Raw genomic sequence first — 55,930 nt, 5'->3', positions numbered from 1 at the left:
TACGGATTGCGTGTGATCCCGCTCAGCGGGCTGTCCGTGACGCCCTTCCAGCCGAACTCGGGCGTAGTCGTCTTGCCGATGAACACCGCGCCGTGCTCACGGAGCCGCGCCACCGACGGCGCGTCCTCGTCCCAAGTCCCTTCCGTGCTGACGGCCTTCGAGCCCCGCAGCGTCGGGCCGCCCCGCTGCAGCAGGATGTCCTTGACCGAGACCGGAACCCCCTCAAGGAGACCGCGCGGCTCACCGCGCCGCCACAGCTCGGCGCTCGACTCGGCCTGCGCGAGGGCCTCGTCGGCGTCGACGCGCACGAAGGCGTTCACCGCGGGCTGCACCTCCTCGGCCCTGCGCAGCGCCGCCCGTGTCGCGTCGACCGGACTGAATTCGCCCTTGCGATAGGCCTCGACGAGTTGTACCGCGGTGAGATCCGTGAGCTCGGTCATGCACGCTCCTCAGGGGGTGGGACGTGACTTTCGGCAGTGATCAACTCCCGGGTACATACCCGCGTTTCTTGTCGACCACGTTGGAAAGAGGCCGCCCGGCGGCCCACTCCTCGTACAACTCCACGAACTGCGCGCCCAGTTCATCGCGCCAGCCCACCGTGTCGCCGCTCATGTGCGGGGAGACGAGGAGACCCGGCGCCGTCCACAGCGGGCTGTCCGCCGGCAGCGGCTCGTGCTCGAAGACGTCGAGCGCCGCGCCCGCGATCCACCGCTTCGACAGGGCGGCCGCGAGATCGTCCTCCACGACGAGCGCGCCGCGCCCGATGTTGATGAAGCGCGCCGACGGCTGCATCATCCCGAAGCGCCGCTCGTCGAACATGCCGCGCGTGTCGTCCGTGAGGGGCGCCGCGCACACCACCCAGTCGGCGCGCGCCATCAGCCGGTCGAGTTCGTCCGGGCCGTGGACGCCGTTCCGCGCGCTGCGCCCCACCAGGGCGGTGATGATCCCGAGCCCCTTCAGCATGCGGACGATGGCGTGTCCGATCGGCCCCGAACCCACGACACACGCGCGCGTACGGGCGACTCGCTGGGTCTCGCGGTGCTGCCAGGCGCGCTCGCCCTGGAGCTGGAGGGTGCGCGGCAGGTCCTTGGCCATGGCGAGGACGAGAGCGGCCACGTACTCGGCGATCGGCTGGTCGAAGACGCCGCGGGCGTTGGTGACCAGCGTGTCGGACTCGGCGAGCTCCGGGCACATGAGGCGGTCCACGCCCGCGCTCGCGGTGTGCACCCAGCGGGGCCGCGGCCCCTCGCCCGGCCAGGCGAGCCGCACCGCGTCCGAGAGGAAGTCCCATACGAGGAGCACATCGGCGTGGGGGAGTTGGGCCGCCAGGGTGTCCGCGTCCGCGTGCAGGATCCGGGCGCGCCCGGTGAGGCTGCCGAGGCGGGGTGCCGGAGCTGGGGACGGGGCATCAAGGACAAGAACGGTTGGTTCGGACATCGCGCCGGGCGTCGGATCAGACGTTGATTCGGACATCGAGGAGAAACCGTTTCGCAATGAGAGTCCGCTTCCCTGAGTTGTGTCGGCCAGAGCCGTCTGAGATGCGCGGATTGACCACGCTCGCACCTGAAACTACCTTCGTCAACAGAGGTGCTCTATCACAAGCACCCCACGGCTGAGTACTCTCCGTACGAGGTCATAGCACGCTCTGTAGCGCTTTCTTGGCGCCTTCTGCCCCGTCCCGACGTCCCGGCGCGTCGCCGGCACCGCATCTCCCGGCCCCCGGCCGGTCCCTCCACTGCACGCACGCACGAACTTGGGGCCTGCTCATGGACGTCTCCTTCCTCGGCGGACCACACCCTCAACGAGGTGTGGGTGTCGTCGCCCCTTTCGACTTCGCCCTCGACCGGGAGCTCTGGCGCTGGGTGCCCGACGAGGTCTCCCTCCACCTGACGCGCACCCCGTACGTGCCCGTCGAGGTAAGCCTTGACCTGGCACGACTCGTCAGCGAGCACGAAACGCTCGGCGAGGCGGTGCGAGCGCTGAGCGCCGCCGAACCCGAAGTCCTCGCGTACGCCTGCACTTCGGGAAGCTTCGTCGGCGGCATCGCGGGCGAGCGCGCGATGTGCGAGGCCATGACCCGCGAGGGCGCGGTCTCCGCCGTCACCACCTCGGGCGCGCTGCTCGAAGCGCTCGACGATCTGGGCGCGCGGCGCATCGCGCTCGTCACGCCCTACACCTGGTCGGTGACCCAGTCCCTGGAGCACTACCTGGGCGAATCGGGTGTGTCCGTCACCGGGCGCGCCTACCTGGGCCTGACCAGGCACATCTGGAAGGTTCCCTACAAGGACGTGGCGGAGATGGCGCGGCGGGCGGTGCTCGGCGGGGCCGACGCGCTCTTCATCAGCTGCACCAATCTCGCGACGTACGACGTCATTCCGCAGCTGGAGGCCGAGCTGCGGATGCCGGTGATCTCCGCGAACCAGGTGACGATGTGGTCCGCCCTGCGCCGTCTGGGTACGCATGCGGTAGGGCCCTACCAGGCGCTGATCAATCCGAGTGCGAGGCCGGGCGCGGGTCCGGTCGCCTCGCCGGGCGAGCTGCCCGGCGTCGTACCGCTCGATCCGCCCCAGGGTCTGCCCGAAGGACCACCAACGCTGCCTTGAAGGAGGCTGGAAGTGACCGCACTTGGTTTCCTCTATCCGGGTCACTCGGCTGAGGACGACTACCCCCGCATGGAGCAGATGCTGGGGAGTGACGTCCGGCTGCAGGTCGTCCACACCGACATCGGCGAGGACGCGCACCGGGTCGACGCCCTCCTGGAGATGGGGTCGCCGAAACGGCTCGCCGCCGGGGTCGAGGAGCTGCGCCTGTCCGGCGCGGAGGCCGTGGTGTGGGCGTGCACCAGCGCGAGCTTCGTCTTCGGCTGGGAGGGGGCGCACGACCAGGTCCGCGCCCTGGCCCGGTCGGCGGGCCTGCCGGCGTCCAGTACGTCCTTCGCGTTCGCCCACGCGGCACGTGAGGTGGGGGCGGGCAGGGTCGCGGTCGCCGCGACGTATCCGGAGGACGTGGCGGGGCTCTTCGCCTCGTTCCTGAAGGCGTCCGGCGTGGAGGTCGTGTCGACGCAGGGGAACGGCATCATCACGGCGGCGGAGGTGGGTACGTGGGGGTGGCAGGAGGTCAGGGCCATGGCCCACGCGGGCGACCACCCCGACGCGGAGGCGCTCCTGCTCCCCGACACGGCGCTGCACACGGCGGCGTACGTGAAGGACCTGGAGCAGGACCTGGGCAAGCCGGTCCTGACGGCGAACCAGGTCACGGTCTGGGAAGCCCTGCGCCTGGCCTCCCGCCGGGTAAACGCACCCTCGCTGGGCGCCCTGTTCACCAAGGAGCCGGTGGTACAGGCCCGGGACTAGGGTCCGGCTCGGGGGGTGCGGCTGTTCGCTGGTCGCTGCGGGGCAATCGGGTGGGTGGGCGGGAAAGGCCTGTTTCGGCAAGGACCAGCCGCGGGGCGAAAAATCACACCCAGGCAGCCCCGCGCCCCGCGCCCCGCACCCCTACGGGAATAAAGCGGAGCCCGCCTCCTGTTGCACGGCGGAGTAGGAGAAACGCACCGCGCAGCAGGAGGCAGGACCCCCGTGACAGTGGACCCGAGCGACGACATTCGCGGTGAGCGGTACGGCAGCGCGCCGGTTCCGCTCTCCGTCCTTGACCTGGTGACCGTGGGTGCGGGGCGGACCGCCAGCGATGCCCTGAAGAAGAGCGTGGAGATCGCCAAGCTGGCGGAGGGGCGGGGCTACCACCGCTACTGGGTGGCCGAGCACCACTCCATGCCGGGAGTGGCCTCCTCCTCCCCGGCGGTCATCCTCGCCCACCTCGCCGCCCACACGGAGCGGATCCGCCTCGGCTCGGGCGGCGTCATGCTCCCCAACCACGCCCCCCTCGTCATCGCGGAGCAGTTCGGCACCCTGGAGGCCATGGCCCCGGGCCGCGTCGACCTGGGCCTGGGGCGCGCCCCGGGCACGGACGGCGCGACCGCCGCCGCCCTGCGCAGGACGGACCGTCTGAACGAAGGCGCCGACGACTTCCCGCAGCAGCTCGCCGAGCTGACCCGCTTCCTGGACGACGACTTTCCCGACGGGCACCCGTACGGCCGCATCCACGCCGTCCCCGGCCCGATCCAGGCCACCTCACCCGGCGGCGTACAGTCCCCGCACCGCCCGCCCCTGTGGCTGCTCGGCTCCTCCGGGTTCAGCGCCCGCCTCGCGGGAGTCCTCGGCCTGCCCTTCGCCTTCGCGCACCACTTCTCCGCGCAGAACACGATCCCGGCCCTCGACCTCTACCGCGAGTCCTTCAAGCCTTCCGCCGTTCTCGATGCTCCCTATGCCCTCATCGGCGTCTCGGCGTTGGCCACCGATGACGAGAACGAAGCCCGGCGTCAAGTCCTCGCCGCCGCACTGAACATGGTCCGGCTGCGCACCGGAAAGCCGGGGCTCGTCCCGACCCCCGAGGAAGCCGAGGCGTACGAATTCAGTGAGCTGGAGCGGGAGTTCGTCAACAGCTGGAACTCCAACGTCATCCACGGCACCGCCGACCAGGTCCGCACCGGCCTCGACGACCTCGCCAAGCGCACCGGCGCCGACGAGATGATGCTCACGGCCAACGCGCACAGCGGCGAAGTGCGCCTTCGCTCCTACGAGTTGATCGCGGACGCCTACGGGCTCCCCGCCGCGTAGCGGTCAAGCGGCTCAACCGGCCGCGAGCAGAGCGGAGATACGATCCGGCGCCACCGGGCGGGAGTACAGCCACCCCTGCCCGGTGTCGCACCCGATCCGCCGCAGCCGCGCCGCCTGGGACGTGGTCTCCACGCACTCGGCGGTGACGGTCAGGCCGAGCCGGTGCGCGAGTTGCACCAGGGCTTCGACGATGACCTCGTCGGCGGGGTTGATGTGTGCCTCGCCCGCTTCCGCGTCGTACTGGAAGCCGCGTACGAAGGAGCCGTCCAGTTTGAGGACGGAGACCGGTAGCCGGCTCAGGTACGCGAGGTTCGAGTACCCCGTGCCGAAGTCGTCGATGGCGATCCGCACCCCCATGTCGCTGAGCGACTGGAGTGCCTGCAGCGGCCGGCCCGCCGAGCCCATCACCGCCGACTCGGTGAGCTCCAACTGGAGCAGTTCGGGGGAGAGTCCGGTCTCGGCGAGGATCTCCGCGACGTCGGCCACCAGGTCCGAGTCCCACACCTGGCGCACCGCGACGTTGACGCTCACGAAGACCGGCGGCCGCTCCGGGTGGTCCAGCTGCCACTGCCGGGCCTGGCGGCACGCCGTCCGCAGCACCCAGCGGCCCAGCTGCACGATCGAACCGTCCTCCTCCGCCAATCCGATGAACCGATTCGGCGTAAGCAGGCCGAAGCGCGGATGCTGCCACCGCACCAGTGCCTCGACCCCGCGCACTCCGCCGTCCTCAAGGCGCACCAACGGCTGGTAGTCCAGGAGGAATTCGCCTCGCTCGACGGCCGGGCGCAGCGAACTCGACAGCGTCTGGCGGGTCATGCGGTGGGCGTTGCGCTCAGGGTCGAAGAGCGTCCAGCGTGCCTTGCCGTCCGACTTCGCCCAGTACAGCGTCGTGTCGGCCGCCTGCATCAGGCAGGTCGTCGTCGTCCCTGCCGCGCGCCGCTCCACCACGCCGATCGACGCCGAGACGGAGAGCCGCTGGCCCGACAGGTCGAAGGGGTCCTGCAGCGCCTTGAGCGCCGCGTCGGCGAGGTCGGCCAGCTGGTCCGTGCCCGTCGAGTCCTCCACGAGCAGCGCGAACTCGTCGCCGCCGAGCCGCGCGACCAGCGGCGCCGCGGTCCTGCCGTGCCCGGCCTCGTCGGCGCACCGCGTGAGCCGCTCCGCGACGGCCGCGAGCAGCCGGTCGCCGACCCGGTGGCCGAGGGTGTCGTTGACCGCCTTGAACCCGTCGAGGTCCAGATAGCAGAGCCCGATCCGTCCGGTGCCCGTGTCGTCGTACGCACCCGCTTCGAGCGCGGCGGCGAGGCGTTCGAAGAACAGGCTGCGGTTGGGGAGCCGGGTCACGGGGTCGTGCATCTGCAGATGCCGCAGCCGGGCCTGGAGCTCGCGGCGTGCGCTGATGTCGGTGGCGGCGAGCAGCACCGTGCGTCCGCCGGGCATCGGCGAGACGGTGACCTGGACCCACAGCGAGTGCCCGTCGGGGTGTTTCAGGCGCCGGGTGCAGCGCAGCTTCGCCTGCCGGCCGCGGAGCACCTCGCGGTACGCGTGCCAGGTGCGTGCGTCCGACGCCAGGTCCACCAGATCGGCGGCGAGACGTCCCGCGAGCTCGTCCGGGGTCGCGCCGAGCAGCTCGGCGAGCGCGTCGTTGGCATCGACGACGAGGCCCTCGCCGTCCACGACGCCGAGGGCGAGAGGGGCGGCGGCGAATGCGGCTCGGTGGTCGGGCCGCTGCCCCGGATGGCGACGCTCCGTAGTGGGCGCCCTGGCGAGGTCGGGTGCTGTGACCGCTGTGGGCGCTTGGCCTTCAGACGTTCCGTTCACCACTTGCTCCCGCAGTGCAGTTGTTCGGCGAGGCCGGGCCCGCGCAGGAAAGTGTGCCGATCATAGGGGCTGGCCCGAGGGCGCATCCAGCCACGGAGCGGCGCCGCGTGGCGGGCACGCAGGGCATAGGACAGGCGCATGCCCGGTACGGATGTGGCACCCACCAGGCGGTAGATCGTTTCTGCTCGCCCGCTTACTGCTTCCTTTACGCCTCAATCTGCCCGGCGACAACTTGTGACGTTCCGTGAGCACTCCGGGAGTGGCGCGTCACCCGGCTGGCTCAGACAAACAGGGCGTATTTCCCGAAAGCGTCACAGGGTGGGTGGGATGCCCCGTAATCCGCATCCGGAGGTGGACGTGCCGCGTCAGCTACCCCCCTGGGGACTCACCCGTGGAGGGGAGAGACCCCGGTTGCGCAGCACGGCCGCCGCCCTTACGTCCCTGACCGCACTCGCCGCCACGGGGCTCGTCGCGGGCCCCGCGATCGCCCAGACCTCGGTCCCCTGCGCGCTCCAGCGCACCCCGGCACATCACTCGGAGGGCCTGGACACCTGGAACGGCGCCTATCCGCGCCCCGACAGGGCCCTCGACGCGGTGATGGTCTTCCTCTCCTTCCCCGACTCCCCGCCCCGGACCGCCCCCGAGGAACTGGCGGCCGACTACTTCCCCGCCACCAGCCAGTTCTTCGACCGTGCCTCCTACGGCAGGTTCGCCCTACGCCCGCACCCGCGGCGCGAGTGGGTCGAGATGCCGGACGACTCCACCTCGTACGCCATACAGCGCGACTGGAACGCTTCGCGGCGCAGCGCCTACCTTCGGGACGCTGTGGCCGCCACCGATCCGCACGTCGACTTCTCGCGGTACGACGTCGTCTACTTCGTCGCCGACCCGGACGCGCCCGGGGTCAACTCGGACGCGACGAAGGTCGTCAACTTCGACCGGCCGATGCGGGCCGACGGCGCGGAGATCAAGCGCATCGTCACCGTCTTCGAGCGGCATCCGCCGGACCGCAACGTCCTCGCCCACGAGACCGGCCACGTCTTCGACCTGCCCGACCTCTACCACCGGCCGACGGACGGCAAGGGCGACTGGGACACGCACGTCGGCGACTGGGACGTCATGGGCAGCCAGTTCGGGCTCTCCCCCGACCTCTTCGGCTGGCACAAGTGGAAGCTCGGCTGGCTGGACCAGCGGCAGGTGGCGTGTGTGGACGGCGAGGGGCGGCGGCTGACCCTGGAGCCGCTGTCGACGCGGCCGGCGCGCGGGGGCGTCGGCGGCACCAAGCTGGCGGTCGTGCGCACGGGCCACGGCAGCGCGATCGCCTTCGAGGCGCGCGGCGCGGAGGGCAACGACCGGGAGACGTGCAGCGAGGGGGTGCTCGTCTATCGCGTACGCAATGAGGCGCCGTCCGGAGGTGGCCCGGTCGAGGTCCTCGACGCCCACCCGGACTCGGAGGCGTGCTGGGGCGACTCGGTGTATCCGCCGCTCGCGGACGCGCCGGTGGGGGAGGGGGAGAGCTTCACGGTGCCGGACGAGGACGTGCGCGTCGAGGTCGAGGGGCGGACGGCTTCGGGGGCGTGGACGGTGAAGGTGGCGGTGGGCTGAGGTCCACGGCATGCGGCCGAGCGTGAAAGAAGTCCACGGCATGTGGCCGAGCATGAAAGAAGCCCCCCGCTTGCGCGAGGGGCTTCTTTCTGTCTGTGCGCCGCCAGGGACTCGAACCCCGGACCCGCTGATTAAGAGTCAGCTGCTCTAACCAACTGAGCTAGCGGCGCCTGCTGACGTCGTAGACCTTAGCACCCTGATCGCCGCCAGGAAAAATCGATATACGGACCGTGGAGCCGGCCGCCGCGCGGGCCGCGCGGACGCAGGCCCAGAGCGCTACCTCGGGCCCGGGAAGCCAGGGGTGCCGGGCATCGGGGGCCACCAGCCAGCGCGATTCGAGGTGCCCTTCGAGGCGGCCGGAGGGCGAGGCGTCCCGCTTCCCCGCGGTGATCGGCGGCACCGTCACGGCGTCCCCCATGCCGTGGCAGAGGACGCCCGGCACGGCCCGGCCCCATTCCTCCCACTCGAGGAGCGAGGGCAGTCGCTGAGCGGTCCCGGGGGCGGCGAAGAGCAGCATGCGGCCGCGGTGCGCGGCTACGGGGCCCGAGCCGGGGCCTTCCTCCCATAAGCGGTCGAGCATCCGCCGGCCGAAGACCGCGGGGACGCTCACCACGTCGAAGACGGAGCCGCAGGGGAGGACGGCGGGGGCGGTGGGGCGACTGCGCCAGTGGGCGAGGGTGCTGCGCGGATACGTTTCCGCAGAGGCGAGCCAGGCGGCTCCCTCGGTGGTGACGTCGGAGATGTCCTGGACGTCGGCGGGGGCGGGATCCGGGTGAAGGCGCGTGGGGCTCATGGCGACTACATCTACCGGTAGTGAGGGTTCCATTTCTGAGAGTTGCCAGAAATCGGGACAACGATGGGTGGGAGGGAGTACCTTGCCCTCGTGGCATATGCCCCGTGATCTTCTCTTATCGGTCGTTCAGGGCCGTGTTCAGGGCCCCGTTCAGGGCCGTTCAGGGCCACTTCCGGCGCTCTCACCGCTCTCAGGCCTCCGGGCCGCCGCCGCCACTCGCACCGGCCCCGCGCAGGAGATCCCGCCCGAACTCGACCATCTTCTTCGCGTAGTCCTCGGTCCACTGCGCGCGCTCGGCGATCGCGGCGGGCGTCAGCCGGTCGAAGCGCCGGGGGTCGGCTAGCTGGGCCGCCGCGATCGCCTGGAACTCGACCGAACGGTCCGTGGCGGCACGGAAGGCGTGGGTCAGCTCGGTGGCGCGGGCCAGGAGCTCCCGGGGGTCCTCCATCGACTCCAGGTCGAAGAAGTGCTCCGGGTCGGCGACGGCTTCCGCGGGCTCGAAGAGCAGGGGCGCGGGTCGTAGACGCCGCTCGGTCCGGCTCCGCTCGGGCTCCGCCATGGTTCTTCCTCCTCGTACGGTTTCCGGCCGTGGGGCCGTCTTCCATTCTCCCTTGCCGCGCAAGGGGGCCGGGTGCCTGGCGGTCTAGGGGCGCCATTCCACCCGGTGCTCGGCGAGGCGGGCGAGCACTGCGTGGTTCGCTTCCCAGCCATCTGGGCTGTTTCTCTTGGCCGCCTCCGGCGGCGTGCCGGACTCCGTCCGGCGTTTGGGGTGGTGTGCCCGCGGGTTCACGGGCGCCATTCCACCCGGTGCTCGGCGAGGCGGGCGAGCACTGCGTGGTTCGCTTCCCAGCCATCTGGGAACTTCACCGTGACTCCCAGCTGGACCGGTTCCGTCGACGGGTGGTCGTCGAGGAGTTCGCTGACGCCCGCTCGGCAGATCACGATGCACGCGTGGCGGTGGCGGGACGCCAGGACGCAGAGGCGGCCCGTCTCCAGGTGGAACGCGGTGGCGTCCGGGCGGCCGGAGAGCGGGTGCAGGACCACCGTCACGTCGAACTCGCGGCCCTGGAGCCGGTTGGCCGTATCCACCGTGACGTCCCTTACGCCCATGTCCGCGAGGATCGCCCGCACCGCCGCCGCCTGGTCGCGGTGGGCGGTGCCGACGGCGATCCGGTCGGCCGTCAGGGGAGTGGGGTCCGGGCCGCGCTCCGACGTGGCCGCGCCGCCGCGGTCGAGGAGGCGCCGGACGACCTGGGCCACCGCGCGTACGGCCTCGGGGTCGGTGCGCGGCGTGTTCCGCGCGGGCAGTTCGAGCAGGCCCCAGCCCGACTCCGCCGCCTCGTCGATCACCCGGTCCGGGCCCGAGCCGTCGGACGGCACACCGAAGTCGAGCCGCCTGTCGCCGTGGTCCGTGCCGCTGCGGAAGGGCGTGTACGGATAGAACGCGGCCGAGACCAGCGGGGCCGCCGACGCCGGGAGCCGCCAGGACACCGGCAGGCGGTGCTGGGGCAGCTCGGGGTTGTGCGCGAGCAGGGTCGTCACGGCGCTCGCCGAAGGGTCGTACGCGAGACCGGCCCACTGGTCGGCGCCCACGATCGAGAACGGGTCGAGCTGGCCGGGGTCGCCCACGAACAGGGCCCGCTCGAAGAGCCCGGCCACCGCGAGCAGCGCGTCCGAGCGCATTTGGTACGCCTCGTCCACGATCGCGTGCCGCCAGGGCGCGTCGAGCTTGGTGACGTCGACGTGCGCCCACTTCGCCGCGGTCGACACGACGACGTCGAGCCCCGCGAGGTCGGCGGCCTTCGTGGACGTACGGACGAAGGGCAGGTCGTCGAGCGCCTTGTCGTACGCGTCCGGGTCGCTGCTGTGCAGACGGCCGATCGGCAGCTCGGGGTCCTTCTCGGCGAGGCGCAGGACCAGGTCGTCGACCTGCGCGTTCGTCTGCGCGATCACCATCAACGGGCGCCCTGCGGCGGCCAGTTCGCGGGCCGCGCGGACCACGAGGGTCGACTTGCCCGCGCCGGGCGGCGAGTCGACGACGACACCGCGGTGCGCGCCGTGCAGCGTGTCGTGCAGGATCGCGTCCGTGGCGCGGCCTGCCGCCGCGCCGGGGTCGAACGACGCGCGGTCGAAGGGGGCGGTCGGACTCACAGGGTGTCCTCCGGCGTCACGGGGTCAGGGCGCTCGGCGGCGTCGCCCGGCGGGCCGCCGTGGGTCCAGGGAGTCGCCTCGGGGTCGGGGAGCTTGGGGCCGCCGCGCTGCTCGTGCTCGAAGAGCGTCCAGCAGATCCGGTCGCCCTTCTCCGGCACGGAGCCGGGTTCGGGCTCCTTGCCGCGGCCCATCTTGTCGGTGATGCGCAGGACGACAGAAGCGCCGCCACCCCCGGCCTCGTACGTCACGAACTCGGCTGTCTGCGGCTTGCCTTGGAGCGAGCGGTACACCTTCGCGCGCTCGGCCAGGTGCGGGTGGTCGTCCGTGCGGACGGTGACCAGGGGGCGGGGGCTCGGGCGCTTGCTCTCGCTGTACGCCATGACCACCTCGGTCACCTCGCCCGCGAAGGCCTCGCCCGCGAGCCGGCGGCCCGCCATCACCAGGGGGTCGTCGAGTGCTTCCTGGGCGTCGAGCCTGGCCTGCTCGCGCTCGCGCGTGGCCAGCTTGTTCGCCGACGTCACCGCGTCGTCGACGCGGGGCTGCGGGGGTTCGCCCGCCGTGACGCGGTCGCGGTGGCCGGTGAACGACCAGCGGTCGCGGGTCCAGCGGTCGGTGGCGTGCGGTGCCTCCGGGAGCGTGCAGAGCGCGTCGAGACCGCGCCACACCGCGTCCCAGGTGGGGCGGGTCCTGCTCTCGATCAGGGAACGGATCTCCCGCTCGGCCGCGGCCAGTTCGGCGAGACGGGTGTCCGCCTGGATGCCGTCCTCGGCACCGGCGAGGGTGCCGCGCGCGCGGTCGTAGCGCTCGATGGCCGGGGCGAGGAGGTGGTTGTCGAACGCCGGATCCGTGGCGGGGCCCGCGGGCGGACAGAGCAGCTGGCCGCCTTCGTCCCGCGCCAGCTCGGCGCGGAGCGCGGCGTCGGCCCCGGATGTGCCTTCCGGGGCCTCGATCCAGGCGAGCAGGGCGCCGAGATGCTGGTCTTCGAGGCTGCTCTGCCCGGTGGCCCAGTGCCGGGAGAGCAGCTCGGTCATGGCGACGAGGAGGGAGGAGCCCGGGACGCGGGCCCGCTCCCCGAAGTGGGTCAGCCAGCGGCCGAGGAGGGGGACGCGGGGCGGGGCGGGATACGGGGTCTCCGGGTCCTGCTCGGCGGTGCGGCGGAAACGGGTGGAGCGGCCGATGAGCCGTACGAAGTCGATGCCGGCGCGGCTCGGGACGATCAACTGCGGTGCGTCCGCGCAGAGTTCGACCTCCACCTTGACGCGCTTGCCGGTCTCCGGGTCCGTCTCGCTGCGCTCCGCCGCCTCGACGTCGTCCGTGAACGAGTCGACGTACTCCAGGACGGTGTCCGCGAGTTGGGCCAGGAAGGTGAAGCGGAGGTCGCGGTCGCGGGGCTGCGGTACGACGAGGATGCGGGGCGAGGTGCGCTCGGTCCCGACGAGGGCGCCGAGGGGAGCGCCTGCCTCGCCGGCGGTGATGAGGGGGACGAGGACGAGGGGGCGCTGGGAGAGGTGGCGGTGGCGCACGGTCGCCCTCGGCTGGGCGCGGCCGGTGGCCACCGCCTCCAGACGGGCGAGGTTGTCGATCAGTGACACCGGTCCGTCCCTCCCGGCGGGTTGTGGGTTCTTTTCCCGCCGCTTCGCGGCGGATTCTCCCCACCTGCCCACCCGATTACCCGGCGACATCCGCTTACTGAAGGGCTGGCCGGTGGGTGGTTGGGTGTGAAGGGAACGGCAGCCGCAGGGCGCCGGTGTGAGCGGCGGTGGTGCGTGCCGGGCGACCGCGTCGCAGTGGCGCTCAGCACGGCGTGCCCCCCGCCGTATGCCCGCCCGAGGCGCCCGCGCCAGACAATGCCTCGGCCCGCAGCGCCGCCGCCCGCCGAAGCGCCGCCACCGCCGGGTCCGCAGGGTCGCCCGAGGCTCCGGTCGCCGCGGAGAGAACCCCCGCGACCGTCGTCAGGCCGCCCAGCTCGCCCCGCACCGAACGCCCCAGGGACGTCACAGCGCCCTCCTCGCGGGAGCGCTCGCGGCAGTGGAAGGCCAGTTCGCAGGCGGCCAGGCACTCGGGGGCGTACGTCGCGGGGACCGACTCGACCGCCGCCGTCAGCTCGGCCGCGGGGCGGTTCACGTCGAAGGTGGTGCCCTCCGGGAGTGCTGCCGCGATGTCCTCGATGCGGGTCAGGCGCGCCAACTGGCGCCTCGTCACCGAGATTTGTTTGCGCACGTCGATCGCCGACGCGGTGGGGAGGTTCGAGAAGTCCTTGGGGCAGACCAGGAGCACGTGGTGCCGGATGTGGGGCGCGGGGTCCATGTGCGCCGCCACCCGCTCCAGGGCCAGGGCGTACACCGCGGCCTGGCGCGCCGCCGCGCCCACCTTCGCCGCGTCCGCCGAACCGTCGATCATCGGGAAGGACTTGATCTCGACGACCGTCCAGCTGCCGTCGGGATGGACCACCACCGCGTCCGGTTCGAGGAAGGCGGGCGTCCCGGCCACGTCAAGGGCCAGCATGGGGTGGTCCAGGAGGGTCCAGCCCTCCGTCGGCGTCGCCTCGCGCAGCGCCAGCGAGGTGCGGGCCGCGCGGCCTTCGGGCCCCACCGCGGCGAGGTCGGGGACGGACGACTCGCCCGGCACGGGCTCCGGGCCGCCTCCCGTCCTGCCGTGCACCAGACGCAGCAGCTCCGCGCCGCCGTCGGCCTTGACCTTCGCCTCGAAGGCATTGCCCCGCATGAACGCGAACTGCGACTGACCGAAGGGTGCGGGGGAGCCGAGCGACCGCGCCAGCGTCGTCTTGTCCACGCCCGCGCCGTCGAGCAGCGCCCGCCTCTGGCAGCCCGGATTCGCGGCGAGGGCCGCGAGCGCGCGGGCGTCGAGCGGTGACGCGGGGACGTCGGGGCCGCGCAGCTCAGCGAGCCGCTGTCTTAGTGCTGTCCCCCGCTTCGGCGGGGCGGGCACTCGGCTCGGCGCCTGGCTCGGCAGGCCGCTTGCGCGGCCGGGGAATTCGCTCACCCGTCGAAGTCTGGCACCCGCCACTGACAATTGAGGACTCTGGGGCGGATGAGGCCGACGGCGAGCCCGCTAGGGACACCGGCCTCGACCCGGCCACCGTCCCCGACGAAGGTCGCGCGGCACCGAACGGGAGTTTGACGCTCGCCTTCACCCGGTCCGCGATCCGCAGCACCGGCCGTACGAGGAGCAGTCCGACGCCCATCACCACGGCGCCCGCGACCGCGTCGAGGAAGTAGTGGTTCGCGGTGCCCATCACGACGATCGTGGTGATCAGGGGGTAGGCCACCGCCGCGGTCCTGACCAGCGGCGAACGGCCGTGACGCCACAGTATGACCCCGCACCACAGCGCCCACCCCACGTGCAGGCTCGGCATCGCCGCGTACTGGTTGGTCATGCCGCCGAGCCCGCGCGGCGCACTCGCCTCGCCGCCCCACCAGCCGAAGTCGCTGTACTGCGCCATGGTGTCGACGAAGCCGTACCCCTCGCTCAGCAGGCGGGGCGGGCAGGTCGGCAGGAGCGTGAAGCCGATCAGGCCGATCATGGTGGAGGTCATCAGCCACGCGCGTGCGGCGCGGTAGTGGACCGCGCGGCTGCGGAAGAGCCAGACGAGGACCACGGGCGTCACCAGGTAGTGCAGCGACGCGTACCAGAAGTCGGCGGGGACGCCTATCCAGGAGTGGTCGGTGAAGAGACGGTTCAGCGGGTGCTCTGCGTTGAGGCTCAGGAGCTTCTCGACGTGGAGTATGTCCAGGCCGTTGTCGACGGCGTCGGCCACGTCACCGCGGACCAGCAGGCGTCCCGCCGAGTACGCGGCGTACACCAGCACGATCAGCGGCAGCTCCGTCCACCAGCGAAGCCGGAGCCCGCCTATGCCCCTGGTGCCCGGAGCGTGGGTCTGCGGCATCCGGTCGGTCCCCCATCTGTCTTTGGTCATGCGGTGTTCGCCGCCGCATCACTTTACGGCGCACGCGAAAGCCCGCTGAGGCGGTCCCCGGTCGTCTTAGACGCAGAGATCGACGAGCGGGTTGCTCCTCGCGGGCACGAGTGATCGCGACATGGCGCGTGAGTGATGATGCAGGGTACGGACAGTCGCCTGTCCACAGAATTCGCTCTATGACAGCTGATGGTCCTGATGGTCTCTACCGATGGCTGTCGGCTCGGAAAGGCTCGACATGGCACCGCGCATCCTGCTGGCCCGACACGGACAGACGGAGTGGTCCCTGTCCGGGAAGCACACCGGCAGGACGGACGTCCCGCTCCTGGAAGAGGGCCGGGTCGGCGCGAAGCTCCTGGGCGAGCGCCTGCACCGCGCCCCCTTCGACGGCCTCCCGGACGCCGAGGTGCGCACCAGCCCCCTCGCGCGTGCGCGGGAGACCTGCGAGATCGCCGGCTTCGGAGACCGTGCCACCACCTGGGACACGCTCATGGAGTGGGACTACGGCTCCTACGAGGGGATGACCCCGGCCGACATCCAGGGCGTACGCCCCGGCTGGTTCATCTGGCGCGACGGCGTCCCCAGGGGCGAGACCCTGGAGCAGATCACCGCGCGCGCGGACGAGGTGGTGGCCTGGGCCCGCAGCGCGGACCGCGATGTCCTGGTCTTCGCGCACGGGCACATCCTGCGCTCCATCGGCGCACGCTGGCTGGGCCTCGGCGTCGACTTCGCCGCCCGCGTCCGCCTCAACCCGACCTCGATCTCGACCCTGGGCTGGGCCTACGGCGAACCGGCCATCGAGTCGTGGAACGACACCGGGCACCTGGCGTAGCCGCCAGGGGCGCAGGGCCGCCCCGGACGCGTACGGCTGTCTACACGGCCCGCGGCAAGGAAGCATGCCGCTCCAGGAAGCCGCACACCCCCGAGGCCCGTCGGTGCGGAAGCAGCACCCGGGCCGTCGTGGCGAGCATCGACTGGATGCGCGACGACTGCACCTCGTCCAGGAGCCCGAGCACGCGCATGCCCGCCGTCGCCGCCTCGTCGGGGCGGCCCGCGCGGGCCAGGTCGTCGGCGAGCTCCGCGGTGTAGAGGGCGATGTTGCGGGTGAACTGCGGGGTCTGCGCCGACGCGATGCCCGCCGCGCGCCGTGCGTGCCGGGCGGCCCGCCCCCAGTCACCGAGCGCCGACCAGCACTGTGCCTCGAGGACCTCAAGCTCGGCGGGGCCGTAGAAGGTCATCCACTCCGGGTCGGCGTCCGTGGGACCCCGGTCGAAGAGGGCGTGCGCGCGGGTCAGTGACCGTTCGCAGCCGGCCCGGTCGCCGAGCCCCGCCCAGCCCCCGGCCTCCCGCAGCGCGAGGAGCGAGAGCAGCCGCGGCGACGAGAGATGCCGGGCCGCCCGCGTCGCCGCCTGGGACGCGCGCACCGCCTCCCTGGGCCGCCCGGCGTCGCGTGCCAGGAAGGCCGTGTTGCAGAAGGCGTGCGCCTCCAGGGCCGGATCGCCGGCCATCCGGGCCGTCGCGAGAGCCTCGGCGTAGTGCGAGCGCGCGTCGTCGAAGCGGCCCGAGTCGTGCGCCAACCAGCCCACGGAGATGGACAGTTCCCCGGCGCCCGTGTAGAGCCGGTCCGCCACAGGCTGCCGGGTGGTGCCCGCGTCGAGCAGGGCGTAGGCGGTCCGCAGCGGGGCGGCAGCGCGTCGGTACAGGCCGTCGGCGCCGTGCCGGTCGTCGAGCAACCGGATCCTGCGCACGGCCTCCTCGACCGCGCTCGCCTCGGCCTCGCCCGCCCGGCCGCCGTGCTGTGCGGTGGCCTCGGCCGGGCTCGCTTCCGCGAGTCCGAAGGGCCCCAGAGAGGCGGCGGCCACGGTGGCCGTTCCGCTCATGAATGCGCGACGCCGCACGTCGATCTCCTCGTGACTCTGGATCTCGTACGGGTCGCACTCGTTCAGTTCGGGGCCCAGCGGCCCGGACGGGGGAGACTCATACAGCTGGATCGTGGTGTGTGATGCGGGCGCTTCGGACTCGGCGCGCGCCCCCCGTCCGCGCACTGCGGAGCGGGACGCGAACCCCAGATCCGTCAGCGTCAGGCCGGGGAACATGTGCAGGAACACCCGCTCGTAGGCGTAGTTGGGGCAGCGGATCTCGCCCGCCTCGACGCGCCCGATGTAACGGGCGTCGCAGCTGACGCGCTCACCGATGTCGCGAGCGGCCCGGCGGATCAACGCGGCGAACTCGCCCGGCGAGCGCTGTCCGCGCAGCTGCCGGAAATGAAGGTTCGGTCGTGGGGACGGAGTTGACGATGCCATCGGTGACGACGCCATGGCCTGACCCTCTCGTACGGATCGTGCCGGATTGCGCCGAATCCTGTGGATCCGGCGGTGCTGCCCCTGTTCCGGCGGAGCACGAACGTACCCGCTGTGACGGGGACGGCACGCGGAGTTTGGCTACAAACCGGATATCTCACCCATGATCTGCCATGAAGTGCCATCCTTTGCGGCGGCATTGCGCCGTAGCTGTTGACGCCGTGCCGCGTTGAACCATGAGGAGAGGGAGCGACGCGGCTTCCGCCCTTGCGAGGAGGTCCCCTTGTTGGAGATCGGCGTGGAGAACGGCGAATCGCGGGCGTCGCTGACCACAGCACGGCACCTGCCGACCCAGGACCGCAGCGCACCACCACAGCAGGGAGCCCCGCCCCCGGAACCCCCCGACTTCTGCGATCTCGTCACCGTCCCGGCCCGCCAGGGCCTCGAAGCGGTCGACATCCTGCGCCGCGGGGCGGGCGACGCCGTCGGCCCCGTCCTGCACGACGGGAGCTGCGACACCCTCGGCTTCCTGGTCCCGCCCGGCACCGCCGACGCCTGGGACCTGCCGGGCAGCGCGTGTACGCAGACCTTCGGCCGCGGCATGCGCCTGCCCGCCGAGCCGGAGCCCGTCCCCCCGCCGCCCCCGGTCGCGGGCACCGGCTGGCTGCTGCCCCCCGGCGAGACCGACCCGGTCACCGACCCCGCCGTCCTGCGCGCGGCGCTCGGCCAGGCGGCCCGCACCATCGAGGCCGCCGACAACTGCCGCTGAGCCCTGGGCGAAGCGGTTCTGCAAGGTCATCGGGCCGCGCACTCCGCGTACGCCGATAATGGTCTGATGGCAAGGAACAGGCGGTCCCGGGAAGAGGCGGAAGCCGTCGTCGAGAAGGTGGACGGTGGGCTCGCCGAGCTGATGCCCGACCGGGACAGGCCGCGCGCGTGGACGCTGCTCGTGGACGGCGCCCCGCAGTCCCATGTCGACCTCGACGACCCCGCGTATCTCGACTTCGAGTACCAGCGCAGGCTCGGCCACGTCGCCGACCTGGTCGCGCCGCCCGGCAAACCGGTCCATGCCCTGCACCTCGGCGGCGGCGCCTTCACCCTCGCCCGCTACATAGCCGCGACACGGCCCCGCTCCACCCAGCAGGTCATCGAGCGCGACACGGCGCTCATCCAACTCGTCCGCCGCGAACTGCCGTTGGACCCGCAGGCCCGGGTCAGGGTGCGCGGCACCGACGCCCGCGAAGGCCTCGCGAAGATCGCGGACGGCTGGGCGGACCTCGTCATCGCCGACGTCTTCAGCGGCGCCCGCACCCCCGCCCACCTCACAAGCGCCGAGTTCCTCGGTGACGTACGCAGGGTCCTGAAGCCCGGCGGTCTCTACGCGGCCAATCTCGCCGACGGACCGCCGCTCGCGCATCTGCGCGGCCAGCTCGCCACCGCCGCCACGCTCTTCCCGGAGCTCGCGCTCATCGCCGACCCGGCCGTGCTGCGCGGCAAGCGCTTCGGCAACGCGGTGCTCGTCGGCTCGGACGTGCCGCTGCCGGTCGCCGAGCTGACCCGGCGCAGCGCCGGGGACTCGCATCCGGCACGGGTCGAGCACGGCAGGGCGCTCATCGACTTCAGCGGGGGAGCGGCGGCGGTCACGGACGCGAGCGCGGTGGCGTCACCCGCGCCGCCTCCCTCTGTGTTCCGCTGAACCGACCGGTCAGTAGTCGTTGATCTCCACCGACGGCGCGTGGTCGTGCCAGGTGCAGAACACCGAGACCTTGTCGGCCCCCGCCGTGAATTCCACCCGGATCCAGGTGTCCTGCTTCCACACCTGCACCGACCAGCCCGCCGCCGGGGTCGCCGACACCAGCGTCGCGGAGTCCTTGCCGAGGTCGAAGACGACCCGGCCGCCCTCGGAGGAGTAGCTCTTCACGTTGCCGGGTGCGGAGGCGGGAGCGGAGGGGCTGCTCGGCTTGCCGGTCTTCGTCTTCGACGGCTTGCTCTCGGGGGGTTCGGCCGTCTTCGAGGGCTTCTTCGACTTCGACGGTGAGGGGGACGGCGTCGGGTCAGGGCGGTGCGTGGAGGAGGAGAGCGGCTCGGCGCGGTCGCCGTCGGCCGCGAGCGGAACGGCACGCGGCGGGTCGTAGGCGGTGCCCGCCATGACCGTGTGGACACCCCACCAGGAGAGCGTGACCGCCGCGCCCGTGGCGAGCGACCAAGCCATTGCGTGTATGAGTCCTCTGCGCATCGCGAGCCATACTGCACCACCGGACCCGTCGGCGTCCCAGGAGGACCGTGCTCACTCCTATGGCGTACGGTGCCGCCCATGGCAAGTGTGCTCGTCGTCGAGGATGACCAGTTCGTACGCTCCGCTCTCATCCGGCATCTGACCGAGGCATCGCACACCGTGCGCAGTGTCGGCACTGCCCTTGAGGCGCTGCGCGAGGTGGCCCATTTCCGGTTCGACGTGGTGATCCTGGACCTCGGTCTGCCCGATCTGGACGGTTCCGAAGCGCTGAAGATGCTGCGCGGGATCACCGACGTCCCCGTGATCATCGCCACCGCGCGTGACGACGAGACCGAGATCGTCAGGCTCCTGAACGACGGCGCCGACGACTACCTGACCAAGCCGTTCTCCGTCGAGCACCTCTCGGCCCGGATGGCCGCCGTGCTGCGCCGCTCACGCGTCACGGCGGGCGAGGACCCGCCGAGCCGGGAGCTACGGGTCGGGGGGCTCGCCATCGACCCGCTGCGCCGCCAGGCAGAGCTGGACGGGGCGCGGCTCGATCTGACCCGGCGCGAGTTCGACCTGCTGGCCTTTCTCGCCGGGCGCCCCGGCGTCGTCGTACCCCGTAAGGAGCTGCTCGCCGAGGTGTGGCAGCAGAGTTACGGGGACGACCAGACCATCGACGTACATCTGTCGTGGCTGCGGCGGAAGTTGGGCGAAACGGCCGCGAGGCCGCGTTATCTGCACACGCTGCGGGGTGTCGGCGTCAAGCTGGAGCCACCGCTGTGAGGTGGGCACTCGTCAAGGTGTGCCTGGCCGTCACGACGATGGTCGTGGTCGCCTTCGCGGTGCCGCTCGGCCTTGTCATCCAGGAGATGGCGCGGGACCGTGCCTTCTCGAACGCGGAGCGGCACGCGGCCGGCATGGGCCCCACGCTCTCCATCACCACCGACCGCGATCAGCTGACGCGGGCCGTCGCCACGTCCGAGGCGGGCGGCGAGGGCCGCATGGCCGTGTACGTGCCGCCCATCGACAAGGCGCCCGCCCTGGAGATCGGCGACCGGCGTGCGGACACGCACGCGGTGGAGACCACGCGCAAGGAGGGCCGGGCGCGGACGGCGACGGTCGAGGGCGGCTTCGCGCTGCTCCAGCCGACGGCGCTGAGCTCCGGGCAGATCGCCGTGGTCGAGATCTTCGTGCCCGAGGGCGCGGTCAGCAACGGCGTGACCACGGCGTGGCTGGTGCTCGCGGGCGTCGGCGTCGCGCTGATCATCGGGTCCGTGGCGGTGGCGGACCGTCTGGGCGTACGCATGGTGCAGCCCGCCAAGCGGCTCGTGGGCGCGGCGCAGTCCCTCGGGGAGGGAAAGCTGGGGGCGAGGGTCCAGGAGGAGGGCCCCACGGAACTGCGCCTGGCGGCCGTGGCGTTCAATTCGATGGCGGACCAGGTGGTGCAACTCCTGGCGAACGAGCGGGAGTTGGCGGCGGACCTGTCGCACCGCCTGCGCACTCCGCTGACGGTGCTTCGGCTCAACGCCGCCTCGCTGGGTGACGGCCCTGCGGCCGAGCAGACCCGTATCGCGGTGGAGAAGCTGGAGCGCGAGGTCGACACGATCATCCGCACCGCCCGCGACGCCAAGCCGCAGACCGCCACGGTCGGGCCCGGCGCGGGCTGCGACGCCTCCGAGGTGATCCAGGACCGTATGGCCTTCTGGTCGGCGCTCGCTGAGGACGAGGGGCGCGAGGTGCGGGTCGCGGGGGTGGAGCGGCCGGTGTGGATACCGGTGGCGCGCCCCGAACTGGTCGCATCCCTGGACGCGTTGCTGGGCAACGTCTTCCGGCACACGCGGGAGGGGGCGGCGTTCGCGGTGGACGTGCACAGTGGCGAGGACGCGGTGATCGTCCTGGTGTCGGACGCGGGGGCGGGGATCGCCGATCCCGAGGCCGCGTTGGCGCGGGGCGCGGGGTCGGGGGCCGATGGTTCGACGGGGCTCGGCCTGGACATCGTGCGGCAGCTGGCGGAGTCCACCGGCGGTGATGTCCGTATCGGGCGGTCCGTGCTGGGCGGCACGGAGGTCCGGATCTGGATTCAGCTGGACGGGCGTCGGCCCGTGGCCGGGGGCCGTGGGCATCGGGGTGCTGCTGTACGTCGCCGAAAGCGCAGCCCGAGCCTCCGCTGACGCCCTGATCCGCCGCTTCGCGGCGGATCTTTCCCGCCCACCCACCCGATCACCCCGCATCCAACCGTGCCCCGACCGGAGGCTTCCCGCGCCCGAGATTTCCACCGCGGGGTCATGGGTGGTCGGGCGGGAAAGATCCGCGCGGAGCGCGGGAAGTTAACCACCCCCGATCGCTCCCTTAAGCCCACCCTAAGATCCAAGCCGCCGCCCGCTTTGCCCGCAATGCCGTGCCCTCGCGGGGCTAAGTTGCTGACGCACCCCACCCCCCGCACAGCTAAGGCAGGCACGTGATGAGCAGCACGCATCGGCGCACGGTGAGCACCAAGTCCAAGGTCATAGGCGGCATCGTGGCCGCGGGCCTCGTCGGCGGCGGCGCTTTCCTCTTCTCCGGGACGGCGCTTGCGACCAAGGCGCCCGCGGAGAAGACCCCCGCCAAGGCCGCCGCCCAGGCCAAGTTCGCCCCGTTCGTGGACACTTCGCTCGCCCCCGCGTACGACCTCGTCGACACCGCCACCAAGACCGGCGTGAAGGAGTTCACCCTCGCTTTCATCACCTCCGGCGGCAGCTGCGAGCCCCTCTGGGGCGGCACCACCGGGCTCGACGACGACAAGGTCGCCTCGCAGATCGGTGACCTGCGGGCCAAGGGCGGCGACGTACGCGTGTCCTTCGGCGGCGCGGCGGGCTCGGAGCTCGGCCTCAAGTGCGGCAGCGCCGACGAGCTGGCGAAGGCGTACGGCAAGGTCATCGACAAGTACAAGCTGACGAAGGTCGACTTCGACATCGAGGGCGCCGCGCTTCCCGACACCGCGGCCAACACCCGCCGCGCGCAGGCCATCGCGCAGCTCCAGAAGGAACACGAGGGCCTGGACGTCTCGTTCACGCTGCCCGTCATGCCCGAGGGTCTTACCCAGCCGGGCGTCGACCTCGTCGCCGACGCCAAGAAGAACGGCGTGAAGGTCTCCGCCGTCAACATCATGGCGATGGACTACGGGCCGTCCTACAGCGGTGACATGGGCAAGTACGCCATCGACGCGGCGACCGCCACGCAGAAGCAGATCAAGGGCGCCCTCGACCTGTCCGACGAGGCCGCCTGGAAGGCCGTCGCGGTCACCCCGATGATCGGCGTGAACGACGTCACCACCGAGATATTCAAGGTCGACGACGCCACCGAGCTGGTGAAGTTCGCCGAGGAGAAGGGGCTCGGCTGGCTGGCGATGTGGTCGTCGACCCGCGACAAGGCCTGTGAGGGCGGCGCCAACAACGGCGCGCAGCCGACCTGTTCGTCGATCGAGCAGGAGCCGCTCGCCTTCACGAAGGCGTTCGCCGCCTACAAGTAGCTCCGAGCTCCCCTGAACCACCACCCCCCACGGCGCCCCGACCGGCATCCCCCCACCCGGTCGGGGCGCCCACCTCGTGCCTGAGCTGTCAGTCCACGACGTACTCGCGCGGCAGCTCACCGGTCGACGCGACGCCCGCGTACCAGTGGGCGCTGGACTTCGGGGTGCGGGCCTGCGTCTCGTAGTCGACGTACACCGCGCCGAAGCGCTTGCCGTAGCCGTACGACCATTCGAAGTTGTCCATCAGGGACCAGAGGTAGTAGCCGCGGACGTCGGCGCCGTCCGTGATGGCCCGGCGGACGGCCGCCAAGTGGCCGTGCAGGTAGGCGATGCGCTCCGGGTCGTGGACGCGGCCTTCCGGGTCCGGCTTGTCGTCGTAGGCCGCGCCGTTCTCGGTGACGTACAGCGGGAGGCCTGGCGCCTCCCGGGAGTAGCGCATGATCAGCTCGTGCAGCCCGGTCGGGTCGATGGTCCAGCCCATCTCGGTGCGGTCGCCCGGCGTCTGGTGGAAGGCCACGTCGTCGGCCGCGGGCCACGGGGAGTGCTCACTGGCGCCGTGCCCGTCGGCGCGGGGGTTGCCCGGGTCGTCGTGCGCCGCTGAGACCAGCGCGGGCGTGTAGTAGTTCAGGCCGAGCGCGTCCAGCGGCTGGTGGGCGGCGGCCAGGTCGCCGTCCTGCACGAAGGACCAGTCGGTGACCCGGGCCGTGTCGGTGAGCAGGTCCGCGGGGTAGGCGCCGTGCAGCATCGGGCCGTGGAAGACGCCGTTCGCGAGGTTGTCGATGCGCCGGCGGGCGTCCAAGTCCGCGGGGCTCTGCGAAACCGCCCTGACCACCGAGGAGTTGAGGCTCACCGCCACCCGGGCGCGGGCAGGCAGGGCGGCGCGCAGCGCCTGGGTGCCCAGGCCGTGCGCGAGGTTGAGGTGGTGCGCTGCCTGCAGCGCGGCCGCCGGGTCGGTGCGGCCGGGGGCGTGCACGCCCGAGCCGTAGCCGAGGAAGGCGCTGCACCACGGCTCGTTGAGCGTGATCCACGACTCGACACGGTCGCCGAGGGCTTCGGCGACGAAACCCGCGTACTCGGCGAAGCGGTAGGCGGTCTCCCGTGCCGGCCAGCCGCCCGCGTCCTCCAACTCCTGTGGCAGGTCCCAGTGGTAGAGGGTCAGGGCGGGCTTGATGCCCTTGCCGAGCAGTTCGTCGACGAGCCGCCGGTAGAAGTCGAGCCCGCGCTGGACGGCGGGGCCGCGCCCGGTGGGCTGCACCCGCGACCAGGAGACGGAGAAGCGGTAGGCGTTCAGACCGAGGTCCGCCATGAGGGCCACGTCGTCGCGGTAGCGGTGGTAGTGCTCGACGGCCACGTCACCGGTGTCGCCGTCGGCCGTCCTGCCGGGCGTGTGACTGAAGGTGTCCCAGATGGAGGGGGTGCGGCCGTCTTCACGTACGGCGCCCTCGATCTGGTACGCGGACGTGGCGGCACCCCAGAGGAAATCGGCCGGAAAGGCGAGGGATTCAGGCATGGAAGCGCTCCCATGGGTGGGGTAAGAGGACAGGGGAAGAGAGAGGCGGGTGCCGGGGCCGAGGCGGCGGCCCGGCCCCGGCACCCGGCAGTGCGGCGGGCGGGAAGGGCCTCAGCCCTTGACGGCGCCCTGCATGATGCCGCTCACGATCTGCTTGCCGAAGAGGATGAACGCCAGGAGCAGCGGCAGTGTGCCGAGCAGGGCGCCCGCCATGATGACCGCCCGGTCCGGGATGTAGCCCGTACCGAGGGAGTTGAGCGCCACCTGCACGGTGGGGTTCGACTGGTTCAGCGCGATGATCGGCCAGAGGAAGTCGTTCCAGGCCATGACGAACGTAAGCAGCCCGAGCACCGCCATCGCGGGCCGCGCGGCGGGGAACACCACGTGCCAGATGATCCGCAGACTGCTCGCCCCGTCCATCCGCGCCGCCTCGATGAGCTCGCTCGGCAGCGCCTGAAGGAGGTACTGCCGCATGAAGAACACACCGAAGGCGCTCACGAACGTCGGCAGGATCACCGCCTGGAGCTGATTGGTCCACTGCAGGTCGGCGATCCACAGATAGAGCGGTACGACACTCAGCTGCGGCGGCACCATCATCGTGCCGATCGTAAGGAGGAGCAGCAGACCGCTGAACTTGAACTTCAGCTTGGCGAAGGCGAATCCGGCGATCGTGGAGAACAGGACGGTGCCGATGGTGATGCTGCCCGCCACGATCGTGGTGTTGAGCATCGCGTCACCGAGGCTCGCCTCGGTCCAGGCCCGCTCCATGTTCTTGAAGAGGTTCCCGCCGAACCACAGGGGCGGCGGGGTCTGGGCGAGCCGCCCGCTCGTACGGGACGCGGCGATCGCCGTCCAGATCAGCGGGGCCAGCGAGACGGCCGTGAACAGCGCGAGGACGACGTAGGTCACGGGCCCCGCGTGCATGGTGCGCCCGGCCTTCAGGCCCAGGGGACGCCCGGCCTTGGGCGCGGGAGGTCCGCCCTCGGGCGCGGGGCGCCCGGCCTCGGGGGCCATGGTGCCGGACTTCATTGGGCCTTCCTCAGACGTCGGGCGATCAGCAGATTGACCGCGGCGATGAGCAGCAGGATCACGAGCATCAGCCAGGCGACGGCCGAGGCCCGGCCCAGATGGCCGTTGATCCAGCCCTGGTCGTACAGATAGAGACCCAGCGTCTGGAACTGGTGGTCGGCGCCGCCCTTGGACCCGGCCGTGCCGCCGAACAGCAGTGGCTCACCGAAGAGTTGGGTCGCCCCGATGGTGGAGACGACGACCGTGAACAGGATCGTCGGACGCAGCATCGGGATGGTCACGTGCCGGAACTGCTGCCAGCGCGACGCGCCGTCCAGCGAGGCCGACTCGTACAGGTCGTGCGGCACGGCCTGCATCGCCGCCAGATAGATCAGCGCGTTGTAGCCGGTCCACCGCCAGATGACGATCGACGACACCGCGAACTGCGAACCCCACGACGACTCACGCCAGTTGATCGGGTCGATGCCGATGGACCCGGCCAGCCAGTTGACCATGCCGCCGTCCCACGCGAAGAGCAGCGTGAAGACCAGCGAGGCACTCGCCACCGACGTGGCGTACGGAGCGAGCATCGCGACCCGCCACAGAGTGGAGCCGCGCAGCTTGTAGTTGAGCAGATGGGCGATGCCGAGCGCGACGGCGAGCTGGGGGACGGTGGAGATGACGCCGATGGTGAAGGTGTTGCCGAGCGCGTTCCAGAAGTAGTCGCTCTGCAGCAGGTTGGTGTAGTTCTCCAGGCCGATCCAGGTGCTGCCGTCGAGGTCGGTCAGCGACAGGCGGTGCAGCGATGCCCAGCCCGTGTAGAGCAGCGGGAAGAGCCCGAAGGCGCCGAAGAAGAGGAAGAACGGGGCGACGAAGACGTACGGCGACGCCTTTATGTCCCAGCGGTACAGGCGGCTGCGCCACGAGGACGTGGGGGAGGCCGTGCGCCTCCCGGACGCGGCCGGGGCCGCGTCCCCCTCACCGGGGGACGCGGTCTCGGCGTACTCAGCGGTCTCGGACATGCGCGTCACTGTCCCAGAACATCCTTGATCTCCTCCTGAGCGGCCTTCCAGCCCTCCGCCGGAGACTTGCCCTGTTGCTCCACCTGGAGCACACCGATGTCCGTGATGGACTGGCCGATCTGGGCGTCCTTCAGGCCGTAGACGGCCGCGGGGGTGTTCTTCGCGATGTCGGCGAAGATCTCCGTGATGGGCGCGTCATTGAAGTACGCCTTGGTCGCCGGCGACGGCTTCAGCGTGTCGTACGCCGACGGGGTGGACGGGAAGCTGGCCTGCTTGGCGAAGACCTTCGCGAGCTGCTCGGGCTGGGTCAGCCAGACGGCGAGCTCGGTCGCCTCCTTCTTGTGCTTGCCCGCGCTCGGCACGCCGAGGAACGTGCCGCCCCAGTTGCCGTCCGTGGGCGCCTTGGCCATGTCCCACTGGCCCTTGCCCTCCGGCCCTGTCTTCTCCTGGATGTAGCCGGCCATCCACGCGGGGCAGGCCACGGTGGCGAACTTGGCGTTGGCGAAGCCCTGGTCCCACGTCGGGTCGAACTGCTTGAGCTTGGAGGACATGTCGCCCCGCGCGACCTTCATCGCCGCGTCCCAGGCGTCCTTGCGGCCCTGGCTGTCCTGGTAGATCTCCTTGCCGCCCTTGTCGTAGTACCGCTCTTTCGCACCGGCGAAGACGGCGTTGTAGACACTGGAGGCGGAGTCGACGAACTTGGTGCCATCGGGGGCCTTGTCCATGTACTTCTCGCCGAGCGCGACGTACTTGTCCCAGTCGCCGGCCCACTCCTTGGCGAGCTCCTCGCGGTCGGTGGGCAGACCGGCCTTCTTGAAGAGGTCCTTGCGGTAACACAGCGCCGTCGGGCCGATGTCGACGCCGAGGCCGACGGTCTTGCCGTCCTCGGTCGTGGCCTGCTTCCACTTCCAGTCGAGGTACGTGGACTTGTCCACGCCCTCGGCCTTGCTCAGGTCCTCGAACTTGGCGCCCTGGGTCTGCACGACCTCGGTGATGTTGCTGACTTCGATGGCGGCGACGTCATTGACACCCGCGCCGGACTGGAGCTGGGTGAGCAGCTTCGGGTAGTAGGCGTCGTTGCGCTCGATGACGTTCTCTTTGATCTTGATGTTCGGGTGCGACTTCTCGTACTCGTCGTAGAGACCTGCCTGCTTCAGGCCCAGCACACCGAACGTGCCCACATTGAGCGTGACCTTGCCGTCTCCGCCCTCGGAGCCGCTGTCGTCATCGCTGGAACAACCGGCCAGCAGGCCCGTGGCCAGTGCGGTCACGGCCGCGAAGGCCACCAGCCGTCGTGGTCGGCGGGAACTCGTGCGCATTGCGTCCTCCTGTTGCCTGACGTGCCGACCCCCCGGCCAACTGCACTTCTTGCCCCGTTGCTTGACTCTTCGGCTCGGGCGGGGAACGTGCGGGATGTGTACGTGTCAGGTAGTGTGGGAGCGCTCCCACAAGTGATGAGTTGAAGAGTCGTGGCTGGGGGCGGGGGTGTCAAGGGACCGGACATAGAGATATGTCTTCAGTTATCGGGCTGTTACGAGGGCGGTCACGCCGTCCCCCGGGGTGCTCGCACGTTCGGCCCATCCGCCCGGTGATGATCAGGCTGTTACATTCCCTACATTCCTCGCCGGGGGAAGTGCGACGGGAGGCGGACGATGGCAGCTCACAGTGCGCGTGGCCGCAGTGGCGGGCGACCGACCCTGGAAGAGGTCGCCGCGAGGGCCGGAGTGGGCCGCGGGACGGTCTCCCGGGTGATCAACGGCTCGCCGCGGGTGAGCGAGGCGACCAGGACGGCCGTCGAGGCCGCCGTCGCGGAGCTCGGTTACGTCCCGAACACCGCGGCCCGAGCCCTCGCCGCCAACCGCACCGACGCCATCGCCCTGGTCGTGCCCGAGCCCGAGACCCGCTTCTTCGCCGAGCCGTACTTCTCCGACGTCCTGCGCGGAGTCGGGGCGGAGCTCAGCGAGACGGAGATGCAGCTCCTTCTGATCTTCGCCGGGAACGACCGCAGGCGGCAGCGCCTCGCCCAGTACCTCGCGGCCCACCGGGTCGACGGTGTCCTCCTGGTCTCGGTCCACGCCGACGACCCGCTGCCGGACCTCCTTGCCCAGCTGGAGATCCCCGCGGTCATCAGCGGCCGCCGGTCGGCCGACGAGGCGCTGCCCTCGGTCGACTCCGACAACTTCGCCGGGGCGCACTCGGCGGTCGAGCACCTCCTGACACGCGGCCGTACGCGGATAGCCACCATCACCGGCCGCCTGGACGTCTACGGCGCCCAGCGCCGCCTTGACGGCTACCGCGCCGCGCTCTCGGACGCGGGCCGCCCGGTGGACGAGCGACTCATCGCGCCGGGCGACTTCACGGAGGAGGGTGGCCGCCGGGCGATGACGGAGCTGCTTGCGGCCTGCCCCGAGGTGGACGCGGTGTTCGCGGGTTCCGACGTGATGGCGGCGGGCGCCCGCCAGGTCCTGCGCGAGGCCGGGCGCCGGATACCCGACGACGTGGCGCTCGTCGGCTTCGACGACTCGGCGATCGCCCGCCACATGGACCCGCCGCTGACGAGCGTGCGCCAGCCGATCGAGGAGATGGGCCGGGCGATGATCGACCTGCTGCTCGCCGAGATCGCGGACGACCGCCCGGCGTCCGCCCGCCGCCTGGAGCACCGCCAACTGGTGCTGCCTACCGAGCTGGTGGAGCGGGCGTCGTCCTGAGGCCGGACGGACCCCTTCGTCTTACCCCGACCCCCGACCCCCGACCCGCCACCCCCGACCCGCCACCCCCGGAACACAGCTGCCCCTCCCAGGCGTTGTACCGGACGTACCGGACAAGGGACAAAGGCGAGGGGCGCCCATGTCGTACGACCCATTCGGCACCGCCTACCCCACGCCGCGGCCGGCGCCCGAACAGCGCTGGAGCGGCGCCAAGACGGCCGGCGTCGTCATGCTCGCCTGGCTGACCCTGCTCTGGCTCCTTGAGGTGCTCGACGCGGTGAGCGGCCATGCCCTCGACACCTTCGGTGTCTCCCCGCGTGACCTGGGCGAGCTCCGCGATGTCATCCCCTCGGCCTTCCTGCACTTCGGCTTCGACCACCTGCTGGCGAACAGCGTGCCGCTGCTCATCCTCGGCTTCCTCGCCGCGCTGTCCGGGATACGCCGCTTCGCCGCGGTCGTAGCGGTGATCATCCTCGTCAGTGGCCTGGGGGTCTGGCTCACGGCCCCGGCGCACTCCGTGACGGCCGGGGCGTCCGGCGTGGTCTTCGGCCTCTTCGGCTATCTGCTGGTTCGCGGGTTCGTGAACCACCGTCCCGTGGACGTGCTGACAGGCGTGCTCGTCCTCGCGCTGTACGGTTCGATCCTCCTGGGCGCGCTGCCGACGACAGCGGGGGTGAGTTGGCAGGGGCACCTGTTCGGCCTGCTCGGCGGAGTGGCGGCGGCGTTCCTGTTCCGGCACGGGCCCCGACAGGACTTTCCCGCGACCCCTTGACATGGGGTATATGCGGAGGAAACTGGTCAATACACCAGAAATCCGGGAGAACCGCACCGTCGGTGGAGACGTTCACCGGCAAGAGATTCCCGCAGGCTCTGGCCAGGCCCCCGAAGCCCCTCGCTACCGGAGCCTCAGTGACGACTGAGGTAGATGGCAACGGTGAGGACTCCGGGGACTGTTTTGTGAGGACGGACGGGCCGCCGACGCGGGAGGCAACCGACGGCCCTTGCGCCCGCGCCCCGTGCCGACACGGGCCACACGAAGCGCCACACGCACTCTGCACCCGGCCCGCGTGAGTGGGAAGGGTGTGCGCTGAACGGAGAAGGCCCGGCCCGCTTTCGCGAGGCCGGGCCTTGGTCCTGTCTGGCTCAGCTGTTGACGCAGGTGTTGCCGGACGCGGCATTGAGGAGCCCGATGACGTCGATCGAGTTGCCGCAGACGTTGACGGGCACGTGGACTGGCACCTGGATGGCGTTGCCGCTGAGGATGCCGGGCGAGTTCTTTGCCACGCCCACCGCGCTGGCGCCGGAGCCCCCGCCGGGGGAGGGGTTGGCGGCGGCTGCTCCGGCTCCGCCGATGACGGTGGCCGTGGCGAGGGCGACGGTGGCGAAGATCGTGCGCAGACGCATGGGGAACCTCCTGGTGAGGAAACGGGGATCTCGGGTGTGAGGTCTCACCGATCCGGCGCGCAGATAAAACGATCATGGCCCGTCTGCCGGTACGGAGTCGTCCGTACGTGGGACAACGGCCGCCGACAGCGCTGGGAACCCGCTGGCCAGCGGGTGCACAGTCGCATCCGCGGTGGTACGGGCGCAGGATGGAGATAGTGGAGCGGGGCCGGCGAGTGGACTTGGCGGCTCCGAACGCCGAACGCCGAATGCCGAACGCGCAAGCCGGAAGGGGGTGCGACGCCATGTCCCAGTTCATGGACGTCCACCACGGGATGAAGGACATCACGGCCGATCAGCTGAAGCAGGCTCACCAGGCGGACCTCGCCATCGAGAAGGAAGAAGGCGTCCACTTCAAGAAGGCATGGGCGGACCCGGACTCCGGGACGGTCTACTGCCTCTCCGAGGCGCCATCGGCCGACGCGGTCCAACGCATCCACGAGCGTGCCGGCCACCGGGCCGACGAGGTCCACCCCGTCCCCCTGACCGTCTGACGGCCTGACGGCCTGAACCACGCACGGACATGAAGAAGGCCCGGTCCGCTTTCGCGGACCGGGCCTTGATCAATCAGGGTGAGTGACGGGACTTGAACCCGCGGCCACCTGGACCACAACCAGGTGCTCTACCAACTGAGCTACACCCACCATGTCCGGTCGTTTTGCGTTCTTCCGACCGGCCGAGAAAAAGTGTACAGGGTCCGAAGGGGTGCTCGCGCACGCCTTTTCCGGACCCCGTACAGAGGGGTTCCGCGGAGGCTACTCCGCGGGCAGCACGTACTTCGCCGCGATGGTTTTCGCGGTGTCCGAGTCCGGGCCCGGCTGCGGAACGAAGATCGCCTCGCGGTAGTAGCGGAGCTCGGCGATCGACTCGCGGATGTCCGCGAGTGCCCGGTGGTTGCCGTTCTTGTCCGGGCTGTTGAAGTAGGCCCGGGGGTACCACCGCCGGGCCAGTTCCTTGATCGAGGAGACGTCGACGATGCGGTAGTGGAGAAACTCCTCCAGTGTCTGCATATCGCGCAGCAGGAAGCCCCGGTCGGTGCCGACCGAGTTCCCGCAGAGCGGAGCCTTGCGGGGCTCCTTGACGTGCTCACGTACGTACGCCAGGACCTGCTCCTCGGCGTCGGCCAGCGTCGTGCCCGACGCCAGCTCGTCGAGGAGCCCCGAGGCGGTGTGCATTTTGCGCACCACCTCGGGCATGGTCTCCAGCGCCGCGTCCGGCGGGCGGATCACGATGTCCACACCTTCGCCGAGCACGTTCAGTTCCGAGTCGGTGACCAGTGCGGCCACCTCGATAAGTGCGTCATCCGTCAGCGAGAGCCCGGTCATCTCGCAGTCGATCCACACCATGCGATCGTTCATGCGTCTTACCCTACGGCGCGCTCCTCTGGCCGGGCAGTGGCGGACGTCCTGGCGCGTACACATCCGAGCTTGGCTTCCCCGGCTCCGCGGACAGCGAAGCCGAAGGGCCGATGGCACTCGCCGCCGCCGTGCGCCGTGTCTGCGACGGGACAGGTCCGCTCTCCGTGTTCACCGTCGCCGCGGTGGGCACGGGCGGCGCGGATTCCAGCATCGCCCGCTCACCCCCCTGCGGCCTGCGGGCGCGGTAAGCGGCCCGGTAGGCGGCGGGCGACGAGCCCAGCTGACGGCGGAAGTGGCCGCGCAGGGCCACGGGCGAGCGGAAGCCGCAGCGGCCCGCGACCTCGTCGACGGAGTAGTCGGAGGTCTCGAGCAGCCGCTGTGCCTGCAGCACGCGCTGAGTGATCAGCCACTGCAGGGGAGCGCTCCCGGTGAGCGAGCGGAACCTGCGGTCGAAGGTGCGCCTGCTCATGTACGCGCGCGCGGCCAGGGTCTCCACGTCGAACTGCTCGTGGAGATGTTCCAGGGCCCAGGCGACGACCTCGGCGAGCGGGTCGGCGCCGATCTCCTCAGGTAAAGACCTGTCGAGATAGCGCTCCTGGCCGCCGGCCCTGCGCGGAGGCACGACGAGCCTGCGGGCGAGCGCGCCCGCCGCTTCGTTGCCGTGGTCGGTGCGCACGATGTGCAGGCACAGATCAATTCCGGCCGCGGTCCCCGCGCTGGTGAGCACGTCCCCGTCGTCGACGAAGAGCTCACGCGGGTCCACATGGACGGACGGATACCGCTTGGCCAGCGTCGGCGCGTACATCCAGTGCGTGGTCGCCGGACGGCCGTCGAGCAGACCGGCCGCCGCGAGCACGAACGCACCGGTGCACAGGCCCACGATGCGTGCGCCCTCCTCGTGCGCGCGGCGCAGCGCGTCGAGTGCCTCCGGCGGCGGCGGTGATGTGATCGACCGCCAGGCCGGCACCACCACGGTGCCCGCACGCCCTATGGCCTCCAGGCCATGTGGCGCGGTGAGTTCGAGCCCCCCGGTCGTGCGCAGCGGCCCCTCTTCACCGGCGCAGACCAGCAGCCGGTAACGGGGGACCCCGGCGTCCTGCCGATCGATCCCGAACACGGAGAGCGGTATGGAACTCTCGAAGATGGGGCCACCGCTGAACAGCAGCACCGCGACAATCTCCCTGCGGCGGCGTCCGGAAAGCTTCCGCGACGCGGCTTCTTGCACGGCAGTGGAGTCGTGGCTCATGGTGCTAAGCCCCCCTCGGTCGTCGCGGCTCCCTGTTCTTGGCGTGCTCTGTTTTCTCTGCGTGTGCTGCGAGTTCTGCGTTCTCGGCGCTCTTGGCGTTCCTGTCGGACCTGTCGCTCCTGCACGTTTCCCCTCGGTCCTCCACCAGTCCCCCGCCGTAATACAGTCATGATCGAATCTACTGCGTCCCGTGCTGCCGGGGTGACCAGTTAAGGACCCGGCACTATGTCGACATGGCAACTTGGCGTGAAGCAGTCGATCACGAAGCGTTGCACTCACGGGCGTTGCTGGGAAGTGCGCCTCGGCTCCGTGGCCGGTCCCCGTAGGGTTCAGGCGCCTTCCGCATGCCTTTCAGCCCTGGTGGGACCGGGGTTGAGTACCCCTTCGGCCAAGGAATGCATGGCCATAGGAAGTTGGCTGAAAAGATACGGGTGGGTGCGCGCGAATCGGTCAGTCCTCCGGCGCAGACCCACCAGCATGCCGACCGCCCCTGTGCGCCCCCGCGCCCGTCCGCCCGTGCCGCCCGCGGCGCTCGTGGCTCTGCTCGTCGACCAGCCGTGCCGCGCCCCGCTCGGACTGCCGCAGAAGCAGCCGGCAGACCCCTGTCACGGCCAGGAGCCCGAGGGCCGATCCCGCGGCTCCCGCCAGGGAGGTCCCGTACCCCACGAGGATGACGGGAACCAGGACGCAGCTGAACGCGGCCCAGCGGACGACGTCGCTCGCGGAGTCCTGCGCGGATGAGGGTGGCGTCTCCTCGGCGCGCGGCGCGGGGACGCCGCCGCGCGGGCGCTCGCGCGCCCCTTCCGGCGGGCGCCGGTGGCCCTGCGGCGTGGCGTGTGAGGTCGTCGTGACGTGTGAGGACACGGGCTGCGGTCCAGGCACGGCGGGCTCCCTGTGGCGGTGGCGTATCCACGTTCAACGCGTGGTCGCGCGGCCGGTCACTGGCGTGAACCTTGTGGCCGAAGGCAGTCCACGCGGGTGGGTGCGCAAACCGCCTGTACGGGGCAGCAACCATTGCCATACGGGCGCCGCTCATGCATGCTCCGGTGAACGCCGTGAGGCTCCCGCAGGGCCGCTAGCAAGCTCTGGGCAGGAGAGGAGTGTCGCCGTACCCTTGGGGGTATGGGGTTGGGAAGATGATTCCCGGACACAGCTCCGGTGGTCGCCGCTCCTCCTCGTCCCTGCCCGATCCTGTCCGTTCTGCTCCATACTGCGCCGTACGACCCGAACAGAGCCGACCCTCCCACAGAGGACTCCTTCGCCGAGACACCCATGGCCGGTCACGAATTCTCCGAACCAGCGGACCGCAAGCGGCAGGTCGCCGATCCCACGGCGACCCCCCAGGCGGCGGAAGAACCACGTCATTCCTGCGATCCGGCCTTCCGGCACGGGGTCGTCGTCGGTTTCGACGGCTCGACCTCGAGTGAGCGCGCTCTCTCGTACGCGATCGGGATGGCCCATCGCTCCGGCTCCGGCCTGATCATCGTGCACGTCGCCAACCGGCTCCCCACCACGGTGTGGGCGGGCTGCGAGCCACCGGTCTTCGTCGACGTGCCGGACCACCGCACGGAAGTACTCGGCCTCGAACTGGCCTGTGCGGACTATCTGTCCGAAGTGCCGTGGATCCTGGTCGAGCGCGGCGGCGACATCTGCCACGAACTCGAAGAGGTCGGCCGGGAGTACTCGGCGGACGCGATCGTCGTCGGATCGACGCACGGGATCGTGGGGCGCATCTTCGGCTCGGTCGCGGGCCGGCTCGCGCGCCGCGCGCAACGGCCCGTCGTGGTCATTCCGTAACGCCTTTTCGTCCCAGGTGGGGTGAGGGTGGCGAGCCGTCAACTTCCTTTGTGTGTAGATAAATCTACTCGTGCGTACAGGTGGGTTGTGCCCTTGTGAAGGGTACGTACAGGGGGCGCGACAACCTGCCGACCGGGGAGTGACGGCCACCGGCCGAGGCAGGGCGCGGGTCGGGGGAATGGGCGCCCCTGACCCCTGAAGAACGACCCCTCGCACGCTTGGTGGCACGCGCGAGGGGTCGTTCACGCCGCGAGGACTACGCGGCTCGCCGGCTCGTGAGAACTACTCGACCGTGACCGACTTCGCCAGGTTGCGCGGCTTGTCGATGTCGCGGCCCAGGGCCAACGCCGTGTGGTAGGCGAGGAGTTGGAGCGGGATGCCCATCAGGATCGGGTCCAGCTCGTTCTCGTTCTTCGGCACGAGGATCGTCTGGTCGGCCTTCTCCTGCTCCTGGTGCGCGACCGCGAGGATCTTGCCGCTGCGGGCCTTGATCTCCTCCAGGGCGGCGCGGTTCTTCTCCAGGAGGTCGTCGTCCGGGACGATCGCGACCGTGGGGAGCGCGGGCTCGATGAGCGCGAGCGGGCCGTGCTTGAGCTCGGAGGCGGGGTAGGCCTCGGCGTGGATGTACGAGACCTCCTTGAGCTTCAGGGAGGCCTCGCGGGCGACGGGGTAGCCCCGGACGCGGCCGATGAAGAGCATGGAGCGGGCTTCCGCGTAGCTCTTGGCGATCTTCTTGATCTCGTCCTCCTGCTTGAGGATCTCCGAGATCTGGCCGGGCAGCTTGCGCAGGCCATCGATGATCCGCTTGCCGTCGGATACCGACAGGTCGCGGATGCGGCCCAGGTGCAGGGCGAGCAGGCCGAAGGCGACCGTGGTGTTGGTGAAGCACTTGGTGGAGACGACGCAGACCTCCGGGCCCGCGTGGACGTACACGCCCGCGTCGGCCTCACGGGCGATCGCGGAGCCGACGACGTTCACGACGCCCAGGACGCGGGCGCCCTTGCGCTTGAGCTCCTGGACGGCTGCGAGCACGTCGTACGTCTCACCGGACTGGGAGACGGCGATGTAGAGGGTGTCGGGGTCCACGACTGCGTTGCGGTAGCGGAACTCGGACGCGGGCTCCGCGTCGGCGGGGATGCGGGCCAGCTCCTCGATCATCTGGGCGCCGATCATGCCCGCGTGGTACGAGGTGCCGCAGCCGAGGATCTTGACACGGCGCACCTTGCGGGCGTCGTGCGCGTCGAGGTTCAGGCCGCCGAGGTGCACGGTGGAGAAGCGGTCGTCGATGCGGCCGCGGAGCACGCGGTCCACGGCGTCGGGCTGCTCGAAGATCTCCTTGTGCATGTACGTGTCGTGGCCGCCCATGTCGTACGACTCGGCCTCCCACTCCACGGTGGTCGGCGAGGCGGTCGTGCGCGAGCCCTCGGTCGTGTACGTGCGGTAGTCGTCGGCCTTGATGGTGGCCATCTCGCCGTCGTCGAGGGTGACGACCTGGCGGGTGTGCGAGACGAGCGCGGCGACGTCCGAGGCGACGAACATCTCCTTCTCGCCGATGCCGAGGACCACGGGGGAGCCGTTGCGGGCGACGACGATGCGGTCGTTGAAGTCCGCATGCAGGACGGCGATGCCGTACGTGCCCTCGACGTGGCGCAGGGCCTCGCGGACCCGGTCCTCCAGCTTGTCGGCCTGGGCGCGGGCGATGAGGTGGGTCAGGACCTCGGTGTCCGTCTCGGAGAGGAACTCGACGCCGTCGGCGGTGAGCTTGGCGCGCAGCTCGGAGGCGTTGTCGATGATGCCGTTGTGGACGACGGCGACCTTGTTGTCACCCGACATGTGCGGGTGGGCGTTCTCGTCGGACGGGGCGCCATGGGTGGCCCAGCGGGTGTGGGCGATGCCGGTGGTGCCCTTGAAGCGGGCCGGGACCTTGGCCTCCAGGTCGCGGACGCGGCCCTTCGCCTTGACCATCTTCAGGCCGGTGGCCTTGGGTCCGGTGATGACGACGCCGGCGGAGTCGTAGCCGCGGTACTCCAGGCGCTGCAGGCCTTCGAGGAGGAGGGGGGCCACGTCACGCTTGCCGATATAACCGACGATTCCGCACATAGAGGGTGTCCTAGCCGTAGATGAGGCGGCGCAGCTGCCGGAGGGTGAGCTCGGGCGGCGCGACCGCGCGGTACTGGAGATCCGCCGAGATCTGTTCGAAGATCGCCGCGTTCAGCAGGCCCTGACCTTGCAGTTCGCGGTGGCGGCGACGGACGAATTCTTCGGTCGTCTCGTCGAAGTAGGCGAGCACGTCCTGGATGACCCGCAGAGCTTCGCCCCGCTGGAGCGGGGTGCTGCGGGTCAGGTGGTCCACCAGGTCGTCGTGCATTCGTTGATCCTGGAGGAAGAGCCCTCTGCGTGCAACAATCCTGCCCGATTCCGGGCAGGATCGCGTCGAAAATCAGCCCCGGCGGCTCACAGCCGCTTCAGGACCGCCTGTTTGGCCGCGGTGAACTCCTCCTCCGTGAGTATCCCGGCCTTGTGAAGCTCCCCCAGCTCACGAAGCCGCCGCAGCAACGCATCGTGATCATCCTCCGCGGGCGCGGCACCCGCCGGCAGAGCGGCCGGAGCCTCCGGGGACTCCGCGAGGCCCTGCGCCGCCGCCGGATGAGGCAACCGCACCTGCACAGCGGCAGCGATCAGCGCCATCAGGGGGTCCTTCTTGAAGCCCCACAGTTCGACCGAGTTCGGGTCGTACTTCGGCGGGGCCTTGGTGGGCGAGTGCCGGACGGTGAAGCGGAGGTAGCCGTTCTCAAGCCCCACGGCAGGCTGCCACTCCACCCCGGCCACATCCGCAAGGGCCAGCGACCGTGTACCGGCCGCCGACTTCGCCTCCTCCGTCTTCCAGTTCCACTCCAGGCGGATGTGCTCGCCGTCGAAGCTCGCCGTGCCGTCACCCGCCGACACCGACAGCGGCACCGAAGGGCCCGGCAGCAGATAGCTGTCACAGGAAGCGGCGGGCACCTGCTCGATCAGGAGCGCGTTGCGGACCTCGTCCACGACGTACTCCGCGACCCCGTAGCGGTCCGGATCCACCGTCAGCTGATACGGGTCCGCGGCATCCCCGAGCTTGCCCCCGGTCGCCTGCAGCAAGGGATCCGCCCCGTCCCGCAGCCGCAGCCTCAGCCGCCCCGACTTCTTGCCCTGTTCGAAGGCTATGCCGGCCAAGGCGGCCAGCGGCACGGCCAGTTCTCCCAGAGACTTGCGCAGCAGAGACACGTTCTTGTCCCGTCCCGGCACAAGACGCAGCGTCTCTCCGTCGAAGGTCCAGGTTCCGTCGCGCTGGATGATTTCCGCCATGCGACGATTCTTCCATCGGCGGGCGGCGGAAGTGGTCTACACCCTTGACCCGCCACGGGGCGCAAGGTACCCATGGTGACCGTTCGATTGCGATGCACCACAGTGATGGCCCGTCGAAGGGACCCGCTCGTGAGACAGCACCATAGATCGACCCGCCTGTTCGGCTCGTTGCTGCTCGTCGCCGCGGCCGGATTCTCGTCCGTGGCCGCTGTGCCCGGCGGCGACAGCGGCGTGAAGGGCGCGGCCTCCGCCACCACACCGACGCCACTCGGTCAGGTCATCCCGGCCCCGGCGTCCGCCGACCCGGGCGGATCCCCGTACGAGATCAACTCCAAGACCCGCATCCGGGTCGACGACTCGCGTGACGCGAAGAGGATCGGCGGCTATCTCGCCGGGGTCCTGCGTCCCTCCACCGGCTACCCCCTGAAGGTCACCGACGACGAGGGCCGCGACGGCATCCGGCTGCGGCTGAGCTCCAAGGACAAGTCCCTGGGCAGCGAGGGCTACCGCCTCGAATCGAAGCGCGGTTCCGTCACCATCACGGCCCGGGGGCCCGCAGGCCTCTTCTACGGCGTCCAGACGCTGCGGCAGCAACTGCCCGCCGCAGCCGAGAAGAAGACCCAGCAGAAGGGCCCCTGGCTGGTCGCGGGCGGCACCATCAAGGACGCGCCCCGCTACGAGTACCGCGGCGCGATGCTCGACGTCTCGCGGCACTTCTTCTCGGTCGACAAGGTCAAGCGCTACATCGACCAGATGTCGCTGTACAAGGTGAACAAGCTGCACCTGCACCTCAGCGACGACCAGGGCTGGCGCATCGCCATCGACTCCTGGCCCAAACTCGCGACGTACGGCGGCTCCACGCAGGTCGGCGGCGGCAAGGGCGGCTACTACACCAAGGCCCAGTACAAGGACATCGTCCAGTACGCGGCATCGCGGCAGCTCGAAGTGATCCCCGAGATCGACATGCCGGGCCACACGAACGCCGCGCTCGCCTCGTACGCCGAGCTGAACTGCAACGGCGTCGCGCCCCCGCTCTACACCGGCACCGAGGTCGGCTTCAGCTCGCTGTGCGTCAAGAAGGACGTCACGTACGACTTCGTGGACGACGTCATCCGCGAGATCGCCGCCCTGACGCCCGGCAAGTACATCCACATCGGCGGCGACGAGGCGCACTCCACCAGCCACGAGGACTATGTGGCGTTCATGAACAAGGTGCAGCCCGTGGTCGCCAAGTACGGCAAGACCGTGATCGGCTGGCACCAGCTGACCGGCGCCACGCCCGCCAAGGGCGCCCTCGCGCAGTACTGGGGCTACGACGCCACCAGTGCCGCCGAGCGCGAGCAGGTCGCGAACGCGGCGAAGAAGGGCACCAAGCTGGTCCTCTCGCCCGCCGACCGCGCCTACCTCGACATGAAGTACGACAAGAACACCCCGCTCGGCCTGTCCTGGGCGGGCTACGTCTCGGCGCAGCGCAGCTACGACTGGGACCCGGGGACGTACCTGACGGGCGCGCCCGCGGACTCGATCAGGGGTGTCGAGGCGCCGCTGTGGTCGGAGACGATCTCGACCTCCGCGCACATCGAGTACATGGCGTTCCCGCGCCTGCCCGGCATCGCCGAGCTCGGCTGGTCGCCCGCCTCGACGCACGACTGGGACACGTACAAGGTGCGGCTCGCCGAACAGGGGCCGCGCTGGGACGCGTTGGGCATCGGCTACTACAAGGCGCCGGACGTGCCCTGGCCGTCGAAGTAGCGCACGGCTGAGTACGAGAGCGGGGCTCCCGGGGACCGTCCCGGGAGCCCCGCTCGGCTCATGTGCGACCGCTCACGCGATCGGGTTCTTCAGCGTCCCGACCAGCTGCAGCGCCCCCGCCGGATCGGCGAGGTCCACCATCTGTTCGTTGTCCCGCAGCTGAAGCCGGTTCAGGCAGGAGCGCGCGAACTCCGGGGCGAAGATGTCGTACTGCTTGAACTTGTCGGCCAGTTGGGGCGTGGCCTCCTGGTACGTGGTGACGCACTCGGCGACGGCGCCCCAGAACGTCTCCTCGTCCACCAGGCCCTCGGTGACGAGGTTCGCGGACAGGAAGCGGAAGAAGCAGTCGAAGACGTCCGTGAAGATGGACAGGAGCTTCTGGTCGTCGGGCACCTCGACCCGCAGCCGCTCCACCGTCGGCGGAAGCACCGCGTCCGGGTCCATGACCGCGATCTCCTCGGCGATGTCCTTGAAGATCGCCCGCTGTACGACGCCGTCCTTCAGGACCAGGATGACGTTCTCGCCGTGCGGCATGAAGACGAGGTCGTACATGTAGAAGCTGTGCAGGAGCGGCGTCAGGTAGGCGTGCAGATAGCCGCGCAGCCACTCGGCGGGGGTGAGTCCGGAGCGCTCGATGAGGGCGCCCGCGAAGGACGCGCCGTCGAGGTCGGTGTGCAGCAGCGAGGCCATCGTGGCCAGTTGCTCGCCCTCCGCCAGGGAAGGGACCGGGCTCTCGCGCCACAGGGCCGCGAGCATTTTGCGGTAGGGGGAGTAGCGGTCGGTCGCGGCCTCGTACTCCAGGTGGCGATAGCCGACGGCCGCGCGCTCGCGGATGATCGTGAGGCCGGTCGACTTCAGGGTCTCGTCGGTGTCGATGAGGTTCGCGAGCCAGTCGTTGATCGCCGGGGTCGCCTCCATGTACGCGGCCGAGAGCCCGCGCATGAAGCCCATGTTGATGACCGAGAGGGCCGTTTTGACGTAGTGCTTGGCCGGGTCGCTCTGGTTGAAGAAGGTACGGATCGACTGCTGGGCGAGGTACTCGTCGTCGCCCTCACCGAGGCAGACCAGGTGCCGCTGGGCGACCTCCGCCGCGAAGGTCACGGAGAGCTTGTTCCACCACTGCCAGGGGTGCGCCGGGATCAGGAGGTAGTCGTCCGGGTCCAGGCCCTGGTCGCGGAGCTTGCGGTCGAAGCGGTCCAGGGTCTCCTGGCCCAACTCGGCCCGGAAGAAGGCCTCGTAGTCGATGCCCGCGCCCGCAGTGAACGCGGCCCGCTCCTTGCTCGCCGCCAGCCACACGAGCCGTACGGGGCTCCCGGTCTCGGGAGCGTACGAGAGGTACTCGTGCACGCCGAAGCCGAGCCGGCCGTTGTTGGCGACGAAGCAGGGGTGGCCCTCGGTCATGCCCGTCTCGATCTCCTGGAAGCCGGAGCGGGAGAGCTCGGCGGCCGGGATCGCGGGCTTGGTGAGTTTGTAGCAGGTGCCGGAGAGCGTGGAGGAGATCTCCTCCAGGTAGACCGGCAGGATCTCGTCGCTCAGGCCGAGTGCCGTACGCAGCTCGATGAAGAAGTCGAGGGCGTTCAGGGGGAGTTCGGAGCCGTCGCGGTGCCGGGAGATGGATTCGGCGTCGACCTGCCAGTGGTCGAGCCGCAGCCGCTTGGCGGTGAAGCGGTAGCGGGTCAGGGCGTCGTCGCTGCGGATGACGTATCTGTCGTCGCCCAGGGGCTCCGGGGTGAACAGCCGCTCGTGGGCGAACTCGGCGATGGCTTTGCGGATGAGGAGGCGGTTGGCCTGCTCCCAGCGCTCGGGGGAGAGGTGCGCCGTGGCGTCGGACAGGGTCATATCGCCAATTCCCTTTCGCGTACTGCTTGTTCGAACTGCTCGCGGGTGCAGAAGCTCAGCAGAGCCTTCTTCTCCGGCTTCTGGATGACTTCGGCCGGCCGGAACCCGACGGCTTCGTTGAGGGCGTGCACGGCCTTGTTGTCGACATCGGGCTCGACCACGACGCGCCGGGTCGCCGGGTCGGCGAAGAGCGTCGCCATGACCTTGGTGATCACGTCCCGGGTGAAGCCGGGGACGCGGACGTCGGACGGCGCGGTGAGGAAGTGCATGCCCACGTCGCCGGGTTCGGGTTCGTAGAGGCCGACCAGCTCGACGTGTCGCGGGTCGTAGCGCTCCATCAGGAAGGCGGGGACGCCTTTGTGCAGGCCGATGAACGCGTCGTGGTGCTCGGCGGCGGCGATCGCCATGTACTCGCGCTCGACGTCCGGCAGCGTCGCGTCCTGCATCATCCAGAACGCGGCCTTGGGGTGGGTGACCCAGCCGTGCAGGAGCTCGGCATCCTTCAGGGGGTCGAGGGGGCGCAGGGTCAGCTCTGCTGTGGTGCTCATACGGCGAACTCCTGGTACGCGATGGACTTCTCGACGGGGTAGTACTCGGAGCCGAGCAGCTCACCGATGATGTACGCGTTGCGGTAGGGGCCCATGCCCAGGTCGGGGCTGGTCAGCGAGTGGGCGTGCACGGCGCCGTTCTGCAGGAAGATGCCGCGCCCCGTGGTGTCGATGGAGTAGTTGCGGGCGACCTGGAAGCGGCCGCGGCCGTCCCAGCGGATCCTGTCGCGGACGGGCTCCAGGAAGTCGGGCGTGACGTACTGGTAGCCGGTGGCCAGGATCAGGCCCTCGGATTCCAGCTCGAAGTCCTTGTCCTGCTCGTCCTGGTGAAGGCCGAGGGTGTAGGTGCCGTTCTCGTGACGGGCGCTCAGCAGCGAGGAGTTGGTGAGCAGCCGCGTCGGCACCGGGCCGCCGAGGTTCTTCTGGTAGAGCAGATCGAATATCTCGTTGATCAGGTCGCCGTCGATGCCCTTGAAGAGCGTCTTCTGCTGATCCTGGAGGCGGTAGCGGGTCGCCTCCGGCAGTGCGTGGAAGTAGTCGACGTACTCCGGAGAGGTCATCTCCAGCGTCAGCTTGGTGTATTCGAGGGGGAAGAAGCGCGGGGAGCGCGTGACCCAGTTGAGCTTGTAGCCGTGGACGTCGATCTCGCTCAGGAGGTCGTAGTAGATCTCGGCGGCGGACTGGCCGCTGCCGACGAGCGTGATCGACTGCTTCTTCTGGAGCTCCTGCTTGGACTGCAGATAGCGGGAGTTGTGGATGAAGTCCCCGCCGAGGTCCGCGCACGACTCGGGGATGTGCGGCGGGGTGCCGGTGCCGAGGACGAGGTGGCGGGCGCGGAAGGTGTCGCCGGTGGTGGTGTGGACGACGTACAGGTCATCGGCGTACGTCACCTCGGTCACCGTCGTGCTGAAGCGGACCGAGGAGAGCTTCGCGGCGGCCCAGCGGCAGTAGTCGTTGTACTCGGTGCGCAGCGGGTAGAAGTTCTCGCGGATGTAGAAGGAGTAAAGCCGCCCCGCTTCCTTCAGGTAGTTGAGGAAGGAGTAGGGGGACGTCGGGTCCGCGAGGGTGACGAGGTCCGACATGAACGGGGTCTGGAGGTGAGCGCCCTCCAGGAACATGCCCGAGTGCCACTCGAAGTCCGGCTTGGACTCCAGGAAGAGGCCGTTCAGCTCGTCGATGGGTTCGGTCAGACAGGCGAGTCCGAGGTTGAAGGGGCCAAGGCCGATACCGATGAAGTCCAGAGGTTCCAGTGATTCTCGGTGATCAGGAAGCGCGGTCAAGGGTCTCTCCCAGGTACTGCTCGGCGTGGCCGGCGATCAGATCGAGTACGGCCGTGATGTCGGCGACCGTGGTCTCGGGATTGAGCAGGGTGAACTTGAGGTACTGACGCTCGCCGACCTTGGTGCCCGCGACGACGGCGTCACCGGAGGCGAACAGGGCCTTGCGGGCGTACAGGTTGGCGCGGTCGATGGCGGACGGGTCGCAGATCGACTCGGGGATGTAGCGGAAGACGAGCGTGGAGAGCTGGGGCTCCACGACGACGTCGTAGCGGGGGTCGGCGGCGAGCAGCTCCCAGCCCTCGCCCGCCAGGTCGCAGACGGAGTCGAAGAGCTCGCCGATGGCGTCGGCGCCCATCACACGCAGGGTCATCCACAGCTTCAGGGCGTCGAAGCGCCGCGTCGTCTGGAGCGACTTGTCGACCTGGTTGGGTATGCGCTCCTGCACCATGCGGCGCGGGTTGAGGTACTCCGCGTGGTACGTCGCGTGGCTCAGCGTCGTCCGGTCCCGCACCAGGACGGCGGAGGAACTCACCGGCTGGAAGAAGGACTTGTGGTAGTCCACGGTCACGGAGTCGGCGCGCTCGATGCCCTCGATGCGGTGCCGGTTCTTGCGCGAGGCGAGCAGACCGCAGCCGTACGCCGCGTCGACGTGCATCCAGGTGCCGAACTGCTCGCAGAGTTCGGCGATCTCGGGGAGCGGGTCGATGGAGCCGAAGTCGGTGGTGCCCGCGGTGGCGACGACCGCCATGGGGGTGAGGTCGTCGGCGCGGCAGCGCTCCAGCTCGCGGGCGAGTGCCACGGTCTGCATGCGCTTGTTGTGATCGGTGGGGATGACGATCACGGCGTCCTCGCCGAGGCCGAGCAGGGTCGCGGCCTTCTGGATGCTGAAGTGGCCGACCTCGGAGGCGAAGATGCGCAGCCGGCCGGCCGGCCTTCCCGCCTTGGCCGCTTCCTCGCGGGCGAGGAGCATGGCCTGGAGGTTGGACTGCGAGCCGCCGCTCGTGAACACGCCGTCGGCGGCCGGGCCGAGCCCGATGCGTTCGGCGGTCCAGTCGATGAGACGGCGTTCGATCAGTGTGCCGCCGGCGGACTGATCCCAGGTGTCCAGGGAAGAGTTGATGGCGGACAGTACGGCCTCGCCGAGCACGGCCGGGATGACGACCGGGCAGTTGAGGTGCGCGAGGTAGCGGGGGTGGTGGAAGTACACGGCGTCGCGCAGGTAGAGCTCGTCGAGCTCGTCCAGGGCGGCGATGGTGTCGTGCAGGGGCTCGTCCAGGTCGACGGCCTCGATGCGGGGCGCGAGGTCGTCGACGGAGACGCCGGTAAAGGGGCGTGAGGTGGTGGCGATTCTGGCCGCCACCCGCTCGACTCCTTCGGTCACGGAGCTGCGGTAACGCTCCGCGGTGGTGTCGTTGAGCAGGTGCGAGCGCATGAACTTCCTCTGGGTGAGGGGACTTGGGGGAAGTGAGGTAAGCCTAACCTAACTTCCTTGCGTGTTAAACCCAGGGGGTCACACCGGTCACGGGGAGCCAGAAAAACGGAACAGCCCTCTCCGGAATGCGGAGAGGGCTGTACTCGGGCGCAGGGGACGGCAGGGGTCAGCTGACCTTCTTGGCCTTCTCGATCGCGTCGGCGAGGTCCTCGAGGATCGGGGCGCACTTGTCGTACGAGTAAATGGGCTCGGTGACGCGGGGGATGACCTGTCCGGCCTTGACCGCGGGCAGCTTCGCCCAGGTCGGCTTGGACTTGTCCAGGGCGTCGGGCTGCAGGGCGGAGGTGCGGTTGTCCATCATGATGACGTCCGCGCCGTGCTTGTTGACGTTCTCCCAGCTCAGGTTCTCGAACCAGCCGCCGCTCTCCTTCTTGGCGGCCTCGGACGGCTCCACGAAGTTCACGCCGAGGGACTTGAAGTACTCCAGGTCGGCGGAGAGGTTCGTGCCGGAGACGTAGAAGATGTCCTGGCTGGCCGAGCCGACCATGACCTTGATGTCCTTGTTCGCCTTGGCGACCTTGCGCAGCCGCTCGGCGGCGGCCTCGAAGCGCTTCTTCGCCTTGACGACCTTCTCCGCCTTCACGTCCGCGCCGAGCGACTCGGCGAGCGAGAGGAGACGCTGGAGGGGCTGGGTCATCTGGCGGTCGTAGACGGAGACGCCGACGCTCGGGGCGAGCTTGAGGATCTTGTCCTTGCTCTCCTCCGGGACGTACCAAAGGGTGCCCGCGTCGTCGAACATCGTGGAGACGAGGAGGTCGGGGGCCAGGCCCGCGTACTTCTCGATGTTGAACTGGCCCCATTCGTTGCCGATGACCGTCAGCTTGCTGATGTCCATGTCGCCGGCCTGGACGTCCGCTTTGCCGTCCTTGGTCTTCGTCGGGCCGAACACACCCTTGACCTCGACGCCGTAGTCGAAGAGTGCCGCGGCGACGCCGGTGAAGGCGACGATGCTCTTCGGCGTCCCCTTGGCCTTGGCGGTCTTGCCGCGGTCGTCCTTGAAGCTCCAGGAGCCGGAGTCCCCGGAGTCGGCCGCGCCCGAGCCGCCCTTTTTCTCGTCTCCGCAGGCTGCCAGCAGGGCCGTGAGGCCGAGGGCTCCGCCGGCGGCGAGGATGCCGCGGCGGGAGGTCTGGGGGAGGCGGGGGTGGGGCATGAGATCACTGCTTTCGTGAGGACGGCGGCGGGGCCACTGGCCGGAACTAGCGCTTAGGTTAACCTAACCTAAGCTGATGTCCAGTGGCCCTTGCGGTCGCCTTCCCCGGTGCGGGCGTGGTTATCCCGCGAATCCCAGCTCCCGGGCGATCAGCATGCGCTGGACCTCGCTGGTGCCCTCGCCGATCTCCAGGATCTTGGAGTCCCGCCACATCCGCGCCACGGGGTACTCGTTCATGAAGCCGTACCCGCCGTGGATCTGTGTGGCCTCGCGCGCGTTGTCGACGGCGACCGTGGAGGAGTAGAGCTTCGCGATCGCCGCCTCCTTCTTGAAGGACTCGCCGCCGACGAGCCGCGACGCCGCGTCCCGCCACCCGACCCGGGCCATGTGCGCCCGCATCTCCATGTCGGCGATCTTGAACTGGATCGCCTGATTCGCCCCGATCGGCTTCCCGAAGGCGTGCCGCTCCTTGGCGTACTTCACGGACTCGTCCACGCAGCCCTGCGCGAGGCCCGTCGCGAGCGCGGAGATCGCGACCCGGCCCTCGTCGAGGATCCGCAGGAACTGGGCATAGCCGCGGCCCTCTTCACCGAGGAGGTTCGCCACCGGCACCCGTACGTCGGCGAAGGACAGCTCGCGTGTGTCCGATGCGTTCCAGCCGACCTTCGAGTACGGCGCCGCGACCGTGAACCCGGGCGTACCGGACGGCACGATGATCGAGGAGATGAGCGGACGGCCGTCCGCCTTGCGGCCGGTGACGGCGGTGACCGTGACCAGGCCCGTGATGTCCGTGCCGGAGTTGGTGATGAAGCACTTGGAGCCGTTGATCACCCATTCGTCGCCGTCCCGCACCGCGGTCGTGCGCGTACCGCCCGCGTCCGAGCCGCCGTCCGGCTCGGTCAGGCCGAAGGCGCCCAGGAGTTCACCGGAACAGAGCCGGGGCAGCCACTCCCGCTTCTGCTCCTCCGTGCCGAAGAGGTGGATCGGCATGGCGCCGAGGGAGACGCCCGCCTCCAGGGTGATCGCCACCGAGGAGTCGACCCGCGCCAGCTCTTCGAGCGCGATGCCGAGGGCGAGATAGTCGCCGCCCATCCCGCCGTACTCCTCGGGGAAGGGCAGGCCGAACAGGCCCATGCGGCCCATCTCACGGACGATCTCGTACGGGAACTCGTGCCGTTCGTAGAGGTCGCCGATCTTCGGGGCGACGACCTCGTGCGCGAACTCCTCCACGGTGCGGCGGAGTTCCTCGTGCTCGGGGGACAGACGGTGGTCCATCGTTCTTCACTGCTCCTGGTGGGAGGTGCCTGTCAGGGCACGGACGGTGCGGGACGGGCTGGGGCGGCCCAGTTGTTCGGCCATCCACACGCTGGTGGCGGTGAGCCGGCCGAGGTCGACGCCGGTCTCGATGCCGAGGCCGTCGAGCATCCATACGAGGTCTTCGGTGGCCAGGTTGCCGGTGGCGCTCTTCGCGTACGGACAGCCGCCGAGGCCGCCCGCCGACGCGTCGACCGTGCGCACGCCGTGCTGCAGGGCGGCGAGGGTGTTGGAGAGTGCCTGGCCGTACGTGTCGTGGAAGTGCACGCCGATGCGGTCCGTCGGCACGCCCTGTTCGTTCAACTCGGCGAGCAGGGCAAGGACATGGCCCGGTGTGGCCACGCCGATGGTGTCGCCGAGGCTCAGCTCCTCGCAGCCCATGTCCCGGAGGGCCTTCGCGGTGCGCACGACCTGGGCGATGGGCACCGGGCCCTCCCACGGGTCGCCGAAGCACATGGAGAGATAGCCCCGCACCTGCGCCTTCTGCTCGCGTGCGCGCGCCACGACCGGCTCCGACATGGCCAGTGCCTCGGCCATCGTGCGGTTGAGGTTGGCCTTGGCGAAGGACTCCGTGGCGCTGACGAAGACGGCGATGCTGCGGGCGCCGAGGGCCAGGGCGCGGTCGAGGCCCCGGTCGTTCGGCACCAGGACGGGGAGCTGCACCCCGCCGTCCTGCGCGAGGTCCCGCACGAGCGGGAACAGCTGCTCGGAATCGGCCAGTTGGGGCACCCACTTGGGGTGCACGAAGCTGGTCGCCTCGACGGTCGTGAGGCCCGCGGCGGCGAGGCGGCGGATGAACTCCGCCTTGACGTCCGTGGGGACGACCGTTTTCTCGTTCTGCAGGCCGTCCCGTGCGCCCACCTCATAGATGCGGACGCGGGGCGGGAGGTCCTGGGCGGGGACGGCCATGGGGAGCGTCATTTCTCCTCCTGCGGGGCCTCGTCGGGGATCACCACGGCCAGGACCTGGTCCATGGCGACGGTCGTGCCCGGTGCGACGTCGAGCTCGCTGACGGTGCCGGCGTGCGGGGCGGAGATGACGTGCTCCATCTTCATGGCCTCCACCACGAGGAGGCTCTGTCCCTGGGCCACCCGGTCGCCGGTGGAGACCTTGACGACCGTGACCGTGCCGGGCATGGGGGCGGTGAGGGCGTCGGCCCCGCTGTGGGCGGCGCCGGTGAGGCTCGCCTCCACGGGGTCGTGGTCCTGGACGTGCCAGGCGTCGCCGTCCCGGCCGAGCCAGTCGGCGGCGCGGTGGAAGGTGTGGGTGAGGCCGTCCACGTGGACCGTGACGCGGCCGGGCTCCACGGTGCGCGGGCCCGCGCCCGCGATGTGCGCCACGGGCTCGTGTCCCGGCACGCGGAGGTGGTGCGTCAGCGGGGCCGAGGTGCCGCCGATGCGCCAGCCCTTCGGCTCCGAGAACGGGTCGCGCCAGCCGTCACCGGTGGGTTCCAGGGCGGCGGCGCGGATCGCTGCCGCGGCTTCGTACACCTCGTCGGGCACCCCTTCGGGGAGGAGGCCGTCCGCCTCGCGCTCCACCAGGCCAGTGTCCAACTCGCCGGACACCACCGCCGGGTGGGCGAGGAGGCGCCGCAGGAAGCCCGCGTTGGTCGGCACCCCCAGGGTGACCGTCTCCGCGAGGGCGGCCCGCAGCTTGCGCAGGGCGGTCGGGCGGTCGGGGCCGTACGCGATGACCTTCGACAGCATCGGGTCGTACAGACTCCCGATCTCCGTGCCCTCGCTCAGACCTGAGTCGGTCCGCACGCCGTCGCCCCGCGGTTCGCGCAGCGCGAGGACGGTCCCGCCGGACGGCAGGAAGCCGCGGGACGGGTCTTCGGCGCAGATGCGGGCTTCGATCGCGTGGCCCGTGAGCGTGATGTCCTGCTGCCCGTAAGGGAGTTCCTCGCCGGCGGCGACCCGCAGCTGCCACTCCACCAGGTCGATGCCGGTGATGAGCTCCGTCACCGGGTGCTCCACCTGGAGCCGGGTGTTCATCTCCATGAAGTAGTACGACGCCGGGTCCTTGCCCGGCACGATGAACTCCACCGTGCCCGCGCCCGCATACCCGCAGGAGCGCGCCGCCTGGACCGCCGCCTCGCCCATCGACGCGCGCGTGGCCTCGTCGAGCAGGACGCTGGGGGCCTCTTCGATGATCTTCTGGTGGCGGCGCTGGAGCGAGCATTCGCGCTCGCCGAGGTGGATCACGTTCCCGTGGCCGTCCGCGAGGACCTGGATCTCGATGTGCCGGGGGCGGTCGATCCACCGCTCCACAAGGAGCGTGTCGTCACCGAAGGAGGACCGCGCCTCGCGCCGCGCGGCGGCGATCTCGTCCGCCAGCAGGGAGGCGTCCCGCACGAGCCGCATGCCCTTGCCGCCGCCGCCCGCCGACGGCTTGAGCAGCACCGGCATGCCGATCTTCCGTGCCGCGTCGGCCAGTTGGGCATCCGTCAGACCGCTGCCCGAGGAACCGGGGACCACCGGGACCCCGGCCGCCTTGACCGTCTCCTTGGCGCGGATCTTGTCGCCCATCAGGTCGATCGCCGAGGCGGGCGGTCCGATGAAGACCAGGCCGGCGTCCGCGCAGGCCTGCGCGAACTGCGCGTTCTCCGCGAGGAAGCCGTACCCCGGGTGGACCGCCTGGGCGCCGCTGCGGGCCGCCGCGTCAAGGAGCCGCTCGGCCGACAGATAGCTCTCGGCTGCGGGCGCCGGACCGAGCCGTACGGCCGTGTCCGCCTCCCGCACATGCCGGGCGTCCGCGTCCGCGTCGCTGAACACGGCGACCGAGCGCACGCCGAGCGCCCGCAGGGTGCGGATGACGCGGACCGCGATCTCGCCCCGGTTTGCGACGAGCACGGTGTCGAACATGGTCCCTCTCCCCGGTGTGGTCCCTAGCTGGAAGTCGCTCATCGTCCGCCCCTCACATCCGGAAGACGCCGAAGCCGGGCTCGCCCAGCGGAGCTTCGGCGCACGCGGTCAGGGCGAGGCCGAGGACCTGCCGGGTCTCCATGGGGTCGATCACGCCGTCGTCCCACAGCCGGGCCGTGGCGTAATAGGCGTTGCCCTGCTGTTCGTACTGGGCGCGGACCGGGTCCTTGAAGGCCTCCTCGTCCTGCGCCGACCACTCCTCGCCACGCGCCTCCAACTGGTCGCGCTTGACCGTCGCGAGGACCGAGGCGGCCTGCTCGCCGCCCATCACGGAGATCTTGGCGTTCGGCCACATCCACAGGAAGCGGGGGGAGTAGGCACGGCCGCACATCGAGTAGTTCCCCGCGCCGTACGAACCGCCGATCACCACCGTCAGCTTCGGCACGCGCGTGCAGGCCACCGCCGTCACCATCTTGGCGCCGTGCTTGGCGATGCCGCCCGCCTCGTAGTCCCGGCCGACCATGAATCCGGAGATGTTCTGCAGGAAGACGAGGGGGATGCCGCGCTGGTCGCACAGCTCGATGAAGTGGGCGCCCTTCTGGGCGGATTCGGAGAACAGGATGCCGTTGTTCGCGATGATGCCGACCGGGTGGCCGTGCAGGTGGGCGAAGCCGGTGACGAGCGTCTGGCCGTACTCCGCCTTGAACTCGGCGAAGCGCGAGCCGTCGACCACGCGCGCGATGACCTCGCGGACGTCATAGGGGGTACGGGAGTCCGTGGGCACCGCCCCATAGAGCCCGAGAGGGTCGGCCTTCGGCTCCTCGACCGTGCGGACCGGCCAGGGGAGTTCGCCGCGCTCGGGGAGCGTGGAGACGATCGTCCGCACGATCCGCAGCGCGTGCGCGTCGTCCTCCGCGAGGTGGTCCGTGACCCCGGAGACCCGGGAGTGGACCTCGCCGCCGCCCAGCTCCTCGGCCGTCACGACCTCGCCGGTCGCCGCCTTCACCAGGGGCGGGCCGCCGAGGAAGATCGTCCCCTGATTGCGGACGATCACCGCCTCGTCGCTCATCGCGGGGACGTACGCGCCGCCCGCCGTGCACGAGCCGAGCACGGCCGCGATCTGCGGGACGCCGGCGCCGGACATCCGCGCCTGGTTGTAGAAGATCCGCCCGAAGTGCTCGCGGTCCGGGAAGACGTCGTCCTGCATGGGCAGGAAGGCACCGCCCGAGTCCACCAGATACAGACAGGGGAGGCGGTTCTCCAGCGCGACCTCCTGGGCGCGCAGATGCTTCTTCACCGTCATGGGGTAGTACGTCCCGCCCTTGACGGTGGCGTCATTGGCGACGATCACGCAGGTGCGCCCGGAGACCCGGCCGATGCCGGCGATGACTCCGGCGGCCGGGGCGTCCCCGCCGTACAGACCGTCGGCCGCGAGCGGTGCCAGCTCCAGGAAGGGCGAGCCGGGGTCGAGCAGGGCGTCCACGCGGTCGCGGGGCAGCAGCTTGCCGCGCGCGACGTGGCGGGCGCGGGCCCGCTCGCCGCCGCCGAGCCTGGCCGCCGCGAGCTTGGCCCGCAGGTCGTCGACGAGGGCGGTGTGCGCCGCCTCGTTCGTCCGCCATGCTTCGGACGCGGGATCAGCCGCGCTCGCCAGCACTGGTGCCTGCAGCATCAGTCGAGCCCCCTTGCTCGGTTAATGAGCGTTAACGCATTTCCATCAGGTTAACGAGCGCTAACCGCCCTGTCTAGAATTGATTCCATGGCCACCAGAACCGACGCCCCCACCCGTCGCGAGCAGATCCTCAAGGAAGCCGCCCGGCTCTTCGCCGAGCGCGGCTTCCACGGAGTCGGAGTGGACGAGATAGGAGCCGCCGTCGGTATCAGCGGGCCCGGTCTCTACCGCCACTTCGCGGGCAAGGACGCGATGCTCGCCGAGCTGCTCGTCGGCATCAGCGGGCAGCTCCTGACAGGCGGCAAGCGGTGTGTGGCCGAGGCGGACGGGTCGCCGCAGCAGGTGCTCGACGCGCTCATCGCGGGGCACATCGACTTCGCCCTCGACGACCGCTCCCTGATCACCCTGCACGACCGCGAGCTCGACCGCCTGAGGGACACCGACCGCAAGCTGGTCCGCCAGCTCCAGCGGCAGTACGTGGAGATCTGGGTCGACGTGGTGCGCAAGGTCTATCCGGACCTCGCCGAGAACGCGGCCCGCGTCTCCGTTCACGCGGTCTTCGGGCTGCTCAACTCCACGCCGCACCTGAGCCGGCGCGACGCGCTGCCCAGTCGCGGCGCCATGGCGGAGCTGCTGCACGGCCTCGCGCGCGGGGCCTTCGCGGCCGCGGTGGCGTGACGGGAGCGACAGGACTTCTCTCTGGACGGTCCGGTGACCGGCGGGTAACGTTTGTCTGAGCAAGCGCTTAGTCCGTGCTTGGACCACAGTGAGCCGCTGGGGCCGTCGTAGCAGAGGGAGTTTTCCGTGCGCCGTACCGTTTTCAATGAGGACCACGAGGCGTTCCGGGAGACCCTGCGCGCCTTCATCGAGGCCGAGGTCGTCCCGGTCCACGAGGAGTGGTTCGCCGCGGGTCAGGTGCCGCGCGAGTTCTACTACAAGCTCGCCGAGCTCGGTCTCTTCGGCATCAGCGTCCCCGAGGAGTTCGGCGGCGCCGGCATCGAGTCGCACAAGTTCGAGGCCATCCAGTACGAGGAGACGGCCCGCGCGGGCGTCACCTTCGGCGGCTCCGGCGTGCACGTCCTGCTCGCCCTGCCGTACATCAAGGCGCTCGGCACCGACGAGCAGAAGAAGCGGTACCTGGAGAAGTTCGTCTCCGCCGAGGAGATGTGGGCCCTGGCGATGACCGAGCCGGGCACCGGCTCCGACCTCGCGGGCATGAAGACCACCGCCAAGCTCTCCGAGGACGGCACGCACTACGTCCTCAACGGCTCCAAGACCTTCATCACCGGCGGCGTGCACGCCGACCGCGTGATCGTCTGCGCGCGTACGTCCGCGCCCACCGCCGAGGACCGCCGCTTCGGCATCTCCCTCTTCGCCGTGGACACCAAGTCCGAGGGCTACTCCATCGGCCGCAAGCTCGACAAGCTCGGCCTGAAGACCTCCGACACCGCCGAGCTCGCCTTCGTCGACGTCAAGGTCCCCGTAGAGGACCTCCTCGGCGAGGAGAACAAGGGCTTCTACTACCTCGGAAGCAACCTCCCCTCCGAGCGCTGGGGCATCGCCTACGGCGCGTACGCGCAGGCCAAGGCCGCCGTCCGGTTCGCCAAGGAGTACGTGCAGGACCGCACCGTCTTCGGCAAGACGGTCGCCTCCTTCCAGAACACCAAGTTCGAGCTCGCCGCCTGCCAGGCCGAGGTGGACGCCGCCGAGGCCGTCGCCGACCGCGCCCTCGAGGCCCTGGACGCGGGCGAGCTGACCGCCGCCGAGGCCGCGTCCGCGAAGCTGTTCAACACCGAGGTCGCGCACCGCGTCATCGACAAGTGCCTCCAGCTGCACGGCGGCTACGGCTTCATGAACGAGTACCCCATCGCCCGCCTGTACGCGGACAACCGCGTCAACCGCATCTACGGCGGCACCAGCGAGGTCATGAAGATGATCATCGCCAAGAACATGGGCCTGTAGAGACTGCCCTCTGAAGACCGCCCTGTAGAACTGCATTCATGAACCAGGCACTTGAGTCCCTCCTCGATCTGCTCGACCTGGAGCAGATCGAGGAGGACATATTCCGGGGCGTGAGCCGCTCGGCGCTCGTCCCGCGCGTCTTCGGCGGCCAGGTGGCCGCCCAGGCGCTGGTGGCGGCAGGTCGCACGGTCCCCGCCGAGCGGCCCGCCCACTCCCTGCACGCGTACTTCCTGCGTGCCGGGGACCCGGGCGCGCCGATCGTCTACACCGTCGACCGGATCCGGGACGGCCGCTCCTTCACCACGCGCAGGGTCGTCGCCGTCCAGCACGGGCAGCCGATATTCCACCTCTCCGCGTCCTTCCAGACGTACGAGGAGGGCCTGGAGCACCAGACGGGGATGCCGTCGGCCCCCGACCCGGAGACGCTGCCGACCGCCGCGGAGATGCTGCCGCGCCATCTGCCCGCGCACGTCGCCGAGCGCCTGATCGAGGCCCGCGCGGCCGTCGACCTGCGCTACGTGGACGCGCCGCCCTGGGCCACGGTCGGGCAGCCGCGCGAGCCGCGCTCCCAGGTGTGGTTCCGCACGAACGGCAAGCTCGACAGCGGTGTCGACGCGTCTTTGCTGCACGTCTGCCTCGCCACGTACGTCTCCGACATGACGCTGCTCGACTCGGTGCTGCTCGCGCACGGCCGCGGCGGCTGGGCGGTCGGTGACGTCGTCGGTGCCTCGCTCGACCACGCGATGTGGTTCCACCGCCCCTTCAGGGCGGACGAATGGCTCCTGTACGACCAGGAGTCGCCGTCGGCGTCCGGCGGACGAGGCCTCGGCCAGGCCCGGATCTGGACGCAGGACGGGCAGCTCGCGGTGACGGTGATTCAGGAGGGCGTCGTCCGCGTCCCCCGCTGACCGACCGCCTGACCGACGTTTCGCGTTCCTCGCTGATCGGACATACCGTCCGATACATGAGTGAGCAACCGTCAGAAGGCGGCGGCGAGAGCACCTTCACCGTCATCGTCGCCGCCGTCGCCAATCTCGGGATCGCCGCCGCCAAGGCCGTCGCCGGCGTCATCAGCGGGTCGAGCGCGATGCTCTCCGAAGCGGCGCACTCGGTGGCCGACACGGTCACCGAACTGATGCTGCTCGTCTCCCTCAGGAGCAGCGAGCGGCCCCCCGACGAGGACCATCCGCTCGGCTACGGAGGGGCCCGTTACATCTGGGCGCTCCTCGCCTCCGTCGCCACCTTCGTGGGCGGTGGCGTGTTCGCGGTCTACGACGGCATCCACACCCTCACGCACGGCCAGGACCCCGGCGACCCGCTCGTCTCGTACATCGTCCTGGGAATCGCCTTCCTCCTGGAGGGCTACTCGCTGCGGACGGGGCTCAAGCAGGCGAGCGGTGAGGCGGACCGCTTCGGGGTGCACATCAAGCGCTACCTGAGGCACACCCCCGACACCGCGGTGAAGGCCGTCGTGATGGAGGACTCGGCGGCGCTCGTCGGCCTGGTGCTCGCCGCGGCCGGGCTGCTCGGCGGGCAGCTCACCGGCTCCGGTGTGTGGGACGGTGTCGCCTCGCTGTGCATCGGCGTCCTTCTTGTGTACGTCGCCTGGGTCCTCGGGCACGC

Annotated in this window: 49 protein-coding genes, 2 tRNA genes and 1 pseudogene (2 of these 52 running past the window's edge); 19 read left to right on the top strand and 33 right to left on the bottom strand. The window is 70.3% G+C overall.

Annotation, left to right across the window (positions count from 1 at the left end; all coding sequences use genetic code 11):
• On the bottom strand, positions 1 to 440 hold the 5' end (the start) of the coding sequence (locus tag E5671_RS19230) for an amidase (protein WP_160505200.1). It extends 964 nt beyond the left edge of the window; 440 of the gene's 1,404 nt are visible here — the first part of the coding sequence; its start codon is at positions 438 to 440; its stop codon lies beyond the left edge, outside the window.
• 40 nt (positions 441 to 480) lie between these two features.
• Positions 481 to 1,437: a D-2-hydroxyacid dehydrogenase gene (locus E5671_RS19225; protein ID WP_237330194.1), complete on the bottom strand. Its 957-nt coding sequence runs from the start codon at positions 1,435 to 1,437 to the stop codon at positions 481 to 483.
• A 329-nt stretch (positions 1,438 to 1,766) separates the two neighbouring features.
• Between E5671_RS19225 and E5671_RS19220 the strand changes: the two genes are divergently transcribed.
• The 3 genes from E5671_RS19220 (at position 1,767) to E5671_RS19210 (ending at position 4,673) form a co-directional block, all read left to right on the top strand.
• On the top strand, positions 1,767 to 2,603 hold the full coding sequence (locus E5671_RS19220; RefSeq protein ID WP_160505198.1) for a maleate cis-trans isomerase family protein: 837 nt from the start codon (positions 1,767 to 1,769) through the stop codon (positions 2,601 to 2,603).
• 12 nt (positions 2,604 to 2,615) lie between these two features.
• A complete protein-coding gene (locus E5671_RS19215) occupies positions 2,616 to 3,353 on the top strand; it encodes an aspartate/glutamate racemase family protein (protein WP_160505197.1) in 738 nt (245 codons plus the stop codon).
• 222 nt (positions 3,354 to 3,575) lie between these two features.
• Positions 3,576 to 4,673, top strand: a complete 1,098-nt coding sequence (locus tag E5671_RS19210) for an MsnO8 family LLM class oxidoreductase (RefSeq protein ID WP_160505196.1) — start codon at positions 3,576 to 3,578, stop codon at positions 4,671 to 4,673.
• Positions 4,674 to 4,685: 12 nt separating this feature from the next.
• On the opposite strand, the gene E5671_RS19205 is transcribed toward E5671_RS19210, so the two are convergent.
• Positions 4,686 to 6,491, bottom strand: coding sequence for an EAL domain-containing protein (locus E5671_RS19205; protein WP_160505195.1), 1,806 nt, complete (start codon positions 6,489 to 6,491; stop codon positions 4,686 to 4,688).
• Between the two features lie 327 nt (positions 6,492 to 6,818).
• On the opposite strand from E5671_RS19205, the gene E5671_RS19200 reads away from it, so the two are divergent.
• The gene (locus E5671_RS19200) at positions 6,819 to 8,096 is read left to right on the top strand and encodes a M6 family metalloprotease domain-containing protein (protein ID WP_160505194.1); all 1,278 of its coding nucleotides are present in this window, start codon (positions 6,819 to 6,821) and stop codon (positions 8,094 to 8,096) included.
• Between the two features lie 96 nt (positions 8,097 to 8,192).
• Here E5671_RS19200 and E5671_RS19195 read toward each other — a convergent pair.
• The 7 genes from E5671_RS19195 to E5671_RS19165 all read right to left on the bottom strand — a co-directional run bounded on the left by E5671_RS19195 (position 8,193) and on the right by E5671_RS19165 (position 14,947).
• Positions 8,193 to 8,266 (bottom strand) — tRNA-Lys (locus E5671_RS19195).
• Positions 8,257 to 8,889 carry a bifunctional DNA primase/polymerase gene (locus E5671_RS19190; RefSeq protein ID WP_160505193.1) on the bottom strand — a complete coding sequence of 211 codons (633 nt, stop codon included), beginning with the start codon at positions 8,887 to 8,889 and terminating at the stop codon, positions 8,257 to 8,259. The genes E5671_RS19195 and E5671_RS19190 overlap by 10 nt, the downstream gene beginning before the upstream one ends.
• A gap of 190 nt (positions 8,890 to 9,079) precedes the next feature.
• Positions 9,080 to 9,448 carry a hypothetical protein gene (locus tag E5671_RS19185; RefSeq protein WP_160505192.1) on the bottom strand — a complete coding sequence of 123 codons (369 nt, stop codon included), beginning with the start codon at positions 9,446 to 9,448 and terminating at the stop codon, positions 9,080 to 9,082.
• 227 nt (positions 9,449 to 9,675) lie between these two features.
• The gene (locus E5671_RS19180; protein ID WP_160505191.1) at positions 9,676 to 11,040 is read right to left on the bottom strand and encodes an AAA domain-containing protein; all 1,365 of its coding nucleotides are present in this window, start codon (positions 11,038 to 11,040) and stop codon (positions 9,676 to 9,678) included.
• On the bottom strand, positions 11,037 to 12,632 hold the full coding sequence (locus tag E5671_RS19175; protein ID WP_160505190.1) for a hypothetical protein: 1,596 nt from the start codon (positions 12,630 to 12,632) through the stop codon (positions 11,037 to 11,039). The genes E5671_RS19180 and E5671_RS19175 overlap by 4 nt, the downstream gene beginning before the upstream one ends.
• Before the next feature lie 202 nt (positions 12,633 to 12,834).
• Positions 12,835 to 13,989, bottom strand: coding sequence for a hypothetical protein (locus E5671_RS19170; RefSeq protein WP_160510282.1), 1,155 nt, complete (start codon positions 13,987 to 13,989; stop codon positions 12,835 to 12,837).
• On the bottom strand, positions 13,940 to 14,947 hold the full coding sequence (locus E5671_RS19165; protein WP_160510281.1) for a phosphatase PAP2 family protein: 1,008 nt from the start codon (positions 14,945 to 14,947) through the stop codon (positions 13,940 to 13,942). The genes E5671_RS19170 and E5671_RS19165 overlap by 50 nt, the downstream gene beginning before the upstream one ends.
• Positions 14,948 to 15,215: 268 nt before the next feature.
• On the opposite strand from E5671_RS19165, the gene E5671_RS19160 reads away from it, so the two are divergent.
• Positions 15,216 to 15,809: a histidine phosphatase family protein gene (locus E5671_RS19160; RefSeq protein WP_160505189.1), complete on the top strand. Its 594-nt coding sequence runs from the start codon at positions 15,216 to 15,218 to the stop codon at positions 15,807 to 15,809.
• A 40-nt stretch (positions 15,810 to 15,849) separates the two neighbouring features.
• Here the strand turns inward: E5671_RS19160 and E5671_RS19155 are convergent, their stop codons facing one another.
• The gene (locus E5671_RS19155) at positions 15,850 to 17,295 is read right to left on the bottom strand and encodes a tetratricopeptide repeat protein (RefSeq protein ID WP_160505188.1); all 1,446 of its coding nucleotides are present in this window, start codon (positions 17,293 to 17,295) and stop codon (positions 15,850 to 15,852) included.
• 265 nt (positions 17,296 to 17,560) lie between these two features.
• On the opposite strand from E5671_RS19155, the gene E5671_RS19150 reads away from it, so the two are divergent.
• Both E5671_RS19150 and E5671_RS19145 read left to right on the top strand, forming a co-directional pair.
• Positions 17,561 to 18,046 (top strand): hypothetical protein, encoded by a 486-nt coding sequence (locus tag E5671_RS19150; RefSeq protein ID WP_160505187.1) that lies wholly within the window; start codon positions 17,561 to 17,563, stop codon positions 18,044 to 18,046.
• A 66-nt stretch (positions 18,047 to 18,112) separates the two neighbouring features.
• On the top strand, positions 18,113 to 18,973 hold the full coding sequence (locus tag E5671_RS19145) for a spermidine synthase (RefSeq protein ID WP_160505186.1): 861 nt from the start codon (positions 18,113 to 18,115) through the stop codon (positions 18,971 to 18,973).
• Positions 18,974 to 18,982: 9 nt separating this feature from the next.
• On the opposite strand, the gene E5671_RS19140 is transcribed toward E5671_RS19145, so the two are convergent.
• Positions 18,983 to 19,513, bottom strand: coding sequence for a hypothetical protein (locus tag E5671_RS19140; RefSeq protein WP_160505185.1), 531 nt, complete (start codon positions 19,511 to 19,513; stop codon positions 18,983 to 18,985).
• Between the two features lie 78 nt (positions 19,514 to 19,591).
• Between E5671_RS19140 and E5671_RS19135 the strand changes: the two genes are divergently transcribed.
• From E5671_RS19135 to E5671_RS19125, 3 genes and pseudogenes are all read left to right on the top strand, one after another.
• Positions 19,592 to 20,281 carry a response regulator transcription factor gene (locus E5671_RS19135; RefSeq protein WP_160505184.1) on the top strand — a complete coding sequence of 230 codons (690 nt, stop codon included), beginning with the start codon at positions 19,592 to 19,594 and terminating at the stop codon, positions 20,279 to 20,281.
• Positions 20,278 to 21,669 carry an ATP-binding protein gene (locus tag E5671_RS19130; RefSeq protein ID WP_160505183.1) on the top strand — a complete coding sequence of 464 codons (1,392 nt, stop codon included), beginning with the start codon at positions 20,278 to 20,280 and terminating at the stop codon, positions 21,667 to 21,669. The genes E5671_RS19135 and E5671_RS19130 overlap by 4 nt, the downstream gene beginning before the upstream one ends.
• 392 nt (positions 21,670 to 22,061) lie before the next feature.
• Positions 22,062 to 23,006 (top strand): annotated as a pseudogene (locus tag E5671_RS19125) (chitinase); the annotation flags it as partial.
• 88 nt (positions 23,007 to 23,094) lie between these two features.
• On the opposite strand, the gene E5671_RS19120 reads toward E5671_RS19125, so the two are convergent.
• The 4 genes from E5671_RS19120 to E5671_RS19105 form a co-directional block, all read right to left on the bottom strand.
• Positions 23,095 to 24,516 (bottom strand): GH1 family beta-glucosidase, encoded by a 1,422-nt coding sequence (locus E5671_RS19120; protein WP_160505181.1) that lies wholly within the window; start codon positions 24,514 to 24,516, stop codon positions 23,095 to 23,097.
• Positions 24,517 to 24,627: 111 nt separating this feature from the next.
• Positions 24,628 to 25,545, bottom strand: coding sequence for a carbohydrate ABC transporter permease (locus tag E5671_RS19115; protein WP_443032654.1), 918 nt, complete (start codon positions 25,543 to 25,545; stop codon positions 24,628 to 24,630).
• Complete coding sequence (locus E5671_RS19110) at positions 25,542 to 26,546, bottom strand: carbohydrate ABC transporter permease (RefSeq protein WP_160505180.1); 1,005 nt, start codon at positions 26,544 to 26,546, stop codon at positions 25,542 to 25,544. The genes E5671_RS19115 and E5671_RS19110 overlap by 4 nt, the downstream gene beginning before the upstream one ends.
• 5 nt (positions 26,547 to 26,551) lie before the next feature.
• The gene (locus tag E5671_RS19105; protein ID WP_160505179.1) at positions 26,552 to 27,865 is read right to left on the bottom strand and encodes an ABC transporter substrate-binding protein; all 1,314 of its coding nucleotides are present in this window, start codon (positions 27,863 to 27,865) and stop codon (positions 26,552 to 26,554) included.
• A gap of 333 nt (positions 27,866 to 28,198) precedes the next feature.
• Between E5671_RS19105 and E5671_RS19100 the strand changes: the two genes are divergently transcribed.
• Together E5671_RS19100 and E5671_RS19095 are read left to right on the top strand one after the other, a co-directional pair.
• A complete protein-coding gene (locus E5671_RS19100; RefSeq protein WP_160505178.1) occupies positions 28,199 to 29,254 on the top strand; it encodes a LacI family DNA-binding transcriptional regulator in 1,056 nt (351 codons plus the stop codon).
• Between the two features lie 229 nt (positions 29,255 to 29,483).
• Positions 29,484 to 30,026, top strand: coding sequence for a rhomboid family intramembrane serine protease (locus tag E5671_RS19095; RefSeq protein WP_237330635.1), 543 nt, complete (start codon positions 29,484 to 29,486; stop codon positions 30,024 to 30,026).
• Between the two features lie 371 nt (positions 30,027 to 30,397).
• Here the strand turns inward: E5671_RS19095 and E5671_RS19090 are convergent, their stop codons facing one another.
• A complete protein-coding gene (locus tag E5671_RS19090) occupies positions 30,398 to 30,658 on the bottom strand; it encodes a chaplin (RefSeq protein WP_160505176.1) in 261 nt (86 codons plus the stop codon).
• A gap of 284 nt (positions 30,659 to 30,942) precedes the next feature.
• Here E5671_RS19090 and E5671_RS19085 point away from each other — a divergent pair, with 284 nt between their 5' ends.
• Complete coding sequence (locus tag E5671_RS19085; RefSeq protein WP_160505175.1) at positions 30,943 to 31,191, top strand: SCO4226 family nickel-binding protein; 249 nt, start codon at positions 30,943 to 30,945, stop codon at positions 31,189 to 31,191.
• A 77-nt stretch (positions 31,192 to 31,268) separates the two neighbouring features.
• On the opposite strand, the gene E5671_RS19080 is transcribed toward E5671_RS19085, so the two are convergent.
• The 4 genes from E5671_RS19080 to E5671_RS19065 form a co-directional block, all read right to left on the bottom strand.
• Positions 31,269 to 31,341: transfer RNA gene (locus E5671_RS19080), tRNA-His, on the bottom strand.
• A 111-nt stretch (positions 31,342 to 31,452) separates the two neighbouring features.
• Complete coding sequence (gene orn, locus E5671_RS19075; RefSeq protein ID WP_160505174.1) at positions 31,453 to 32,055, bottom strand: oligoribonuclease; 603 nt, start codon at positions 32,053 to 32,055, stop codon at positions 31,453 to 31,455.
• 10 nt (positions 32,056 to 32,065) lie between these two features.
• Complete coding sequence (locus E5671_RS19070) at positions 32,066 to 33,301, bottom strand: GlxA family transcriptional regulator (protein WP_160505173.1); 1,236 nt, start codon at positions 33,299 to 33,301, stop codon at positions 32,066 to 32,068.
• A 450-nt stretch (positions 33,302 to 33,751) separates the two neighbouring features.
• Positions 33,752 to 34,165: a hypothetical protein gene (locus E5671_RS19065; protein WP_443032791.1), complete on the bottom strand. Its 414-nt coding sequence runs from the start codon at positions 34,163 to 34,165 to the stop codon at positions 33,752 to 33,754.
• 408 nt (positions 34,166 to 34,573) lie between these two features.
• Between E5671_RS19065 and E5671_RS19060 the strand changes: the two genes are divergently transcribed.
• The gene (locus E5671_RS19060) at positions 34,574 to 35,098 is read left to right on the top strand and encodes a universal stress protein (RefSeq protein ID WP_160505172.1); all 525 of its coding nucleotides are present in this window, start codon (positions 34,574 to 34,576) and stop codon (positions 35,096 to 35,098) included.
• A gap of 282 nt (positions 35,099 to 35,380) precedes the next feature.
• On the opposite strand, the gene glmS is transcribed toward E5671_RS19060, so the two are convergent.
• The 3 genes from glmS to E5671_RS19045 form a co-directional block, all read right to left on the bottom strand.
• Positions 35,381 to 37,198, bottom strand: a complete 1,818-nt coding sequence (gene glmS / locus E5671_RS19055) for a glutamine--fructose-6-phosphate transaminase (isomerizing) (RefSeq protein WP_160505171.1) — start codon at positions 37,196 to 37,198, stop codon at positions 35,381 to 35,383.
• Positions 37,199 to 37,208: 10 nt separating this feature from the next.
• Positions 37,209 to 37,466 carry a hypothetical protein gene (locus E5671_RS19050; RefSeq protein ID WP_160505170.1) on the bottom strand — a complete coding sequence of 86 codons (258 nt, stop codon included), beginning with the start codon at positions 37,464 to 37,466 and terminating at the stop codon, positions 37,209 to 37,211.
• A gap of 86 nt (positions 37,467 to 37,552) precedes the next feature.
• Entirely contained in the window at positions 37,553 to 38,437 is an 885-nt protein-coding gene (locus E5671_RS19045) for a DUF4429 domain-containing protein (protein ID WP_160505169.1), read from the bottom strand.
• Positions 38,438 to 38,566: 129 nt separating this feature from the next.
• On the opposite strand from E5671_RS19045, the gene E5671_RS19040 reads away from it, so the two are divergent.
• Positions 38,567 to 40,189, top strand: coding sequence for a beta-N-acetylhexosaminidase (locus E5671_RS19040; protein ID WP_336605785.1), 1,623 nt, complete (start codon positions 38,567 to 38,569; stop codon positions 40,187 to 40,189).
• Between the two features lie 72 nt (positions 40,190 to 40,261).
• On the opposite strand, the gene E5671_RS19035 is transcribed toward E5671_RS19040, so the two are convergent.
• From E5671_RS19035 to E5671_RS18995, 9 genes are all read right to left on the bottom strand, one after another.
• Entirely contained in the window at positions 40,262 to 42,028 is a 1,767-nt protein-coding gene (locus E5671_RS19035) for an IucA/IucC family protein (RefSeq protein ID WP_160505167.1), read from the bottom strand.
• The gene (locus tag E5671_RS19030) at positions 42,025 to 42,576 is read right to left on the bottom strand and encodes a GNAT family N-acetyltransferase (RefSeq protein ID WP_160505166.1); all 552 of its coding nucleotides are present in this window, start codon (positions 42,574 to 42,576) and stop codon (positions 42,025 to 42,027) included. Before E5671_RS19030 ends, E5671_RS19035 begins: the two co-directional genes overlap by 4 nt.
• Positions 42,573 to 43,856, bottom strand: a complete 1,284-nt coding sequence (locus tag E5671_RS19025; RefSeq protein ID WP_237330193.1) for a lysine N(6)-hydroxylase/L-ornithine N(5)-oxygenase family protein — start codon at positions 43,854 to 43,856, stop codon at positions 42,573 to 42,575. The genes E5671_RS19030 and E5671_RS19025 overlap by 4 nt, the downstream gene beginning before the upstream one ends.
• A complete protein-coding gene (locus E5671_RS19020) occupies positions 43,840 to 45,288 on the bottom strand; it encodes a pyridoxal phosphate-dependent decarboxylase family protein (RefSeq protein ID WP_160505165.1) in 1,449 nt (482 codons plus the stop codon). Before E5671_RS19020 ends, E5671_RS19025 begins: the two co-directional genes overlap by 17 nt.
• A gap of 166 nt (positions 45,289 to 45,454) precedes the next feature.
• On the bottom strand, positions 45,455 to 46,498 hold the full coding sequence (locus E5671_RS19015) for an ABC transporter substrate-binding protein (protein ID WP_160505164.1): 1,044 nt from the start codon (positions 46,496 to 46,498) through the stop codon (positions 45,455 to 45,457).
• A gap of 120 nt (positions 46,499 to 46,618) precedes the next feature.
• A complete protein-coding gene (locus E5671_RS19010) occupies positions 46,619 to 47,773 on the bottom strand; it encodes an acyl-CoA dehydrogenase family protein (protein WP_160505163.1) in 1,155 nt (384 codons plus the stop codon).
• Positions 47,774 to 47,779: 6 nt separating this feature from the next.
• Positions 47,780 to 48,733 carry a hydroxymethylglutaryl-CoA lyase gene (locus tag E5671_RS19005; protein ID WP_160505162.1) on the bottom strand — a complete coding sequence of 318 codons (954 nt, stop codon included), beginning with the start codon at positions 48,731 to 48,733 and terminating at the stop codon, positions 47,780 to 47,782.
• Positions 48,730 to 50,676, bottom strand: coding sequence for an acetyl-CoA carboxylase biotin carboxylase subunit (locus E5671_RS19000; RefSeq protein WP_160505161.1), 1,947 nt, complete (start codon positions 50,674 to 50,676; stop codon positions 48,730 to 48,732). The genes E5671_RS19005 and E5671_RS19000 overlap by 4 nt, the downstream gene beginning before the upstream one ends.
• A 52-nt stretch (positions 50,677 to 50,728) precedes the next feature.
• On the bottom strand, positions 50,729 to 52,345 hold the full coding sequence (locus E5671_RS18995; protein WP_160505160.1) for a carboxyl transferase domain-containing protein: 1,617 nt from the start codon (positions 52,343 to 52,345) through the stop codon (positions 50,729 to 50,731).
• An 87-nt stretch (positions 52,346 to 52,432) separates the two neighbouring features.
• Between E5671_RS18995 and E5671_RS18990 the strand changes: the two genes are divergently transcribed.
• The 4 genes from E5671_RS18990 to E5671_RS18975 form a co-directional block, all read left to right on the top strand.
• Positions 52,433 to 53,023, top strand: a complete 591-nt coding sequence (locus E5671_RS18990) for an SACE_7040 family transcriptional regulator (protein WP_160505159.1) — start codon at positions 52,433 to 52,435, stop codon at positions 53,021 to 53,023.
• A gap of 126 nt (positions 53,024 to 53,149) precedes the next feature.
• A complete protein-coding gene (locus E5671_RS18985; RefSeq protein WP_160505158.1) occupies positions 53,150 to 54,307 on the top strand; it encodes an acyl-CoA dehydrogenase family protein in 1,158 nt (385 codons plus the stop codon).
• Between the two features lie 38 nt (positions 54,308 to 54,345).
• The gene (locus tag E5671_RS18980; protein WP_160505157.1) at positions 54,346 to 55,215 is read left to right on the top strand and encodes an acyl-CoA thioesterase; all 870 of its coding nucleotides are present in this window, start codon (positions 54,346 to 54,348) and stop codon (positions 55,213 to 55,215) included.
• 56 nt (positions 55,216 to 55,271) lie between these two features.
• Positions 55,272 to 55,930, top strand: partial view of a cation diffusion facilitator family transporter gene (locus tag E5671_RS18975; RefSeq protein WP_160505156.1) — the 5' portion only. The gene runs 313 nt beyond the window's last position; only the first 659 of its 972 coding nucleotides appear in the window; its start codon is at positions 55,272 to 55,274; its stop codon lies beyond the right edge, outside the window.

Source organism: Streptomyces sp. BA2, assembly GCF_009769735.1.
Lineage (GTDB): Bacteria > Actinomycetota > Actinomycetes > Streptomycetales > Streptomycetaceae > Streptomyces.
Note: the sequence above shows the minus strand (reverse complement) of the source record. Positions and strands in the feature narration are given on the sequence as shown.

Excerpts from the sequence above, each read along its gene's own strand:
- E5671_RS19020 (WP_160505165.1), bottom strand. The coding sequence starts at position 45,288 with ATGCGCTCGCACCTGCTCAACGACACCACCGCGGAGCGTTACCGCAGC.
- E5671_RS19045 (WP_160505169.1), bottom strand. The coding sequence starts at position 38,437 with ATGGCGGAAATCATCCAGCGCGACGGAACCTGGACCTTCGACGGAGAG.
- E5671_RS19190 (WP_160505193.1), bottom strand. The coding sequence starts at position 8,889 with ATGAGCCCCACGCGCCTTCACCCGGATCCCGCCCCCGCCGACGTCCAG.
- E5671_RS19050 (WP_160505170.1), bottom strand. The coding sequence starts at position 37,466 with ATGCACGACGACCTGGTGGACCACCTGACCCGCAGCACCCCGCTCCAG.
- E5671_RS19010 (WP_160505163.1), bottom strand. The coding sequence starts at position 47,773 with ATGGACCACCGTCTGTCCCCCGAGCACGAGGAACTCCGCCGCACCGTG.
- E5671_RS19225 (WP_237330194.1), bottom strand. The coding sequence starts at position 1,437 with ATGTCCGAACCAACCGTTCTTGTCCTTGATGCCCCGTCCCCAGCTCCG.
- orn (WP_160505174.1), bottom strand. The coding sequence starts at position 32,055 with ATGAACGATCGCATGGTGTGGATCGACTGCGAGATGACCGGGCTCTCG.
- E5671_RS19135 (WP_160505184.1), top strand. The coding sequence starts at position 19,592 with ATGGCAAGTGTGCTCGTCGTCGAGGATGACCAGTTCGTACGCTCCGCT.
- E5671_RS19035 (WP_160505167.1), bottom strand. The coding sequence starts at position 42,028 with ATGACCCTGTCCGACGCCACGGCGCACCTCTCCCCCGAGCGCTGGGAG.
- E5671_RS19060 (WP_160505172.1), top strand. The coding sequence starts at position 34,574 with ATGGCCGGTCACGAATTCTCCGAACCAGCGGACCGCAAGCGGCAGGTC.
- E5671_RS19185 (WP_160505192.1), bottom strand. The coding sequence starts at position 9,448 with ATGGCGGAGCCCGAGCGGAGCCGGACCGAGCGGCGTCTACGACCCGCG.
- E5671_RS19090 (WP_160505176.1), bottom strand. The coding sequence starts at position 30,658 with ATGCGTCTGCGCACGATCTTCGCCACCGTCGCCCTCGCCACGGCCACC.
- E5671_RS19005 (WP_160505162.1), bottom strand. The coding sequence starts at position 48,733 with ATGACGCTCCCCATGGCCGTCCCCGCCCAGGACCTCCCGCCCCGCGTC.
- E5671_RS19015 (WP_160505164.1), bottom strand. The coding sequence starts at position 46,498 with ATGCCCCACCCCCGCCTCCCCCAGACCTCCCGCCGCGGCATCCTCGCC.
- E5671_RS19220 (WP_160505198.1), top strand. The coding sequence starts at position 1,767 with ATGGACGTCTCCTTCCTCGGCGGACCACACCCTCAACGAGGTGTGGGT.
- E5671_RS19140 (WP_160505185.1), bottom strand. The coding sequence starts at position 19,513 with ATGCGCAGAGGACTCATACACGCAATGGCTTGGTCGCTCGCCACGGGC.
- E5671_RS18980 (WP_160505157.1), top strand. The coding sequence starts at position 54,346 with ATGAACCAGGCACTTGAGTCCCTCCTCGATCTGCTCGACCTGGAGCAG.
- E5671_RS18995 (WP_160505160.1), bottom strand. The coding sequence starts at position 52,345 with ATGCTGCAGGCACCAGTGCTGGCGAGCGCGGCTGATCCCGCGTCCGAA.
- glmS (WP_160505171.1), bottom strand. The coding sequence starts at position 37,198 with ATGTGCGGAATCGTCGGTTATATCGGCAAGCGTGACGTGGCCCCCCTC.
- E5671_RS19165 (WP_160510281.1), bottom strand. The coding sequence starts at position 14,947 with ATGCCGCAGACCCACGCTCCGGGCACCAGGGGCATAGGCGGGCTCCGG.
- E5671_RS19145 (WP_160505186.1), top strand. The coding sequence starts at position 18,113 with ATGGCAAGGAACAGGCGGTCCCGGGAAGAGGCGGAAGCCGTCGTCGAG.
- E5671_RS19100 (WP_160505178.1), top strand. The coding sequence starts at position 28,199 with ATGGCAGCTCACAGTGCGCGTGGCCGCAGTGGCGGGCGACCGACCCTG.
- E5671_RS19200 (WP_160505194.1), top strand. The coding sequence starts at position 6,819 with ATGCCCCGTAATCCGCATCCGGAGGTGGACGTGCCGCGTCAGCTACCC.
- E5671_RS19120 (WP_160505181.1), bottom strand. The coding sequence starts at position 24,516 with ATGCCTGAATCCCTCGCCTTTCCGGCCGATTTCCTCTGGGGTGCCGCC.
- E5671_RS19085 (WP_160505175.1), top strand. The coding sequence starts at position 30,943 with ATGTCCCAGTTCATGGACGTCCACCACGGGATGAAGGACATCACGGCC.
- E5671_RS18990 (WP_160505159.1), top strand. The coding sequence starts at position 52,433 with ATGGCCACCAGAACCGACGCCCCCACCCGTCGCGAGCAGATCCTCAAG.
- E5671_RS19095 (WP_237330635.1), top strand. The coding sequence starts at position 29,484 with ATGCTCGCCTGGCTGACCCTGCTCTGGCTCCTTGAGGTGCTCGACGCG.
- E5671_RS19110 (WP_160505180.1), bottom strand. The coding sequence starts at position 26,546 with ATGTCCGAGACCGCTGAGTACGCCGAGACCGCGTCCCCCGGTGAGGGG.
- E5671_RS19105 (WP_160505179.1), bottom strand. The coding sequence starts at position 27,865 with ATGCGCACGAGTTCCCGCCGACCACGACGGCTGGTGGCCTTCGCGGCC.
- E5671_RS19115 (WP_443032654.1), bottom strand. The coding sequence starts at position 25,545 with ATGAAGTCCGGCACCATGGCCCCCGAGGCCGGGCGCCCCGCGCCCGAG.
- E5671_RS19070 (WP_160505173.1), bottom strand. The coding sequence starts at position 33,301 with ATGAGCCACGACTCCACTGCCGTGCAAGAAGCCGCGTCGCGGAAGCTT.
- E5671_RS19000 (WP_160505161.1), bottom strand. The coding sequence starts at position 50,676 with ATGTTCGACACCGTGCTCGTCGCAAACCGGGGCGAGATCGCGGTCCGC.
- E5671_RS19160 (WP_160505189.1), top strand. The coding sequence starts at position 15,216 with ATGGCACCGCGCATCCTGCTGGCCCGACACGGACAGACGGAGTGGTCC.
- E5671_RS19030 (WP_160505166.1), bottom strand. The coding sequence starts at position 42,576 with ATGAGCACCACAGCAGAGCTGACCCTGCGCCCCCTCGACCCCCTGAAG.
- E5671_RS19155 (WP_160505188.1), bottom strand. The coding sequence starts at position 17,295 with ATGGCGTCGTCACCGATGGCATCGTCAACTCCGTCCCCACGACCGAAC.